We start from the raw sequence: 57,162 nt of genomic DNA, 5'->3' as shown, positions 1-57,162 counted from the left end.
CCCGCTGCTTCATGCCGGTGGAGTAGCCGCCGATCTGCCGGTAGCGCTCCTCGTAGAGGCCGACGTGCCGCAGCGCCTCCGAGGCCCGCTCGCGGGCGACCGTACGGGGCAGGCCACTGATCCGGCCCAGGTGGGTGACGAACTCGGCGGCGGACAGGTCCGGCGGCAGTGAGTCGTGTTCCGGCATGTAGCCGACCCGGGCCCGGACCGCCTGGCTCTCCGTGGTCGGATCGAGGCCCAGGACCCGTACCTGACCGGAGGTCGGGGCGAGCAGACCCAGCATGATCTTGATGAAGGTGGACTTTCCGGCGCCGTTGGCACCGACCAGCCCGATGACGCCCGGCTCGACCGCGACCGTGAGATCGGCGAGCGCGGTCACCCGGTTGCCGTACGTTTTGGTGAGCGACTGGGTCGCGATCAGTGTCACGCGGCCAGCGTAGGCCCGATCGGCCAGCTCGGGGTTCCCGCACCACCCTGGCCCTTCCCTGGAATGGGACCGGCCGGGCCACTAGGGGTTGACGATCATCTGCCCGGAGTGGAGTGGGGTGGCACTCTCGACCGATGGGCGGCTGGCTGAGAAACTGTGTGCCGGTCGGGTGGGTGGGGGGTTCGATGAGCAACGGGTGGGTGCTACCCGATGAGGTGCTGCGGGACGCGCCGGCGTACACGCCGCGTCCGCACGAGCTGGCCGATCTGGAGCTGCTGCTCAGTGGGGCGTACGCGCCGCTGGGCGGGTTCCTGGGGCGGGCCGACCTGGCCGCACTGGGCCGGCGCGGTCGGCTGGCCGACGGCACCCCGTGGCCGGTGCCGGTGACGCTCCAGGTCCCCTCGGGGGTGGCCGAGGGACTGGACCTCGCCAATCCGCTGCGGCGGGCCCTGGTGCTGACCGACCTGGAGGACGCCCCGGTGGCCCTGCTGGAGGTCACCGACCTCTGGCCAACCCGGGACGGCTCGTACGGCGTCGGTGGCGCGGTGCGTGCCCTCGGCGACGGCGGACACGGCCCGTTCCAGCGGCTGCGCCGATCCCCGAGCGAGGTACGCGACCTGCTGCCGCCCGGCCGGGTGCTCGGTGTGATCACCGACCGGCCGCTGCACCGCCCCCAGCTCGCGCAGATCGCACACGCCGCCAAAACGCTCGCCGCGCACCTGCTGGTGCTGATCCCGGTCACCGACACCAACCCGGACGGGCTGCCGCCGGAGGTGCTGGTCCGCAGCGTCTTCGCCGCCCGCGACCGGATGCCCCCGGCGACGCTGGTCGCCATCCCGATGGCGGGACGGGGCGACGAGATCCGCGACGCCCTGCTCCGGGCCCGGGTCGCCGCCGCGTACGGGGTGACCCACCTGCTCTCCACCGGAGAGATGCTCGCCGGCCCCGGTCTGCGGGTCCTGGTCCCCCGCGAGCTGGCCTACGACAACCGGGACGGGCAGTGGCGGTGGCGCGACGACATCCCGCCCCGCAACCGGCGGCTGGCCCTGCGCCCGGACGAGATCGACGACCTCCTGGACCGGGGCTTCCCGCTGCCGGAGTGGCACACTCCCCCGGCGGTGGCCCGTGAGCTGGCCCGTGCTCGGCCGCCGCGCCGACACCGGGGACTGGTCGTCTTTTTCACCGGGCTGTCCGGCTCGGGCAAGTCGACCGTCGCGCGCGGCCTCACCGACGCGCTGCGGGAGAGCGGCGACCGGACCGTCACCCTGCTCGACGGTGACGTGGTACGCCGGGAGCTGTCCGCCGGGCTCAGCTTCAGCAAGGCCGACCGGGATCTGAACGTACGCCGGATCGGTTGGGTTGCCGCGGAGGTTGCCCGGCACCGCGGCCTGGCGATCTGCTGCCCGATCGCGCCCTACGCCGCCGCACGGGCGACCGCCCGGCAGATGGCCCACGCGGCCGGGGCGGGTTTCCTGCTGGTCCACGTCGCCACCCCGCTGGAGGTGTGCGAGCAACGGGACCGCAAGGGCCTGTACGCCCGCGCCCGGGCCGGTCTGATCAAGGGGATGACCGGCATCGACGACCCGTACGAGGAGCCGACCGACGCCGACCTGGTGCTGGACACCAGCGAGCTGACGATCGACGAGGCGGTCACGGCGGTGCTGGTGCACCTGACCGAAACCGGCTGGGTCGAGCCCCGCCTCCAACCGGCCTGACCGGGAGGCAGGGCTGTGCCCCCCTGACCGGAGGAACTACCGTTCCCGTTCGGCCGCGTCGGGGCTTCGACGTGGTGGCGGAGCCGGCCAATCGTGGCGTGCCCAGATGTCGGCCAGATCCCGGTGGCCGGTCAGGTCGTACCGGGCCGCCTCCTGGAACGACCCTATGACGTCGCTCCACGCACCCGAGTCGAACGGCTCCCGGCGGTAGACGACGCCGTCGATGAAAACCATGATCCGGCGCGCGGCCACGATGACTTCGGCACCGCCGAGCAGGACGACTTTGGCGTACGCCCCCTGTGTCTCGTTGCGCACCGCCCGACGCTGGGCGTCGTCCTCGTCGTCGTCGTCGACGAGGTCCTGCAGGATCGCCCGAGCATCGCTGGCGCACAGATGAAACGCGACGTACGTCGCTAAGCGATCTTGATGGAGCCGGTACCGGTCTTCGCGCTTCTCCTGGTCCCGGCGCGCCTGAGCCGCCTGGCGCGCCTGGACCGCCGCCCCCAACAGCCCTGCTGCCGCAGCGACCACTCCGCCCACCACGGTGAGCGACACCGATTCCCAGATACTCACGGGGCTCTCCTGTCAGCGCGGGTGTCCGCTGGCGCATGCAGGACCTGCCAGCACCCCGATGGTCTCGTAACAGGACCACCCCATCCCGAGACGTTCGGATGAGCGCCGGTCCAGGGGATCGCCGGAGCAGCTTGATGGGTCGGCAACGCCCCCGCGCCGTCGGTCGCGACGGGACGGGGGCGTGACGTGGGTCGGAGTCAGTGACGCTTCGCCAGCTCCACGAAGGCGTGCCAGGCGTCCGGACCGAAGCTGAGAGTGCCGCCGTCGCGGTCCTTGGTGTCCCGGACCAGCACCCGGCCGGGAAGGTTGTCGGCGACCTCCACGCAGGCGCCGCCGTTCGAGCTGCTGCGCGTGCTGGTGCGCCAGTGCGGGCTGATCATCACTTCATCCATGGCCTGACCTTCATCAACTCGATCGATTGGTCACGGGGCAGCGCGTGCCCGCGAACAGCATCCCAGACCCGTACCAGCACGGCCAGTTCGTTCGGGTCGGTCACGAGCTGACCCGCCAACTGATTGTCCAGGTACGAAACATCGCGGGAACCATCGACGCTGCCGATGACAAACGGTCCGGCCTGCCCCGGATAGAGTCCGGCACTGAGCGGGATGACGTGCACGAACACGTTCGGCCGGCTGGCACTCTCGACCAGGTGGTCGAGTTGCTCGTTCATCAGCTCCGGGGCACCGCGTAGCAGCGCCGCCTCGTCCACGACAAAAACGGCGAGTGGCGGCCGGGGCCGGTCGAACACTGCCTTCTGGCGCTCCATCCGTACCTTGACGAACCGCTCCACGTCCTCGGCGGCGATCGGGCCGCTGGCCAGCACAGCGCGGGCGTACGCCTCGGTTTGCAGCAGACCCGGAATGACGCTGGGTTCGAACCACCGGAGTGCGAGTGACTGCGCCTCCGCCTCGCGCCACGGCCGGAACCACGGAACGTCCCGCCGCCGCCGGCCCTCATCGGGCCAGAGGTCGAGGATCTCCCGCCGGAGGACCTTGGCCGCCACGATCCGGTGCCGGCCGTGCGGGATCCGCCCCGGCGACAGCCAGCGTCCCACCGTCTTCGGATCGACACCGACCTTCTCGGCCAGCACCTCGCAGCTCAGCCCCTGCTCCGCCATCGCCACCCGCAGCGCTTCGTTCACTACCGGACCTCCGTTCGAGACGTGCTGACGTCTACCGACCATAGGGAGCAGGACCGTCTATGTCTGCCCCTTACCGACCAGGCGTTTTGGCGGCTTTTTCAGGTGTCCAGTCGCCATCACCCAGGACGTTCTTGAATGGTCGGGACGTCCCGAGGAACGCCCGGGAAGTCACAAGATTCACTCCGCCGGGAGCCCACCGGAGCACCCTCCGCCACGCGCGGTAATGTTCATATCTGTTGGATTACGTGTGACTGCGGGAGGGACCGGCTGATGCTCGCCCAACAGCGGCAGGCGGCGATCGTGGACCGGGTTCGGGTCGCCGGCGGGGTACGGGTCAGCGACCTGGCCGGCGAGTTCGGGGTGTCGGACATGACCATCCGCCGCGACCTGGACCTGCTTGCCGAGCGGGGTCTGCTGGCCAAGGTGCACGGCGGCGCTACCTCCGCCGACTCCGGCTCGACCGACGAACCCGGCTTCGTGGCCAAGTCGGCCCGCCAGCTCTCCGAGAAGGCGGCGATCGCCGCTCAGGCCGCGCACCTGGTGCAGCCCGGCATGGCGGTGGCGCTGTCGGCCGGCACCACCACCGCCGCCCTGGCCCACCGGCTGGTCGACACCGCAGGGCTGACCGTGGTGACGAACTCGATCCCGGTCGCGGAGATCTTCCACCGGGCGGGTCGACCGGACCAGACGGTGGTGCTCACCGGTGGCGTACGCACCCCGTCGGACGCGCTGGTCGGGCCGGTGGCGGTGGGCGCGATCCGTACCCTGCACCTGGATCTGGTCTTCCTCGGCGTGCATGGGATGAGCGTCCGGGCCGGTTACACCACCCCGAACCTGATGGAGGCGGAAACCAACCGAGCCCTGGTCGCCGCGTCGGAGCGGCTGGTGGTCCTCGCCGACCACACCAAATGGGGCACCGTCGGCATCTCCTCCATGGCCCCCCTGTCCGCCGCCCACACCGTAGTAACCGACGACACCCTCCCCACTCCCGCCCACCTAGCTCTCCAGGAGCACGTGGCGGAGCTACTGGTTGCGTCGATCTAGGGCAAATGCAGGTGATTGGAGATCAACTCACCTGCATTTGCCCTAGATCGACGCGCGAGGGAGCGCGCGAGGGGGCGGGCGAGGGGACGGGTGGGGGACACGACGTGACGAAATGGGGCGTGGGATGAGACGGACTGTGATCAAGCTGGCGGACGGGCGTGAGCTGATCTACTTCGACGAGCACGAGGGCGAGGGGGCGGGACGCGGCGAGCCGGATCGGCGGGAGTTGCCGGCGCCGCCGCCCGCCTCGCAACTGCGCTACGACCCGCTGGTGGACGAGTGGGTGGCGGTGGCGGCACACCGGCAGACCCGGATCTTCCTGCCCAGCACCGCCGAGTGCCCGCTCTGCCCGTCCACCCCGACCCACTCCACCGAGATCCCCGCGTACGACTACGACGTGGCCGTGTTCGAGAACCGGTTCCCGTCGCTGAGCGACCGGGAGGGCGAGCCGGCGGGCGAGCTGACCCCGTTCACTCCCACCCGACCGGGCGTCGGGCGGTGCGAGGTGGTCTGCTTCACCTCCGACCACAACGCCTCCTTCTCCACCCTGTCGCCGGAGCGGGTCCGTACGGTGCTCGACGCGCTCGCCGACCGGACCACCGCACTGTCCGGGATCCCCGGAGTCGAGCAGGTCTTCCCGTTCGAGAACCGGGGGGTGGAGATCGGGGTGACCCTCCAGCACCCGCACGGCCAGATCTACGCGTACCCGTTCCTGCCGCCCCGGACCAGGGCGCTGCTCGGCGCCGCCCGCCGGCACGCGGAGCGGACCGGCGGGCGCAACCTGTACGCCGACGTCCTGACCGCCGAGCGGGCCGCCGGGGACCGGGTGGTCGTCTCGAACGAGCACTGGACCGCGTACGTGCCGGCCGCCGCGCGGTGGCCGTTCGAGGTGCACGTGGCCCCGCACCGGGCGGTGCCGGACATCCCGGCGCTGGACGAGGCGGAACGGGCCGCCTTCGGTCCTCTCTACCTGGACGTGCTGAACCGTTTCGACCGGCTGTTCGACCTGCCGATGCCGTACATCTCGGCCTGGCAGCAGGCGCCGGTGCACGAGGGCCGGGACGTGAGCCACCTGCACCTTCAGGTGTTCAGCATCCGGCGGGCGGCGGACAAGCTGAAGTACCTGGCCGGCTCGGAGTCGGCCATGGGCGCGTTCATCAACGACATCCGGCCGGAGCAGGCGGCGGAGCGGTTGCGCCAGGCCGGCGGCTAGTCCCGGCGAAAGCGGAGGAAGAGGGTGCGGGGGGCCCGGGACAGGGCCCCCCGCAGGGAAGGGACGGCTGGCTGTGCGCAACAGCCGGGAGGACTGCCCGACCGGCGCCGTTTCCGGCGACATCGAGTGGCTGGTCCTCCTGGACGCGACTGGCATCACGTCCACCCTGGTCAACGAGCGCGGGCCGATGCCGGTAACGGGCCACAAAATCGATCCTGACGTACGTCGATGAAGCGCCGCCGCCGCCCCACGACCGCCACCCCCGGGGTACGCGGAAGCCCGCCGGCGACTGCCGGCGGGCTTCCGGGGAACGTGCTCGAAAATCAGGCGCCGAGCTTCTTCGCCAGGTTCTCGTCGAGCGCGGCCATGAACTCGTCCGTGCTCAGCCACGGGGCGTCCCGCGAGATGAGCAGGGCGAGGTCCTTGGTCATCTGACCGCCCTCGACGGTCTCGATGCAGACCTGCTCCAGCTTCTCGGCGAACTCGCTGACCGCCGGGGTGCCGTCGAGCTTGCCCCGGTGGGCGAGGCCACGGGTCCAGGCGAAGATCGACGCGATCGGGTTGGTCGACGTCTTCTCGCCCTTCTGCCACTGCCGGTAGTGCCGGGTGACCGTGCCGTGCGCCGCCTCGGCCTCGACCGTACGGCCGTCCGGAGTCATCAGCACCGAGGTCATCAGGCCCAGCGAGCCGAAGCCCTGCGCGACGGTGTCCGACTGCACGTCACCGTCGTAGTTCTTGGCGGCCCAGACGAAGCCGCCCTCCCACTTGAGCGCGGCGGCGACCATGTCGTCGATCAGCCGGTGCTCGTAGGTGATCCCGGCGGCGTCGAAGTCGGCCTTGAACTCCGCCTCGAAGACCTCGGCGAAGATGTCCTTGAACCGGCCGTCGTACGCCTTCAGGATCGTGTTCTTGGTCGACAGGTAGACCGGGTAGTTGCGGTCCAGGCCGTAGCGCAGGGAGGCGCGGGCGAAGTCGCGGATCGACTCGTCGAAGTTGTACATGCCCATCGCGATGCCGCCGCCGGGGAACTTGGCGACCTCCATCTCGACCGGCGCGCTGCCGTCGGCCGGGGTGTAGGTGATGGTCACCGTGCCCGGTCCGGGGACCACGAAGTCGGTCGCCTTGTACTGGTCGCCGTGCGCGTGCCGGCCGATGATGATCGGCTTGGTCCAGCCGGGCACCAGGCGCGGCACGTTGGACATGATGATCGGCTCACGGAAGACGACGCCGCCGAGGATGTTCCGGATGGTGCCGTTCGGCGAGCGCCACATCTTCTTGAGGCCGAACTCCTCGACCCGGGCCTCGTCCGGGGTGATGGTCGCGCACTTCACGCCGACGCCGTGGGTCTTGATGGCGTTGGCCGCGTCAACGGTGACCTGGTCGTCGGTCTCGTCGCGGTACTGGATCGACAGGTCGTAGTAGTGCAGGTCGACGTCGAGGTAGGGCAGGATCAGCTGCTCCCGGATCTGCTTCCAGATGATCCGGGTCATCTCGTCGCCGTCGAGCTCTACGACCGGGTTGGTTACCTTGATCTTCGCCATCGGCCGGGCGCTCCTCTCGGGGGACACATGCTCAAGCAGTACGAGCGTACTGGCTCTGCCTGATGGCGCACGCCCGGCCTGCCCTGCCCGCCGGCATTCCCCTGATACCCGGAAAGAGTGGCTGTCCGGGGTCGGACGGCCACTCTTTCCGGTGCTGCCTGTCGCCCCTGATGGGGCGGGTTCGATCAGAGGTTCGCGATGTCGCCCTGCTTGGCCCGGACCGCCTCGGCGGCGGCCTTGAGGCTGGCCAGCTCGTCGGCGTCCAGGTCGGTGGTGACGATCCGGCGGACACCCTCACGGCCCAGCTCGGCCTCGACGCCGAGGTAGACGCCGGAGATGCCGTAGTCGCCGTCGACCCAGGCGCAGACCGGCATGACCTCGCCGGAGTCGGTCGCCACGGCCTTCGCCATCTTGGCCGCGGCGGCGGACGGGGCGTAGTACGCCGAACCGGTCTTCAGCAGCGCGACCACCTCGGCGCCACCGTTACGGGTACGGACCACCAGCTCCTCGATCTTGGCGTCCGGGAGCACCTCGCGCAGCGGCTTGCCGTTCACCGTGCTGCGCGACGGGACCGGCACCATGGTGTCGCCGTGCGAGCCGAGCGTGAGGGTCTTCACCGAGGCCACCGGTACGCCCAGCTCCTCCGCGACGAAGGTGGTGAACCGGGCGGTGTCCAGCATGCCGGCCTGGCCGAGCACCCGCTGCTTGGGGAACTGGGTGGCGAGCTGGGCCATCGCGGTCATCTCGTCCAGCGGGTTCGAGACGACGATGACCACCGCGTTCGGGGCGAACTTGGCCACGCTCTCGGAGACCACCCGTACGATCTTGGCGTTGGTGGCGAGCAGGTCCATCCGGCTCATCCCCGGCTTGCGGGGCAGGCCCGCGGTGATGACCACCACGTCCGAGCCCTCGATGACCTCGTAACCCTCGCCGTTCGGTCCGGTGGTCTGGCCGACCACCTTGGTCTCGAAGCCCTCGATCGGCCGCGACTGGTTGATGTCCAGCGCCAGCCCCTCGGGCTTGCCTTCGATGATGTCGGTGATCACGACCGTGTCGAAGACGTCGTACTCCGCCAGTCGCTGCGCGGTCGTCGAGCCGTAGAAACCGGCGCCGACGACGGTGACCTTTTTGCCCATGGTCGTCCCACTCTCTGTTACCGACGGGTTCTTTTCCGGACCGTATCAGCCAACGGACCACCGGTCCGGCCAGGGGCTGATTTGCCTGATCGTCCCCGGCTGACCGATCCGGCCGGGCCGACCCGACCGCTCCGGCCGCGTCCACGGCGGCCCGGTCTCCGGGTACCCCGGCCAGCCGGCTTCAGCCCGTGACCGCTCGGCTCGGTCAGCCGCGTTCGGCCCGCTCAGCCGCTGTTCGACCCAGTCAGCCGCGTTCGGCCCGCTCGACCACGTTGGTCAGCAGCATGGCGCGGGTCATCGGGCCGACTCCGCCCGGCATCGGCACCATCGCCCCGGCGACCTCGGCCACCTCGGCCGCGATGTCGCCGGTGTAGCGACCCTTGCCGTCCGGGCCGATCACGCGGGTGATCCCGACGTCGACCACGGTGGCGCCGGGCCGGACCATGTCGGCGGTGAGCAGCCCGGGTACGCCGGCCGCGACGATCACGATGTCGGCGTTGCGGGTGTGCTTGGCGAGGTCGAGGGTGCCGGTGTGGCAGAGCGTCACGGTGGCGTTCTCGCTGCGCCGGGTCAGCAGCAGGCCGAGCGGACGGCCGACGGTGTTGCCCCGTCCGACCACCGCCACCTCGGCACCCCGCAGCGGTACGTCGTGCCGGCGGAGCAGCTCCACGATGCCGCGCGGGGTGCAGGGCAGCGGGCCGTCGTAGCCCAGCACCAGCCGGCCCAGGTTCACCGGGTGCAGCCCGTCGGCGTCCTTCTCCGGGTCGATCAGCTCCAGCACCCGCTGGGTGTCGAGGTGACGCGGCAGCGGGAGCTGGACGATGTAACCGTGGCAGGCGGGGTCCGCGTTGAGTTCGGCGATGACCTCGTCGACCTGCTCCTGGGTGGCGTCGGCGGGCAGTTCGCGGCGGATCGAGGCGATGCCCACCTCGGCACAGTCGCGGTGTTTGCCGTTGACGTACGCCTGCGAGCCGGGATCCGCACCGACGAGTACGGTGCCGAGCCCGGGGACCAGGCCCCGCTCGGCGAGGGCCTTCACCCGCACCCGTAGCTCGTCCTTGATCTCCGCCGCGGTCGCTTTGCCGTCCAGAAGGGTCGCCGTCACGCCCCTGATCGTCTCACGGCGGGCCGTCCGGCTTCGGGGACACCCGGTTGTCCGGTTCACGGGCCGGTTGGCGGTCGGCACGACGGAATCAATGATGATGTAACTTTCCGTAACCGTGTTGTTCGTCACTCGGGGTAGCCGGCTGTGGAGTTGTCCACAGTATGAGCGTGCAGCCAGGCACAAGCCGGACAAACCCCAGGTGGCGTAGGCCACGCGGAGATGACCGCCGATTGCGGGGTTTGGCCCAGCAAATGCCGAAATAAGGCTATAGATTGCGCGGTTCGTCCCGAACCTTCTTTACCAGAGGTCAACCCGCACCGCAAGCAGACTCTCAGGCGACCGTTATTCAGTCGTAATCCGCTGGTTTGGACTAGAGTCCCGCGACGACCTACCTTTGCCGAGCGTTGCGCAGAGTGACCCGTACCCGGGACCTGGCTGCCCAGCGTGAGGAGATGAGGAGGCTCAATGCAGGTCCGTAGGCTCGCAGCCTGGGCCGCCGTACCGCTCGTCGCAACCCTGGGCCTCGCGGCCTGTGGCAGCGGCGACGACGGCGGTTCCGGGGAAAGCAACCCCAACGCTACGGTGTCGATCCAGATCGGTGAACCGCAGCACCTGATCCCGACCAACACCACCGAGACGAGCGGGAACCAGGTCCTCAGCGCCCTGTTCACCCCGCTGGTGGACTACGACGCACAGAACAAGCCTTACGAGGTTCAGGCGGAGTCGATCCAGAGCACCGACAACACCACCTGGACGATCAAGCTCAAGGACGGCTACACCTTCCACAACGGCGAGAAGGTCACCTCCGACAGCTACATCAACGCCTGGAACTACGGCGCTTATGCCCCGAACGGCCAGGGCGCCAGCTACTTCTTCGAGAAGATCGCCGGGTACGACGACCTCCAGTCGACCGACCCGGACGGCGAAGAGGGCCCGCAGAAGGCCCCCGAGCCGAAGGCGAAGACGATGAGCGGGCTGAAGAAGGTCGACGACTCGACCTTCACCGTCACCCTCTCCGCGCCGTACTCCGAGTTCAAGACGATGCTCGGGTACAACGCCTTCTACCCGCTGCCGAACGCCGCCTTCTCCGCCCCCGGCGTGATCAAGGACGGCTTCGAGGACGCCATCATCGGCGATGGCCCCTTCAAGATGAAGGGCACCTGGCAGCACGACGCCAAGGTCGAGGTCGAGAAGTACGACGCCTTCCCCGGCGAGAAGCCGAAGGTGGCCGGCGTCGAGTTCCGGATCTACCAGCAGCTCACCGCCGCGTACGCGGACGTGATCTCGGACAACCTGGACGTCGTCCCGACGATCCCGACCGAGAACCTGACCAGCGCGGCGAGCGACCTCGGCGACCGGTACCAGCAGAGCCCGGCGTCGTCGTTCCAGTTCCTGGCGTTCCCGACGTTCGACCCGAACTTCAGCAAGCCCGAGGTTCGTAAGGCGATCTCCGAGGCGATCGACCGCGACGAGATCATCAAGTCGGTCTTCAAGGACTCGCAGCAGTCGGCCCGCTCGTTCGTCTCGCCGGTTGTCGCCGGATACCGGGACAACACCTGCGGCACCGCGTGTGTGTTCGACCCGGCCAAGGCCAAGTCGGAGTACACCGCCGCGGGCGGCCCGGCGAAGATCCAGATCTCGTACAACGGCGATGGTGGCCACAAGGACTGGGTCGACGCGACCTGCAACCAGCTCAAGACCAACCTGGGCGTGGACTGCGTCGGCACCGCCGAGCCGAAGTTCGCCGACCTGCTGGACAAGGTCGAGGCGAAGAAGCCGGTCGGCATGTTCCGGCTCGGCTGGATCATGGACTACCCGTCCATGGAGAACTACCTCGGCCCGCTCTACACCACGAACGGTTCGTCGAACTACTACGGGTACAGCAACCCGCAGTTCGACGCGCTGGTGAAGGAAGGCGTCTCGGCCGCCACCCCGGACGAGGCGATCAAGAAGTACCAGGCCGCTGAGGACATCCTGGCGAACGACCTGCCGGTGATTCCGCTGCGCTTCGGTCAGAACAACTTCGGCTACTCGAGCAAGGTCAAGAACGTTGAGATCGACCTGTTCCAGCGGGTCAATCTGACCAAGATCGAGGCCGTCAGCTGAGCTGACCCCCCGAATCTGGTTCGGTCCATCCGGTAATCCCCGGTGGCTCGGGCCATGGATGGAGCAGTCCGGCGTCGCCCAAGAACGCCGACGCCGGACTGTTCCGCCGGGCACATCGCGAGGTGTTTCCCCGCCGAAAATCCGGGCCTTGAGTGCCCGGATACTTTCGTACGCCGAAACGATCGTTCGTACGACTTTCATCCATATTCGGAGAGAAAGCTAAGGTATGTTCCGCTACATTGTGCGGCGCCTGCTCCAGATGGTCCTCGCATTCTTCGGGACCACTCTGATCGTCTACGCGCTGATGTTCGCCGGCCAGGGCGACCCCATCCAGGCACTCGCCGGCGAGCGGCCGGTTACCCCCGCCCAGCGGGCATACCTGACCGAGACGTTCCATCTCGACAAGACCGGGGTCGGCGGCTTCTTCTACCGCTACTTCGACTACATCGGCAACCTGCTCAAGGGTGACCTGGGCATGTCGCTGACCCAGCGCAAGATCAGCGACATGATCTCCACCGCCTGGCCGGTCACCCTGAAGCTCGCCCTGATCGGCATCGCCGTCGCGATCATCTTCGGCGTCAGCGCCGGGGTCATCGCCGGTATCCGCCGGGGCGGTTTCTTCGACAACGCGACGCTGCTGCTGACCCTGCTGGTGCTCGGCATCCCGACCATCGTGCTGGCCCCGCTCGCGCAGTACTTCCTCGGCGTCAAGCTCGGCTGGTTCCCGCCCACCGCGGGCGCGCAGCCCAGCTTCTACGCCCTCCTGTTGCCCGGCATCGTGCTCGGCTCACTCTCCCTGGCCACAGCGCTGCGACTGACCCGTACGTCGGTCGCCGAGAACATGCGCTCCGACTACGTACGGACGGCGAAGTCCAAGGGTCTGCCCCAGCGCCGCATCGTCGGTGTGCACGTCCTGCGGAACTCGCTGATCCCGGTAGTCACGTTCCTCGGCGTCGAGCTGGGCAACCTGATGAGCGGCGCGATCATCACCGAGGGCGTGTTCAACATCCCCGGCATCGGCTTCAACCTCTTCCGCGGTATCCGTACCGAGGACGGCCCGCTGGTGGTCGGAATCGTCAGCATCCTGGTCGTGGTCTACCTGATCTGCAACCTGGTGGTCGACGTCCTCTACGCCGTACTCGACCCGAGGATCCGCTATGTCTGAGCGGCCACGGACAACCGAGTACCGGTTCGAGCAGCGCGGTGAGCGCGATCAGTACGAGCGCAGCGAGGTGCAGGCATGAGTGACTACGGAACGGTCGCCGCGAGCGAGAACCCGAGCGCGCGGCGCGGGCCCACCGGGGAACCGGGCGCGCCCGGCAAGGTGGAGGTGCTGCACAAGCCGCGCAGCCTCGCCGGTGACGCATGGCGCGACCTGCGCCGCAATCCGATCTTCTGGGTCTCGCTCAGCCTGGTCGTGATCGTCACCCTGATGGCGGCGTTCCCCAGCCTGCTCACCTCGAACGACCCGACCGACTGCACGCTCTCGCGGCAGCACCAGGGTCCGACCGGCGGCGCCATCTTCGGCTACAACTTCCAGGGCTGCGACATCTACGCCCGCTCGGTGTACGGCGCCCGCGCGTCGCTCCTGGTCGGCGCCCTCTCCGCACTGCTCACCGGCATCATCGCCGTGGTGGTCGGGATGCTGGCCGGCTACTTCGGCGGCTGGGTCGACGCGGTGCTCTCCCGGGTCATCGACATCGTCCTGGGCCTCCCGCTGCTGCTCGCCGCGATCGTGCTGCTCAAGCGGATCAGCAGCGACAACCAGTGGGCCCGGATCGCCGCACTGATCTTCGTACTCGCGATCCTCGGCTGGACCACCGCGGCCCGGGTCATCCGGTCCTCGGTGATCAGCGCCAAGCAGCAGGACTACGTGGCGGCGGCCCGGATGCTCGGTGCCGGCAACGGCCGGATCATGTGGCGTCACATCCTGCCGAACTCGCTCGCCCCGGTGGTCGTGGTGCTCACCATCGCCCTCGGCGCGTTCATCGCCGCCGAGGCCACCCTCTCGTTCCTCGGGATCGGCCTCAAGGAACCGACGATCTCGTGGGGTATGGACATCGACGCCGGCCGGGTGCACATGCGGGAGTCGGCCACCCCGCTGATCGTCCCGTCCACGTTCCTCGCCCTGACGGTGCTCGCGTTCATCATGCTCGGCGACGCCATCCGCGACGCCTTCGACCCGAAGCTGCGGTGATCAAATCATGAGCTACCTTTCGGCCCAGCCCGTCGCGGCGCCGTCCGCCCGCGGTGGTGACCACCCGCACCTGCTCGAGGTACGGGACCTGCACGTCCAGTTCAACACCCGCGACGGCGTGGCAAAGGTGATCAACGGCGTCTCGTACCACCTGGACGCCGGGGAGACCCTGGCCGTGCTCGGTGAGTCCGGCTCCGGCAAGTCGGTCACCGCACAGGCGATCATGGGCATCCTGGACATGCCGCCGGCCGTCATCCCGTCCGGCCAGATCCTGTACGACGGCAGCGACCTGCTCAAGATGCCCGAGGAGCAGCGCCGGCAGGTCCGGGGCAAAGAGATCGCGATGATCTTCCAGGACGCGCTCTCCGCGCTGAACCCGGTCTTCCCGGTCGGCTGGCAGATCGGCGAGACCCTGCGCCAGCGCGAGGGCCTCTCCCGCGCCGACGCCCGCAAGCGCGCCATCGAGCTGATGGAACTGGTCAAGATCCCGGCCGCGAAGCAGCGGGTGGGTGACTACCCGCACCAGTTCTCCGGCGGTATGCGCCAGCGCGTCATGATCGCGATGGCGCTGGCGCTGAACCCTCGGGTGCTGATCGCCGACGAGCCCACCACAGCGCTCGACGTCACCGTGCAGGCCCAGATCATGGACCTCCTCGGTGACCTGCGCCGGGAACTGAACATGGCGATGATCCTGATCACCCACGACCTCGGTGTGGTCGCCGACGTCGCGGACCGGATCGCCGTCATGTACGCCGGCCGGATCGTCGAACACGCCGACGTACACTCGCTGTACTCGCGGCCCGGCCACCCGTACACGAAGGGTCTGCTGGAGTCGATCCCCCGGCTGGACCAGCGGGGCCAGGAGCTCTCCACCATCAAGGGCCTGCCACCGAACCTGATGCGCATCCCCTCGGGCTGCCCCTTCCACCCGCGCTGCCCGTACGCCCAGCAGGTCTGCGTCGATGTCGTGCCCGAGAACCGGAACCTCGGCAACGGCCGGACCAGCGCATGTCACTTTGCCCAGGAGGTCCTCGATGGCCGGCTCTAGCGCAACCAAGGTGCGTGGCGAAACGATCCTGCAGGTCGACAACGTCGTCAAGCACTTCCCGATCACCCAGGGAATCGTCTTCAAGAAGCAGATCGGCGCCGTCAAGGCGGTCGACGGGGTGAGCTTCGAACTGCGCCGTGGTGAGACCCTCGGCGTGGTCGGCGAGTCCGGCTGCGGGAAGTCGACCCTCGCCCGGCTGCTCATGCGGCTGGAGACCCCGACCGGTGGCAGGGCGATCCTGGAGGGGCAGGACATCTTCAAGATGTCCGGCTCCGGCCTTCGGCGGCTGCGTCGCAACGTGCAGATGGTCATGCAGGACCCGTACACGTCGCTGAACCCCCGGATGACGGTCGGCGACATCATCGGCGAGCCGTACGAGATCCACCCCGAGGTGGCCCCGCGCGGTGACCGGAGCCGGCGGGTACGGGAGCTGCTCGACATCGTCGGGCTCAACCCCGAACACATCAACCGGTACCCGCACCAGTTCTCCGGTGGGCAGCGGCAGCGGATCGGGATCGCCCGTGCGCTGGCCCTGAACCCCGAGGTGATCGTCTGTGACGAGCCGGTGTCGGCGCTGGACGTGTCGATCCAGGCCCAGGTGATCAACCTGCTGGAGAAGCTCCAGGACGAGCTGGGCCTGTCGTACGTGTTCATCGCGCACGACCTGTCCGTGGTCCGGCACATCGCCGACCGGGTCGCCGTGATGTACCTCGGCAAGATCGTGGAGATCGGTACGAACGAGGAGATCTACGAGCGGCCGACCCACCCGTACACCCAGGCACTGCTCTCCGCGGTGCCGGTGCCGGACCCGTCGGCCCGCGCCCACCGGGAGATCATCCGGCTGACCGGGGACGTTCCGTCGCCGGCCGACCCGCCGTCGGGTTGCCGGTTCCGTACCCGGTGCTGGAAGGCCCAGGACATCTGCGCCACCCAGGACCCGCAACTGGTGCTGCGTGCGGTCGACCCGCACCCGTCCGCCTGCCACTTCGCGGAGCTCAAGCAGGTCGTCGCCTGACGTACGGCGGGGCGTGGACGGGGCCCGGGAAGGCCCGTCCACGCCCCGTTTGCACGATCAGTGGAAGAAGTGCCGGGTACCGGTGAAGTACATGGTCAGACCGGCCTGCTGGGCGGCGGCGATGACCTCTTCGTCGCGTACGGAGCCGCCGGGCTGGACCACACCGCGCACCCCGGCGTCGAGCAGGACCTGCAAGCCGTCCGCGAACGGGAAGAAGGCGTCCGAGGCGGCAGCCGCGCCACGGGCCCGGTCGGCACCGGCACGTGACACCGCCAGCCTGGCCGAGTCCACCCGGTTGACCTGCCCCATGCCCACCCCGACGGTGGCGCCGTCGGCGGCGAGCAGGATCGCGTTGCTCTTCACCGACCGGATCGCCCGCCAGGCGAAGATCAGGTCCCGCAGGAGTTCCGGCGCCGCGTTGTCACCGGCGACCAGGCGCCAGTTGGCCGAGTCGTCGCCGGGGGCGTCGATCCGGTCCGGCGACTGGGCCAGCACCCCGCCGGTGACCGGCCGCCACTCGACCGACGCCGGCTGCCAGGCCGGCACCCGGAGCAGTCGGATGTTCTTCTTGCCGGCCAGCACCTCGACCGCGCCCTCGGCGAAGTCGGGGGCGACCACCACCTCGGTGAAGATGTCGGCGATCTGCTTGGCCAGCTCGACCGAGACCGGCTGGTTGACCGCGATCACCCCGCCGAACGCCGACACCGGGTCGCACGCGTGCGCCTTGCGGTGCGCGTCGGCCACGTCGACGCCGGTGGCGATGCCGCACGGGTTGGCGTGCTTGATGATCGCGACGACCGGGAGGTCCGGGCCGAAGTCGTTCGCCGCCCGCCAGGCCGCGTCCGCGTCGACGTAGTTGTTGTAGGACATCTCCTTGCCGTGCAACTGCCGTGCCTGCGCCAGCCCGGCCGGGGCCGCCGGGTCCAGGTAGACCGCGGCCCGCTGGTGCGGGTTCTCGCCGTACCGCAGGGTGGCACCGCGGCGCAGGGCGAGCCCGGAGAAGTCCGGCCACTCCCGCTCCGAGGCCAGGTCCCGGGCGAACCACTGCGCCACGGCCACGTCGTACTCGGCGATGTCGGCGAAGGCCCGCGCCGCGAGCGCGCGTCGCTCGCCGAGGGTGAAACCGCCGCCGGCCAGGGCGTCCAACACCGACGGGTACGCCTGCACCGACGTCACCACCGCCACCGACGCGTGGTTCTTGGCCGCGGCCCGGACCATTGCCGGACCGCCGATGTCGATCTGCTCCACGCAGGCGTCGAAGTCCGCGCCGGAGGCGACCGTCTCGGTGAACGGGTAGAGGTTCGACACCAGCAGGTCGAACGGGGCGATGCCCAGCTCGTCGAGCTGGGCGGCGTGCGTGTCCAGCCGCAGGTCGGCGAGGAGACCGGCGTGCACCTTCGGGTGGAGGGTCTTGACCCGCCCGTCCAGGGTCTCGGGGAAGCCGGTCAGCTCCTCCACCTGGGTCACCGGGATACCGGCACCGGCGATGGTCGAGGCGGTGCTGCCCGTCGACACGATCTCAACCCCGGCGGCGTGCAGCGCCTGGGCCAACTCGGTCAGCCCGGTCTTGTCGTACACGCTGACCAGCGCGCGGCGTAGCGCCCGCCGGCCATCGGAGGTGGTGCTCATGGGATCGTGACCTTTCTTCCGGTGATGGTCCAGCCCTCGCGGACCAGCCGGCCGACCTGCTCGACGAGCTGGGCGCGCTCGGCAACCTTGATGCGTTCGGTGAGGGTTTCCTCGTTGTCGTCGTCGAGCACCGGCACCGTCACCTGGGCGACGATCGGTCCGGTGTCGACACCGGCGTCGACGAAGAAGAGCGTGGCGCCGGCGACCTTCACCCCGTAGGCGAGCGCGTCGCGCGGGCCGTGGATGCCGGGGAAGGCGGGCAGCAGCGCGTTGTGCGTGTTCAGGTAGCGGTCGCCGAAGGCGGCGAGGAAGTGCGGGCCGACGAGCTTGAGGAAGCCGGCCGAGACCACCAGGTCGGGTTTGTGTTCGGCGACGTGCGCGGCGAGCGCCCGGTCCCACTCGTCCCGGTCGGCGTACGCCTTGAGCGGGTCGACGAAGACCGGCACCCCTGCGGCGGTGGCCCGGTCGAGTCCGGCGATGCCGTCCCGGTCCGCGCCGACGGCGACCACCTGGGCGCCGTACGCCGGATCGGTGGCCGCGTCGAGCAACGCCTGCAGGTTGCTACCGGACCCGGAAATGAGGACGACGACACGGGCGGCCGACACGGGCTCAGTCACCCGAGCACCCTATCGGGCAGCTCAGCCCGGCTCTGCGGCGGCTCACGGTAATCCCCCGCCCGTGGCGCGGGCCGGTGTCGAAGGCGGGTGACGCGGGCGCGGGGCGCGCTCAGGGGCGGGCGAAGGCGCGGGTGACGGCGGCACCGACCACCGCACCGACCGCCAACACCACGGTGGCGATCACCGACACCTGCCAGCTCACCGGACCGACCTCGGCCATCCGGCCGCCGCCGAGCGACCCGCCGGAGGCCCATGCGGCCAGGCCGAGCAACGCGCCGGCCACCGGACCCCCGATCGCCGCGGCGGCGAGCAGCGGTGCCCACCGCACCGCGGGCCGCCCCCGACCGGACATCCGGGGCATCGGCGCGGGCGACGGCGGTAGCCCGGCCCGGCGCAGCGACCGCCGGGTGAGCAGCCAGCCCGCGGCCATGCCGGCGATCGCCGGCACCGCGAGCAGTGCCGCGCGCGGGCCGCCGATCGGCCCGGACGGCAGTCCGGCGAGCAACGGTACGGCGGGCAGCGCGCCCACCGTGACCTCGGTGGTACTGACGCTGGTGTCGGTGCCGATGGCGAAACCCGGTCCGAGCAGGTACGACGCCGCCCAGACCGAGGCGTTCGGCGCGTAGGCGACGCTGACCACGGTGATCCCGGCCTGCCCCACCACACCGGTCCGGTACGCGGCGAGCATGTCGCTGGCTGCACCGCCGCCGGTTGCCACCGCCAGACCGGCCGCGCCGGCACCAGCACCGAGCAGCAGCAGCGCGGCCACGAACCCGGTCCGCAGCCCGTCGCGCAACACCGAGGGGGTACGCCGGGCGAGCGCGCCGAGGGTGCCGGTGATCGGCAGTGCACCGGCGAGCGCGGCGAGCGCGCCGAAGCAGGTGAGGGTGAGCCCTGCCCGTACCGGTGACACCTGCTGCCCCCCGGCGTTGACGATCAGGGCGGCGACGACTCCGAGCAGCCCGTACGCGATGCCGACCGCGCCCGCGACGGAGAACGCCTGGCGCGGGGTGCCGTGCTGTCGTGCCCCGATCGCCCTGCTGGTGTGTACGCCCGCCCGCGCGACCCGCCAGGCGGCCAGTACGGCGAGCCCCAGCGGGGGCAGGTGCAGGGTTCCGGCGTCGGTTTCGAGCGGGACACCGTGGCCGAGCAGCCAGCCGGCCAACCCGACCCGGGCCGCCCCGCCCACCGCACCGGCGTCCTCGGTGAACCGGGCGAAGCCCAGGATGATCGCGACCGGTAGGTAGGACAGGGAGGCCGCCCAGCCGGTCGCCACGGCGGCGGCCACCGGCAGCGGTGCCCGTCCGGACCGGCGCGGGCTCGCACCCGACCTGCCGTCCGAACGGGTGGTCCTGCTCGCGGCCGCCGATGCCGTGCGATCCGTCAGCGTCCGCTCCCGGTCGGCCTCGCGGTTCGCGGGCGCGCGTTCCTGGTCATGCTCGCGGTTGGCGGGTGCGCGGTCCTGGTCATGCTCGCGGTTGGCGGGTGCGCGGTCCCGGTCGGGTTCGCCCCGGCGGGCAGCCGGGACCGCCGCGACCGCTGGCGGGTGGCCGGTGGTCGGGGTGGGGTCCGCCGGCTCGGGCCGAACCGGACGCCCGGGCTGATCGGGGGTGACGGGTGGCATCGTGACCTACTCTGGCACGCCGACGTGCGGGCTGGGGGGCGACACCACCGGTGCGGCGACGCGGATTCCCCGATTTCGAGGTAATCCCCCGAATACGGGGTTAGCGTCGGCCCTGCGTCGGCGATCCGGTCGCAATCCCCGGTCGCCCACGGTGGAGGTGAGCATGGCGGGTCAGTATCCGTATCCGCCCCCGCGGCCGGTGCCCTCCGGGCGGAACCGGACCACGCTGTGGGGCGTACTCGGGATCGTCATCGGGCTGATCTGCTGCGGCGTACTCGGTGTGATCTTCGGTTACCTGTCCATCCGGGACGCGCGTCGGTACGGCGGTTCGCCCGTACTCGGCTGGGTCGCGATCGTGCTGAGCGTGCTCAACATCCTCGGTACGGGAATCCTGCGCGGCACCGGGAACTATCCCGGCTGGCGCTAGACCCGCGTACGCGAAAGGGGCCGACCGCTCGGCGGCCAGCCCCTTTCCTACGATCCGTGCCGGTCGACGCCGGCACACCGGCAGCTCAGCTACCGGACATGATCTCCCGCATGAGCTGGGCGGTCTCGGTCGGAGTCTTGCCGACCTTGACCCCGACCGCCTCCAGCGCCGCCTTCTTGGCGTCCGCGGTGCCGGCCGAACCGGAGATGATCGCCCCGGCGTGCCCCATCGTCTTGCCGACCGGTGCGGTGAAGCCGGCGATGTAGCCGACCACCGGCTTGGTCACGTTGGCCTTGATGAACTCGGCCGCCCGCTCCTCGGCGTCGCCGCCGATCTCGCCGATCATCACGATCGCGTCGGTGTCCGGGTCGGCCTGGAACGCCGCCAGGGCGTCGATGTGGGTGGTGCCGATGATCGGGTCACCCCCGATGCCCACGCAGGTGGAGAAGCCGATGTCACGCAGCTCGTACATCATCTGGTAGGTCAGCGTGCCGCTCTTGCTGACCAGGCCGATCCGGCCGGAGCCGGTGATGTCGGCCGGGATGATGCCGGCGTTGGAGGCGCCCGGCGAGGCGATGCCCGGGCAGTTCGGCCCGATGATCCGGGTCTGCTCGCCCTTGCTGACGTTGTACGCCCAGAACGCCGCGGTGTCGTGCACCGGTACGCCCTCGGTGATCACCACGGCGAGTTCGATACCCGCGTCGATCGCCTCGACCACCGCGCCCTTGGTGAACTGCGGCGGTACGAAGATGACCGTGGCGTTGGCGCCGGTGCCGGCGATCGCGTCCGCGACGCTGGCGAAGACGGGCAGCTCGGTGCCGTCGAAGTCGACGGTCTGACCGGCCTTGCGCGGGTTCACCCCGCCGACCACGTTGGTGCCGGCGGCGAGCATCCGTCGGGTGTGCTTGGAACCCTCGGAGCCGGTCATCCCCTGGACGATGACCTTCGAGTCCTTGGTCAGCCAGATTGCCATGATCAGACCCCCGCAGCCGCGAGCTCGGCGGCCCGCTCGGCCGCTCCATCCATCGTGTCGACCCGCTGCACCAGCGGGTTCGCCGCGGCGTCGAGGATTGCCCGACCCGCCTCGGCGTTGTTGCCGTCGAGCCGTACGACCAGCGGCTTGTCGACCTGCTCGCCGCGCTCGGCGAGCAGGGCCAGCGCCTGGACGATACCGTTGGCGACCTCGTCGCAGGCGGTGATGCCGCCGAAGACGTTGACGAACACGCTCTTGACCGCCGGGTCGGAGAGCACGATCTCCAGGCCGTTGGCCATCACCGCGGCACTCGCGCCGCCGCCGATGTCGAGGAAGTTGGCCGGCTTGACGCCGCCGTGCCGCTCCCCGGCGTACGCGACCACGTCGAGCGTGGACATGACCAGGCCGGCGCCGTTGCCGATGATGCCCACGGCACCGTCGAGCTTGACGTAGTTGAGGTCCTTCTCCTTGGCCCGCTGCTCCAGCGGATCCACCGCGGCCTGGTCGACCAGTGCCTCGTGGTCCGGGTGCCGGAACCCGGCGTTCTCGTCCAGGGTGATCTTGGCGTCGAGCAGCAGGACGTCGCCCTTTGCCGTACGGGCCAACGGGTTGACCTCGACAAGGGTGGCGTCCTCGGCGACGAACGCCCGCCACAGGCCGACCGCGATCTCGGCGATCTGGTCGGCCACCACGGCCGGGAACTGGGCCGCGGCGACGATCTCGTTCGCCTTGGCCAGGTCGACGCCGACGTTGGCGTCGATCGCGATCTTGGCAACCCGCTCCGGGGTCTCGACGGCGACCTGCTCGATGTCCATACCGCCGGCCACGCTGGCGATGCAGAGGAAGGTGCGGTTCGCCCGGTCGAGCAGGTAGGAGAGGTAGTACTCCTCGGCGATCTCCGCGGTCACGGTGATCATGACCTTGTGGACCGTGTAACCCTTGATGTCCATGCCCAGGATGTCGGTGGCACGGGCCACCGCATCCTCGGGGTTGTCGGCGAGCTTGACCCCGCCGGCCTTGCCCCGGCCGCCGACCTTCACCTGGGCCTTGACGACCACTCGGCCACCGAGGCGATCGGCGATCGCGCGGGCCTCCTCCGGGGTGGTGGCGACGCCGCCGGCGAGCACGGGCAAACCGTGCCGCTCGAACAGCTCGCGCCCCTGGTATTCGTACAGGTCCACGATTGCGCGTCCCGTCCAGTCTCCGCGGCGCGCCGTCGCGCCGCCGCCAGCGTGAAATGAGTTGACGCCTGCCGTACCAAAAGAAACAGGCCTCCGGCCGCAGCCTAGCGAGATGGGCACCAGGGGCAACCGAGCGGGTGCGCGGTGTGCGGTACTGCACAACTCGCCCACACCCGGATACCGCGCCGCCCCGCGTCGCCGGCACCCGACGCAAAGCTTTCTGCGCGATCTCGCGACAACCGCGTAACCCCCACGGGAAGCCGTCGTTGAGTCAGATGTCGGAGCGCTGAGCCGCGCGATGACGGGTAAGCGGCCGATGCCCTGTCGGTCGAGGGGTGGCGGCGGGGCATCGCGCATAGAGAGGCCGGACGTGTGAGGGGTGCGTCCGGCCTCTCCCCCCGTCAGTACGCCTGACGGGGGTGCCGTCGCCTGCCCGCATCGAAGGCAGTTGTGTCAGTTCATCGACCCCGACCGACGGTTCCGTGCCCAGCATCACACCGGCAGCCGCTCATGGTCACGCAGCGCTATCGCAGCACCGGCCACCGCTCAGGCAACCGGCTGGGCCACGTTCTCCCGTACCCACTCCACGATCGCCTGGGTGGTCGCGCCGGGAGTGAAGATCTTGGCAACCCCGATCCGCTCCAGTTCGGGGATGTCGGCCTCCGGGATGATGCCGCCGCCGAAGACGACCATGTCCTGGGCATCCCGCTCGGCCAGCAGTTCGACCACCCGGCGGAACAGGGTCATGTGCGCGCCCGAGAGGACCGACAGGCCGACCGCGTCCGCGTCCTCCTGGATGGCGGTCTCGACGATCTGCTCCGGGGTCTGGTGCAGGCCCGTGTAGATGACCTCCATGCCGGCGTCCCGCAACGCGCGGGCGACCACCTTCACGCCACGGTCGTGCCCGTCCAAGCCGGGCTTGGCGACGACGACCCGCGTTCGAGAGCTCATCAGCACACCTTTCGAGGGCACCTCGGCAACCACCTTAACGAACGGTAACCCGAGGTCCGTACGACATGGAATCTGGGCGGTACGCCGGGCCGGCGAGCGGGCCCCGCCGAGCGTCCGGGCGGGACCCCGACCCCATCCGGGCAACCGGGTGGGGAGTGCCGCCGGGCCGTCACTGCGTGTCGCCACGGACCGATTCGACTGACCCGCCGTACCACTCACGATGACTGACAGTTACTAACGATAAGACCCACTAATGGTTACGAAATTGGGCGTTTCCTGACGGACAGGCGCACCGGACGACGACAAAGCCGTGGGGTGACTTGTGGGCCGACTAGGCGGCGGTTACCGTGACGACGGTTGTCATCAGGTCCACGATCGGGTGACAACACGGTCCGCCGGTGTGGTTCTCGCTTCATCCACACGGGCACGACCGGTTCAAATACCCGACAACGGAGGGTGTGCGTGCGCCAGCGCCTGTCGTCTGAGCCCGATCGCTATCGCGGGCGACGCCGCGTACCCACTCCCCCGCGCAGTCGCTATGCCGCAGTTGTCACCACCGCCTTCGTCGGTGCCGGGATCGTCGCCCTGGGCGCGGCAGCAATGCCCGACGCCAAGGCGGTCAGCCCCACCACCCTGGCCGATCTCGAGAACGCCGCGGCCACCAGTGACGACCTCGCCTCGCGTGCGGACACCGCGGAGCGGGCGTCACGTGAAGAAGACCGCTCGGGCATCGCCAGCACGATGGCGGAGGCGCCGGACGTCTGGCTGCTGCCGCTGCACGGCTACAACTTCACCTCGCCCTACGGCATGCGCTGGGGCGACCTGCACACCGGCGTCGACCTGGCCGCCGCCGAGGGCACCCCGTACCGCGCGATCCACGGCGGTACGGTCACCCGCGCCGGCTGGTACGGCGGCTACGGCCTCTGCGTGATCGTGCAGCACCCGGACGGCACCGAGGCGGTCTACGGCCAGTCCTCCAAGCTCTCGGTGAAGGTGGGCCAGGAGGTCAAGGCCGGCGACGAACTCGGCCTGGTCGGCATGACCGGCCACTCGTACGGCTCCCACCTGCACCTCGAGGTGCACGTCGACGGGGTTCCGCGCGACCCGATCCCGTACCTGCGGGACAAGGGAGTGGACCTGCAGACCGAGGTCGAGGCAATCTACGGCGGCGTGGGCGCTTCGTAGCCCGACGTAATACATCGATCACCGCCCGGACACGTGTCCGGGCGGTTTTTCGTGTGCCCGATCGGCAAAGTTCCCTACGCCACAGGAGTCGGTGTGACCGGGGACACGTTGATCTTCGGCCGATATCCGGTATCCCAGCCGCAATTCCGACAAAATCCAGCGCCGTACGGCCACCCCGAACCGCCCGCACTCGACCCGATGCCGCAGGTCAGAGGCACAACCGACCACCATTTCCGGGTCAGTTCCAGTACCCCCGGAGGTTCCACCCGTGCCCGAAATCCAGCCGCTCGACGACCGCGACCGCGAAGAGGGCGGAGACGACCGCCAGCCGGGCACCGGGGTGGCCCGACACCGGGCCGTCCGGAGCCGGGTCAGCCGCAGCGCGTACGTCGCGACCGGGCTGGCCGTACTCATCGGGTTCGGTGTCGCAGCGGTCACCGTCGGCGGTGACGGCGACCAGTCGGACAACACCGCCCTGGTGGCCGAGGACGCCGCCGCCCGCGCCAACGCCGCCCACCGGGCCGACCGGTCCCAGCGGGATCCGATCCTCGAATCACCGAGTGCCGTCCCCACCAGCGCACTGGCGCCGACCGGATCGCCGTCCCCGACGCCGACCGCCGTCCCGTCCAGCCCGGTCGCACCGACCAGCGCGGCCCCGACGGTCAAGAAGAAGGCCACCGCCAAGCCCAAGCCGACACCCGCCCGGACCACGGCGAAGCCGACGAAGGCCAGCACCGCGGCCTGGGTGAGCCCGATGCCCGGCGCGCCGGTCAGCTCCTGCTACGGCATGCGCGGCGGCGTACTGCACGCCGGGATCGACCTGGCCGACCCGGAGAACACCCCGATCCACGCGGTCGCCGCCGGCACCGTGATCACCGCCGGCGCGGCCTACGACGGGTACGGCATCTCGGTGGTCATCGACCACGGCAACGGGATCCTGACCCACTACGCCCACCAGAACCGGACCGCGGTCAAGGTCGGCGACAGGGTCACCCCCGGTCAGGTCATCGGGTACGAGGGCGCCACCGGTGACGCCACCGGTCCCCACCTGCACTTCGAGGTGCACCAGGGCGGGCTCTGGAACCAGATCGACCCGGCGGTGTTCATGCGCTCGCACGGCGTCGACCTCGGGTGCTGATCGCCCGAACCGAGACTCACCCGTGGTGGTGGTGAAGCCGTCGGGCCCGCATCCGGTCCTCCCGGATACGGGCCCGACGGCATTTCCGTCACCGCTGTAGCGCCCCGCTCAGCGCCGGAGCGACACGTCAGAGCTTCTCGACCGGGGCGTGCCGCAGCACCAGCCACATCGTCTGGTCGCCGAAGTCGATCTGAGCCCGCGCCCCGGGCCCGTGTCCCTCCACCGCGAGCACCCGGCCGAGGCCGTACCGCTGGTGGTTGACCCGGTCCCCGGCCTCGACCTTCGGGGTCTGCGGGAGTTCACTGGCGGTGGTGAGTCGACTGGCGTCGACACCGAGCCGGCTGGCGAGCTGCGCCGCCTTCGGCGTACCCCCGGTGAAGCCGCCGCCGCGACCGGCCGAGCCGGCCCCCGCGCCGCCGGACCGCCCACCCACGCCGCCGCCGGTGCCGGACCACGAGGTGTACGACCCCTCGGTGCGCTCCCAGCGCACCAGATCGGTCGGCAGCTCGGCCACGAAACGCGACGCCGGGTTGTACGACGGCTGCCCCCACGCCGATCGGGTGACCGCGCGGGACAGGTAGAGCCGTTGCCGGGCACGGGTGATGCCGACGTACGCCAGCCGGCGCTCCTCCTCCAGCTCGCGGGTGTCGCCGAGGGCACGCAGGTGCGGGAAGACGCCGTCCTCCAACCCGGTGAGGAAGACGACCGGGAACTCCAGCCCCTTGGCCGTGTGCAGGGTCATCAGGGTGACCACACCCTGGTGCACCTCGGGCTCCTCGCCGTCGGCCGCCGGACCCGCCTGGTCGGGGATCTGGTCGGCGTCGGCGACCAGGGCGACCTGCTCCAGGAAACCGGCGAGGGTGGCGCCGGTCCCGTCCTCGGACTGCGCCTCGACCCGCTCGGTGTACTCCCGCGCGACGCTCACCAGCTCCTGGAGGTTCTCCACCCGCCCGGCGTCCTGCGGGTCGAGGCTCTCCTCCAACTCGCTCAGGTAGCCGGAGCGGGTCAGCAGCGACTCCAGGACCTCCTCCGGCGAGGCCGTCTCGGCCAGCTCGCGGGCGGCGTCGAGCAGGGCGACGAAGTCGGCGATCGAGTTCGCGGCCCGGGTGGAGATTCCCGGTGCGTTGCCGGCCCGGCGCAGCGCGGCCCCGAAGGAGATCCGGTCCCGGGTGGCGAGCGCCTCGACGCACGCCTCGGCCCGGTCACCGATCCCCCGGCGGGGGGTGTTGAGCACCCGGCGCAGGCTCACCGTGTCGTCGTCGTTGACCACCGCACGCAGGTACGCCAACGCGTCGCGTACCTCCTTGCGCTCGTAGAAGCGCACCCCGCCGACCACCTTGTACGGCAGCCCGACCCGGATGAAGACCTCCTCGAACACCCGCGACTGGGCATTGGTGCGGTAGAAGACCGCCACCTCGCCCGGCCGGGTCAGCCCCTCGTCGGTGAGCCGGTCGATCTCCCGGGCCACCCAGTCGGCCTCGGCGTGCTCGGTGTCGGCGACGTAACCGACGATCTGCTCACCGGCACCGGCCTCGCTCCACAACCGCTTCGGCTTGCGCGAGGTGTTCCGGTCGATCACCGCGTTGGCCGCGTTCAGGATGGTCTGGGTGGAGCGATAGTTCTGCTCCAGCAGGATGGTCCGGGCGTCGGTGAAGTCCCGCTCGAACTCCAGGATGTTCCGGATCGTCGCTCCCCGGAAGGCGTAGATCGACTGGTCCGCGTCGCCGACCACGCAGAGCTCGCCCGGGGGCAGCCCGTCGTCGCCGATCGGCTCGCTGCCGACCAGCTCCTTGATCAGGGTGTACTGCGCGTGGTTGGTGTCCTGGTACTCGTCGACCAGCACGTGCCGGAACCGGCGCCGGTAGCTCTCCGCCACGTGCGGATGGGACTGCAACAGGTGCACGGTGGTCATGATCAGGTCGTCGAAGTCGAGCGCGTGCGCCTCCTTGAGGCGCTGCTGGTAGCGGGTATACGCCTCGGCCAGGGCGCGCTCGTTGGGACCCTTCGCCCGACCCGCGAACTCCTCCGGGTCGACCAGCTCGTTCTTCAGGTTGGACACCTGGGCCGCCAACCCGCGCGCCGGATAGCGCTTCGGGTCCAGGTCCAGCTCCCGGGCCACCATCTGCATCAACCGCCGCGAGTCGTCGGCGTCGTAGATGGAGAAGGTCGACTTCATCCCGGCGTGCTCGTGCTCGGCCCGCAGGATCCGTACGCAGGCGGAGTGGAACGTGGAGACCCACATCATCCGGGCCCGGGGACCGACCAGGGCGGCCACCCGTTCCTTCATCTCACCGGCGGCCTTGTTGGTGAAGGTGATCGCGATGATCTCACCGGGATGCACCTGCCTGGCCGCGAGCAGATAGGCGATCCGGTGGGTCAGCACCCGGGTCTTGCCCGACCCCGCGCCGGCCACGATCAGCAGCGGCGAACCGGCGTGCGTCACGGCGTCGCGCTGCGGGCCGTTCAGCCCGGTGAGCAGGGCCTGTGGATCGAGAGCCGGGCCGGACGGCGGACGCGGCGTCGAGGACTGGATCGGCGGGGTTTCGAAGAGGGCATGCATCGCAGCGCAAGTCTAGGCCGCCGGTCCGACAACACCCTCCTGCCCTGCCGTCCGGCAACCAACTCGTCACCCGGCTGGACTGGTGGGTTCCGGCCCGATCGAGAACGATGACCGGGTACCGACCCCGGACAGCGTTACCGCACTCGATGGGAAGAATTCTGATGAGTCGACCACGTCCGCGCGGCTGGGCGCTGGTGCGGCACCTGATGGTGCCCGCCCTCGCCCTCGCCGTCGTCACCACCCTGCCCTTCGCCCCCGCCGTGCAACCGACCCCGACGACCGACGAGTGGACCGCCCTGAAGCCGGTCTCGGTCTCGTACGGCACACCGACCGGTCGCCCGGCCAAGGGCAACTTCCTCAGCTACAACGACTTCCACGGCGCCATCGACCCGCCGACCGGCAGCGGCGCCGCGGTCAACGGCACCCCGGCCGGCGGTGTCGAATACCTGGCGACCTGGCTGAAGAAGCTCCGCGCCGAGGCATCCGCCGAGGGTCGCAAGAGCACCACCGTCGGTGCCGGTGACCTGATCGGCGCCACCCCGCTGGTCAGCGCCGCCTTCCACGACGAGCCGACGATCGAGCTGATGGACCTGATCGGGCTGGACATCAGCTCGGTCGGCAACCACGAGTTCGACGAGGGCGTCGAGGAACTGATCCGGATCAACCGGGGCGGCTGCCACCCGGTCGACGGCTGCCAGGACGGCGACGGCTTCGCCGGTGCCCGGTTCACCTACCTGGCCGCGAACACGGTGAGCCGGCGTACCGGGCTGCCGATCCTGCCGCCGGTCGACATCCGCCTGGTCGACGGCGTACCGGTCGGGTTCGTCGGGCTGACCCTGGAGGGCACCCCGGGCATCGTCAACCCGGCCGGGATCAGCTCGGTCCGGTTCACCGACGAGATCGAGACCGCCAACCTGTGGGGCACCCTGCTCAAGCTCGCCGGGGTCAAGGCACAGGTCCTGCTCCTGCACGAGGGCGGCTCCCAGTCCGGCGGGCCCTCCGACTGCACCAACTTCTCCGGCCCGCTCAAGTCGATCGTGGCCGGGCTGCGTCCCGAGTTCGGGCTGGTCGTCAGCGGGCACACCCACCGCGCCTACTCCTGCTCGCTGCCGAACTCCTCCGGTGCGAACAGCGTCGTCACCAGTGCCGGCACCAACGGCCAGCTGATCAGCGACATCGACTACTCGCTGGACCGGCGGACCGGCCGGTTCACCGAGATCACCGCGCGCAACGTCATCGTCGAGAACGGCGTACGCAACGCCGACGGGACCTGGCAGCAGACCACCCCCGGCAACTTCGTCCGCAACCCGGCCCTGGTGGAGCCCCGGGCGAAGGCCCTGGCCGACAAGTACCGGGCGGCGGTCGCCCCGATCGCGGACCGGGTGGTCGGACGGATCACCGCAGACATCGTCCGGGACAACCTGCCCAACCAGGAGAGCCCGCTCGGTGACGTGATCGCCGACGCCCAGCTCGCCTGGACCGCCGCCAACGGGGCCCAGCTCGCGCTGATGAACCCGGGCGGCATCCGCGCCCCGCTGACGTACGGCACGTCGGCCGGGGGCGAGGCGCCCGGCGAGATCACGTACGGCGAGGCGTTCACCGTCCAGCCGTTCAACAACCTGGTGGTCACCCAGACCTTCACCGGGGCACAGCTCAAGGACGTGCTGGAACAGCAGTTCGTCGGCTTCAGCGGGCAGACCTCGCAGCGGGTGCTCCAGGTCTCGGCGGGGCTCACGTACAGCTATGACACCACCCTGCCGGCCGGCGGCCGGGTCACCGGCCTGGCCCTCGGCGGCGTGCCGGTTGATCCGGCGGCCAGCTACCGGGTCACCACGAACGACTTCCTGGCCAACGGCGGTGACGGCTTCACCCTGCTCACCGGCGGCACCGACCGGACCACGGCGCCCGGTTTCGACGTCGACGCCCTGGTCGGCTACCTCGGCACGGGCGCTCCCGTGGCCCCCGGCCCGGCCAACCGCATCACCCGCCTCGGCTGAACATCAGGTGAGCGAGGGCCCCGACCGGTGCGAAAAAAGGTGGGAAGGGGCCCTTGTTCACCGAGATGCTTGCGCGGGGGGCCGTTCGGTGGGCATACTCGATTCGTGATCCAGCAGGCGCACTTCTACTTTTACTATGGCTCCGGGAGTCCGGCAGCCGTAGGTAGCGCCTGATCTAAAACCTACGAACGCCCCGGGCTCCTGGAGCCCGGGGCGTTTCGCTTCGGGGTCTGGAATTGCCAGGGGCCAACCCTCTCGGGAGCCCGGAAATGACCGCACACATGCTTGAGCAGCCCGCCAACTCGTCCGCGAACGCGCAGACCGGCACCGACTCGCCGGAGGCCGCGGCGCGGATCCTCGCCATGCGCGACCGGATCAACGAGATCGACAGCGCCCTGATCGCCCTATGGCAGGAACGGGCGAGCCTGTCCCAACAGGTCGGGGCGACCCGGGTCGCCTCCGGTGGCACCCGCCTGGTCCTCTCCCGCGAACGGGAGATCCTGGACAAGTTCCGTACCGCCCTGGGTGCGGACGGGACCCAGCTCGCACTCCTGGTGCTCCGCGCCGGCCGCGGGCCGCTCTGAACTCTCGCCCGCGCATCCGCAGGGCACGGGCCACCGTCGTACGTCATGGGCCGGACGAGGCCCGGGGCGCCGGTCGCATGGATGACGACCGACGCCCCGGACACTGAGGAGGCACTACCTTCACCGGTGACTCGAGCCGGGTGGGGCCCGGCCGCCGGCGTCTGAGCCGGCCTACTCGACCGCGTGCACCACGTCCCGCTCCTCGGCGAAGTGGCAAGCGCTCGGGTGGCCGGAATGCTCCCGTTGCACCAGCGGTGGATCCTCCTGGGCGCAGATCTCCTGGGCCTTCCAGCACCGGGTACGGAACCGGCAGCCGGACGGTGGGTTGGCCGGCGACGGCACGTCGCCCTCCAGCACGATCTGGTCCCGGTGACCGCGCAGCGTCGGATCCGGCACCGGCACCGCGGAGAGCAGTGCCTGGGTGTACGGGTGGGTCGGCCGCTCGTAGATCTCCTCGTTGTTGCCGATCTCGACGATCTTGCCGAGGTACATCACGGCGACCCGGTCGGCGATGTGCCGGACCACGGACAGGTCGTGCGCGATGAACACGTACGACAGGCCCAGCTCGTCCTGGAGCTTCTCCAGCAGGTTGATCACCTGGGCCTGGATCGACACGTCCAGCGCCGACACCGGCTCGTCACAGATGATGATCTCCGGGTTGAGCGCCAGCGCACGGGCGATCCCGATCCGCTGCCGCTGCCCACCGGAGAACTGGTGCGGGTACCGGTTGATGTGGTCCGGGTTGAGCCCGACCAGATCGATGAGCTGGCGCACCCGCTCCTGCCGGTCACCCCGCGGCAGGACATCGGTATGGATGTCGAACGGCTCGCCGATGATGTCGCCGACCGTCATCCGGGGGTTCAGCGACGTGTACGGATCCTGCAACACCATCTGGATGTTGCGTCGGGCCTTCCGCATCGCCGGCCCCTTGAGCCGGGTCATCTCCTCACCCCGGACGTCGATCGTGCCCGAGGTGGGTTTCTCGAGCCCGACCAGCAGTCTCGCCAGGGTCGACTTGCCGCAGCCGGACTCGCCGACGACGCCGAGGGTCTCCCCACGGCGCAGTTCCAGGTCGACCCCGTCCACCGCGCGGACCGCGCCGACCTGACTCTGGAACACGATGCCCCGGGTGATCGGGAAGTGCTTGACCAGCTGCTGGGTACGCAGCACGACCTCACTCATCGCCCAACACGTCCTTCCAGAAGTGGCAACGCGAAGTCCGGTCCCCGGCCACCTGGTACGCGGGCGGCGGCGGATCGGCCCGGCAGACGTCCTGGGCGTACCCGCACCTCGGGTTGAAGGCGCAGCCCGGCGGGATGTTCATCAGGTTCGGCGGCAGGCCCTTGATCACGTTGAGCTGCTGGCCCCGGAGGTCCAGCCGCGGGATCGATTCGAGCAGGGCCTTCGTGTACGGGTGCGCCGGGCGGGCGTAGACGTCGAACACCCCCGCCTCCTCGACCACCTTGCCGGCGTACATGATCGAGATCCGATCGGCGACGTCGGCGACCACCCCCATGTCGTGGGTGATCAGGATCAGGCCCATGTTGCGTTCCCGCCGGAGTTCGGCCAACAGGGTCATGATCTGGGCCTGGACCGTGACGTCCAGGGCGGTGGTCGGCTCGTCCGCGATCAACACCTCGGGGTCGAGCGCGAGTGCCATCGCGATCATCACGCGCTGGCGCATACCGCCGGAGAACTGGTGCGGGTAGTCGTTCACCCGCTGCTTCGCGGCCGGGATCTTCACCAGGTCGAGCAGTTCGACCGACCGCTGGCGAGCGTCCTTCTTGGACATCCCCCGGTGCACCCGGGACAACTCGTCGAGCTGGAAGCCCACCGAGAAGACCGGGTTCAGCGCGGAGAGCGCATCCTGGAAGATCATCGCGATCCGGTTCGCGCGTACCTTCCGCCGCTGCTCCTCGGGCAGCTTCAGCAGGTCGAGCCCCCGGTAGCGGACCTCGCCCTTGGTCACGTACCCGGGCGGGGTGTCCAGGATGCCCATGATCGCCTGAGCGGTCACCGACTTGCCACAGCCGGACTCACCGAGGATGGCCAGGGTCTCCCCCGCCTGCAGGGTGAAGTTGGCGCCGTTCACCGCACGCGCCACCCCGTTGGCCGTACGGAACTCCACGTGCAGATCGTTGACCCGGAGCAGCGGGGCGGTCTTGTCCAGGCCGGGCAGGACATCGATCTGTGCCTTGATATCGGTCACCGGAATCTCCTACCGCAGCTTCGGGTCGAAAGCGTCGCGGATCGCGTCGCCGAGCATGATGAACGCGAGCACGGTCATCGCCAGGAACGCCGACGGCGCGATCAGTGGGGTCGCGTTCTCCCGTACCCGCACGGTCGAACTGGAGATGTCGATGCCCCAGGAGATGGCCGGTGCCTTCAGCCCGATGCCGAGGAACGACAGGGTCGCCTCGACCGAGATGAAACCGCCGAGCGCGATGGTCAGCACCACCACGAACGGCGCGAGCGCGTTGGGCAGGATGTGCCGGAACATGATCCGGCCGTGCCCGGCACCGAGCATCCGGGCGGCGGCCACGTAGTCCTGGTTCTTCGCACTGATCACCGAGGAGCGCATGACCCGGGACGCGGTGGTCCAGCCAAGCACGCCCAGCACGATCACCACGGTCCAGATGCCGGTGCCCTGACGGTCGCCGGCGAGGCGCTTGCCGAGCACGATCGCGGCCAGCAGCAGCGGGATGCCCAGCACGATGTCGGTCACCCGGGACAGGATGGTGTCCACCCAGCCGCCGAAGTAACCCGACGAGAGGCCGACGACCAGCGCGATCGTGCCGGTCAGCAGCATGGCGAAGACGCCGACCTGGATCGACGCGCGAGCACCGTAGATGGTCCGGGCGAACAGGTCGCAACCCTGGAAGTCGTAACCGAACCAGGCCCGCCCGCTGGGCGGGGCGTACTGCCGGGACAGCGCGCAACTCGCGGGATCCGCCGGGGTGAACAGTTGCGGCACGATCGCCATCACCACGAAGAGCACCACCAGCGTGGCGGCGACCCAGAAGATGGGGTTACGGCGCAGGTCGCGCCAGGCGTCGCCGGCCAGGCTGCGCGGCTTGTCCGTCTTGGCACCACCGGCCGGTCCGACCGGGGCTGGATTCGCGGCGGGGGTCTCGGCCGCGGCGATCGATTCGAGATTACTCATAGCGGATCCTCGGGTCGAGCACGGCGTACATGATGTCGACGATCAGGTTCGCGACCAGGAAGACGATGACCAGCAGGCTGACGAAGCCGACAACCAGAGGTCCGTCCTCGGTACGGATACCGCGGAAGAGGTTGAACCCCACGCCGGGGATGTTGAACACGCCTTCGGTGATGATCGCGCCGCTCATCAGGCCACCGATGTCGATGCCGATGTAGGTGACGACCGGGATCAGCGAGTTGCGGAGCACGTGCACCCCGATCACCCGACGCGGCGGCAGGCCCTTGGCCCGGGCCGTACGGACGTAGTCGGCGCGCAGGTTCTCCGCCACCGAGGTACGGGTCAGCCGGGAGTAGGTGGCGAGCGAGAGTGATCCCAGCACCAGGCCCGGCAGGATCAGCGCCCACCAGGTCGGGTCACCACCGGCGGTCGGGGGGAACCAGCCGAGCTTGATGCCGAAGAAGTACTGGGCCAGCGGGGCCAGCACGATCACCGGCACGGAAATGAGTAGCAGGGTGAGGATCAGCGTGGCATTGTCGAACAGACCGGCGCGGCGGATGCCGGCGACCACGCCTGCGGTCACGCCGAACAGGATGGCGAACAGCACGCCGATCAGGGCGAGCCGGATCGTCACCGGCCAGGCCTGGGCGATCATGTCGCCGATCGGACGGCCGGTCAGCGAGGTGCCGAAGTCGAGTTGCAGCAGGCCTTTCATGTAGTAGCCGTACTGGACCCAGAAGCCTTCGTTCAGGTGGTAACGCTCGGTGAGGACCTGGACCTGGGCGGCAGTGACCGGGCGTTCGCCGACCAGGGACTGGATGACCCGCGCCGGGCTGCCCTGGTTGCTGAACATGAGCGCGTATACGAGCAGGGTGGCCCCGATGAACGTCAGGACCATCTGCAGCAGGCGCCGGACAATGAAACGGAACATGTCTTCGTCCTTCATGGGACAGGCGTCGATGGCTGCCTTGTGGACAGCGGACCGCAGTGGTGTGGACGCGGCGATGGCGTCACCGCACGGTCATCGGTGACGCCACGGAGGTGGTCCGCAGCGGGCACCACCCAGCCGCCGGACCACTCGCCGGATGGTCCGAGCCACCGAACTTCCCGCAGGTGACTCGGACCATCCGCCGCTCAGCGGTCAGTTCAGCTGACGGCTTCGATCTTCAGCAGGTCGACCCGGTTGAAGAGGTCGATCTCCACGTTCTTGACCTTGTTCGAGTGACCGAACGTGTTCTGCCCGAACCGCAGCGGGATCACCGGCATGTCCTTGACGAGGATGTCCTCGGCCTGCTGGTACTTCTTGATCGCCTCTTCGAGGCTCGGCGCCGCGGCGCCTTCCTTGACGAGAGCGTCGAAGGCCGGGTTGCTGTACCCGTAGTAGTTCGACGAACCGTTGGTGCTGTAGAGCGGGCCGAGGTAGTTCTCCATGGACGGGTAGTCCATGACCCAGCCCATGCGGAACATGCCGACCGGAGTCTTCGACTCCACCTTGGTCAGCAGGTCGGCGAACTTCGGCTCGGCGGTGCCGACGCACTCAACACCCAGGTTGGTCTTGAGCTGGTTGCAGGTGGCGTCCACCCACTCCTTGTGCCCACCGTCACCGTTGTACGAGATCTGGAGCTTGGCCGGGCCGCCGGCCGCGGTGTACTCGGCCTTCGCCTTGGCGGCGTCGAACACGCAGGCCTCGCCACAGGTGTTGTCCCGGTACCCGGCGACAACCGGCGAGACGAACGAGTGGGCCGACTTCTGCGAGTTCTTGAAGACCGCCTTGATGATCTCGTCCCGGTCGATCGCCTTCGAGATGGCCTTGCGGACCTCGGGCTTGGCGAACTCGGGCTGGAACGTCGGGAACGCGACGAACTGGAAGGTCGACGCCGGGGACTGCTTGAACCGGTCGCCGAGGTCCGTCTGGGCGCTCGACAGGTTCTCGGTCGGGATCGTCTTGATCACGTCGAGGTTGTCCGCCTGCAGGTCCGCGTAGGCCGAGGTGAGCTGCTGGTAGATCTTGAAGTTGACGCCGCCGACCTTCGGCTTGGTGCCGGGGAAGGCGTCGTACCGCTCGACCTCGATGCCCTGGTCGTGCTGCCACGAACCCTTGAGCTTGAACGGGCCGTTACCGACGATCGCGTCCTCGAAGCCCTCCTTGAGCACGCCCTCGGACTGCCATGCCGACGCCGGCAGCGGGTAGAACGAGGTGTAGCCCAGGACGGCCTTGAACTCGCTGAACGGGGCGGACAGCTTCACCGTGAAGGTGAGGTCGTCGACCTTCGCCAGGCCGCTCAGCTTCTTCGCCTTGGGCTCGGGGGCCTTCTGCGGGCCCTCCTCGCCGTCCGGGTCGGTCGACTGGAGGTCGGCGAAGCCTTCCACCTTGTCCCAGAAGTAGGACCCGCCGTTGCCGTTCGGGCCGTAGGCGCCGTGGTTCCAGGCGTTGATGTAGCTGTCGGCGTTGACCTTCTCACCGTTGTGGAAGGTGTAGCCGTCCTTCAGCTTGATCGTCCACAGGGTGTTGTCCGTCGACGAGATCGACTCGGCGGCGACCTCGAACGGCTTGTTGTCCTTGTCGAAGTCCACCAGCGGCGAGAAGAGCGCGGACAGGACCTGCGCCCCGCTCGTCTCCGTGGTGTTGGATGGGATCAGGTGCTGCGGCTCAGCGATCTCGATCGAGACGACCGCGTTGCTGTTCGACGACCCGGACTCTTCCGGGTCGCTGCTGCTGCAACCTGTAGCAATCAGCGCGATGGCGGTCGTAGCGACCGCCACCTTCAGGGTTTTCCCGCGCATGGGAGTGCCTCCTCAGGGCGCTCACGAGGGGGTGTGAGGTGCTTGACACTGTGACACCGAACGCCCGTTCCGTGAAGGTGCCGTTATCAAGCCGTTAGACCGAGAGCGTTCGGTGAATACTCACCAAGATCACCATTTGCCCTGCTAGATCTACCTCAACCGCCGCCGCGCGAGCACAAACAGCGCCGGCCGGAGGTGCACGCATCCACGAGCTTCGGCCACTCGCTCAGCTCCGGCGCGAACACTGTCGGATGTCAGACGCGTACCGAGGGTGTGGGTCCTGTGTCGACAGAAATTCCGCGGTCTCAAACCAACCGGCGGTCGGCGGCCCAGCGGGAAAGTTCGTAACGGTTGGACATCTGGAGCTTGCGCAGCACGTTGGAGACGTGCGTCTCGACCGTCTTGATCGAGATGAACAACTCCTTGGCGATCTCCTTGTAGGCGTACCCGCGGGCGAGCAACCGGAGCACCTCACGCTCCCGGTTGGTGAGCTGGTCCAGCTCCGGGTCGGCCACCGGCGCGTCCGGCCGGGCGGCGAAGGCGTCCAGCACGAAGCCGGCCAGCCGGGGACTGAACACCGCGTCCCCGTCGGCCACCCGGCGGATCGCCGAGGTCAACTCGTCCGGCGAGATCGTCTTGGTGACGTACCCCCGGGCACCGGCCCGGATCAGGCCGATCACGTCCTCGGCCGCGTCGGACACGCTCAGGGCGAGGAACCTGATCCCGGGATGGGTACGGCGCATCGCGTCCAGCACCGCCCGGCCCCCACCGTCGGGCATGTGTACGTCGAGCAGCACCACGTCCGGCACGGTCAGCGCGATCCGGTTGACCGCCTCGGCCACCGTGCTCGCCTCACCGACCACCTCGACGTGCACACCCAGTTCGGCCCGCACCCCGGCCCGGAACATCGCGTGGTCGTCGACCAGGAAGACCCGCAACCGCCGCTCGGCGGCACCCTCGGCCGTCCCGCTGTTCCCGGCCGTTCCGCTGTCCTCAGTCATGACCTCTCCTCGCTCTGCCCGGCCATGGTGCTACCAGGTGCTTCCCGAGCCGGCGCCGTCCCGGGTGGTCGGCATGATCAGCCGTACCTCGGTGCCGTCGCCCGGCTCGCTGCGGATCTCCGCCTTGCCACCGTGCCGGTCCATCCGCCCGATGATCGAGCCCCGTACGCCGTGCCGGTGATCTTCCACGGTAGTCGGGTCGAAGCCGGCACCACGATCGCGGACGAAGACGCTCACCTGCTCCGGCTCCACCTCGGCGTAGAGCGAGACCGTCTCGACCTTCGCGTGCCGGGCCGCGTTGACCAGGGCCTCGCGGGCCGCGGCGACCAGCGCGGCGATCCGCTCGTCGGTCTCCCGGTCGCCGACGACAACGGTTTCCACGCTGATCGCGAAGGTGTCCTCGACCTCGGCGGCCACCTGCTCCAGCGCGGCGGCGAACCGCTCCGTCGGCGACCCGGTGGGCTTGTACAGCCAGTTGCGCAGCGACCGTTCCTGACCCCTGGCCAGGCGCTGGACGGTCTTGATGTCGGCGGCGTTGCGCTGGATCAGGGCGAGGGTGTGCAGCACCTGGTCGTGCACCATCGCCGCCAGTTCGGCCCGCTCCCGCTCCCGGATCCGCCCCTCACGCTCCGTACGCAACTGGTTGAACATCCGCCAGAGCACCGGGGCGGCGACCACCCCGACACCGGCCAGCCCGACCAACGCGAAGATCACGCCGTTCGCGACCGCGTCGAAGTTGGCCTGCGGCGTGTAGACCGCCACCACGCCGACCACCCCGACCGCGACCAGCAGTCCGCCGCCGATGAAGCGCAGCACGAAGGCCCGCCGGTCGCTCTCCTCCAGTACCGCACCCAGCCAGGGCACGGGCATGGTCTCGCTCCACTGCCGGCGCCGTTCGGGGGTGGACTGGTGCCAGATCACGCCGGCACCCACCGCGATGATCGCGACCAGCCATCCCGCCGTGCCGGCGACGCCGGTGGAGCCGAACACCATGATCTGGATCACCAGTACGCCGAGCCCGATGGCCACGAACGGCAGCAGTTCCAGGATGTCCCGGCGCGGCGACACACCGGTCTCGCTGGCGCGTACCGGCACCACCGCCCAGAACGCCGCGTAGAGCAGCAGCCCCAGGCCGCTGAGCCCGAGCAGGACGACGAAGGCCACCCGTACCCGGACCACCGAGATGCCCAGGTGTTCGGCAACGCCGGTGGCCACGCCGGCCACCATGCGGTGGTCGCGGGCGCGGTAGAGGCGGGGCTCGGTGGCGGCGCTGATCGGTGACTCCCTGGTCGTGCCGGTCGGACCATCCCGGCGGTCGGGGCGATCCGGTCGTCGGCCGTGGACTCGATCGTCACACGTTTTCGGGCACCCTGACCACGGGGACGCCCCGGAACATTGCCGCCGGAGATCTCAGGGTGGCTTCAGGGTTCGCGCCTGAGGCCACTCGGACCGCCGGAAGACGAAACTCGTAACCATGACCGAAGAAGCTGCCGCGTCACGACGACCGGCCCCGACGGAGAGCGCCGACCCGCCGCAGCCTCCGCTGCCCGGTCCGGCATCTTCGCCCACCACGGCCGCCGGGGCCGACGCCCCGGCCGGGCCGGACGAACCGACCGGACCCGGTGCGGCGCCGCCGCCCGGCGGACCACCGCCGGGCGCCAACCCACCACCCCCCTGGGGGTACGGACCACCCCCCGGCCCGCCGCCACCCGGCCCGGCGGGCTTCACCTCCCGGTACGGCCTGGTCCGGCCCCGCGAGGGGCGCTACCTGGCCGGGGTGTGCGCGGCGATCGGCCGGGCCACCAACACCGACCCGATCCTGTGGCGGGTGCTCCTCGCCGTGCTGGGTTTCTTCGGCGGGATCGGGGTGCTGGTCTACGTCGCCGCCTGGCTGATCATCCCGGCCGAGGGGGACAGCGCCTCGCCGGTGGAGTCGATGCTGGGCCGGGGCCGGTCGAGCATGTCACCGGTGACCGTGATCGTCCTCGGGCTGCTGGTGGCGGTCATGTTCGGGCTGATCGTGACCGACTCCTTCCGGGCCATCATGCTCGGCGCGGCGATCCTGATCGGTGGCGCGCTGCTGCTCAACCGGAACGCCCGGGGCACCGGTGGTCCGGCGGGCGCACCGCCCGGGGTGCCGCCGCCCCCCGGACCGGCTTACGGCCCGGCGTACGGGGCGACGCCCTACGCGCCCTCCAGCGGGGCTCCGACGGCCACGCACGCCGAGGCGTACCCGGACTGGTACCGCCCGGCCGCACCGGCCCAGCCGGCCGGTCCCGCACCGGCGGCACCCGCGTACGCGGGCGGCTCCGGTCCGGCGTACGCCGGTGGTCCCGGCCCGGTGATCACGCCGCCGCCGTCCGGACCGGCGAACTGGCCGAGTGCCCCGTATGCGGCTCCCGGAGCCCCGTTGGGCGCACCGGCCGGTGGTTCGGTTCCGGGTGGCTACCGACCGCCCTTCGCACCGCACGGCCCGTACGCCGGCGGCGCCGGCCAACCACCGGGCTACCGGCCCGGTGCGGCCCCGGCCACCAAGCGCACCAAGCCGCCGAAGCCGCCCCGGGAGCGATCCCCGCTCGGCGCCGCCACCTTCTCCCTGATCTTCGTGGCGCTGGGGGTGGTGGTCATCCTCGACGTCAGCAACCGGGTTGAGGTCTCACCCGCCACCTACTTCGCCGCGGCGCTCGTCACCATCGCGCTCGGGCTCCTGGTCGGTGCCTGGTTCGGCCGCGCCCGTTGGCTGATCGCCCTCGGCCTGGTGGCGAGCGCGGCGCTCGGCATCTCCACCGTCGCCCAGTCGATCGACCCGCCGAACGGTCCGAACGGCACCGCGATCTGGACGCCGGCCAGCATCGACGATCTCGCCACCCGGTACGAGACGACCTTCGGCGACGGCACCCTCGACCTCACCCACGTCGACTTCACCGACCGGGACGTCCAGGTGACCGTCCAGGTCAACTTCGGCAAGCTCCGGGTGATGGTGCCGGCGAACGTGGACGTGACCACGAACGCGGACGTGAACGCCGGCGACGCGCGCATCTTCGGTGACCGGTGGAGCGGTGTGAACAACCCGTCCCGGCAGGTCACCGACCTTGGTGCGGACGGCCCCGGAGGCGGAAAGCTGCGCCTGTTCCTGCACGTCAACGCTGGTGATGCGGAGGTGTACCGATGAAGGCGCACCGGACCGACGGGGTCTCCCTGGTGTTCGCGCTGATCTTCCTGGGGGTCGCCGGTTGGTGGCTGGTCGCCCAGGTCCTCGACCTGAACCTGCCCGAGGTCGGCTGGATACTGGCCGGCGGGCTGATCCTGGTCGGCGTACTGGGTCTGCTCGGGGCGCTGCGCTCGGGGCGGTCCACGGCGGCGGCGACCCCGCCGGCCGCTCCGGTGACGGACGGTGGCCCGCTGCCGACGGCACCGGCCTCTGCCGCCCCCGGCACCGACCCGACCCCGGTCGGATTCACCACCTCCGACTACGGCACGGCCGACTCCACCACCCCGGAGTACCGCACGGCCGATTTCACCACCTCCGAGTACCGCACGGCCGAATCCACCACCCGCGAGTACGGCACCGCCGAATTCCCCCGGGTCGACCCGGACGCGACCGACCCCGTGCCGGGTCGACCGACCGGCGGCGTCGACCAGCCCCGGCCCGACGATCACCGGGACTGATACCGATCGCTGTGGTCCGGCGTGGGTCGTGCATAAACTGGCCGGCGGAGGTTTCCACCTCCGCCGGCCGGTCCGCGTCAGGCGACCGGTTAGGGCCCCACCGGGACGAGTCCCACTCGCCCGCCCTCACCCACCGAGGAGTTCGCTCCAGATGACCCAGTCCCCCGCCGTGCCCACCCCCGCTCCGCAGGGTCCGGTCCGCCTCGGCGAGCGGGCCGCCCGTACGCTCACCGCCGAGCTGGCCCGGCACCACGGTTCGAAGACCGCACTGCTGGTCGGGGCACAGGCGGACACCGCGGTGCTCGACGCCGCGATCAGTGCCCTGCTCCCCGGCGACGTGCTCACCCTCGTACCGGCCGAACCGGGCGACGCGGCGCAGCTACGCACCCACGTCGCCGCCCACGGTCCCTGGGTGGCCGACCGGATCCAGATCGTCGACGAACTCGCCGAGGCCCAGCCGGCGGAAATCGTGCTGGCGGCCGTCCCGCTGACCGGCACCGTCGACGAGACCCGTGCCACCCTGTCCGAACTGGGTGCACAACTCGCCAAGGGCGGGGTGCTGACGGTCGCGGTGCCGGCGATGCCCGGCCGGACCGAGGGCGCCGGCGCGGAACTGGACCGGCAGTCGGCCCTGTTCGGTGTCGGCACCGACCTGGTCCTGCTGAACCAACCACCGCTGCGGATCCACCGGCTCCGGTTCACCCCGGCGGAGGTCGCGACGGCCGCGCGGCTGGCGCCCGTGTACCGGCCGTCGAGCGTCCCGATCACCCGCACGATGCACATCGACTCGAACGGGATCGCCGCCGCCGGAATCGCACTCGGCCTGGCCGCACTCGCCAAGATCACCCGACCGAAGTCCCGGCTGTGGCTGGTGCCCGCGCTCGCCGCCGCCCCGGTGGCCGCGTTCTTCCGCGACCCGGAGCGTGACCTGCCCGACGACGAATCCGCCGTGGTCGCCGCCGCCGACGGCCGGGTGCTGTCGGTCGAGCGGCTCATCGACGAACGCTTCGGCGACGGCGAGTTCCTCCGCGTCGCGGTGTTCCTCTCCGTACTCGACGTGCACGTCAACCGGTCACCGGTGGCGGGCAAGGTGGTCGACTACTTCGTCGCCGACGGTGGTTTCGCCGCCGCGATGAAACCGGCTGCGGAGCACAACGTGGCCGCGTACACGGTGCTGGACACCGAGCGGGGCACGGTCGTGGTGGCGCAGCGTACGGGCCTGATCGCACGCCGGATCGTGCAGCGCGCCCCCGTGGGGGCACTGCTGGCCAAGGGTGAGCGGATCGGACTGATCCGGTTCGGCTCGCGTACCGACGTCTACCTGCCCGCCGAGGCGGCCGACCCGCTTGTGGGACCGGGCGACAAGGTGATCGGCGGGTCGTCGGTGATCGCACGCTGGCGCTGAGCCTGATGTGGGTCGGGGCGCCCCGGAGAGATCTCGGAGCGCCCCGACCACGGCGGTCGAGGCGCGTCGAGCATCGATCAGCCGGTGCCGGGCGCAGGGCCGTGGGTCAGATGGTGCCGGGACGGGTGGGTCAGATGGTGCCGCGCTGGCGCCACCAGAGCAGCGGGCCGCTGGCCAGGTACGCGACCACCAGGAGCGCGAAGGTGAGCCGGACGTCGACGAGCGCGCCGATCACCGGTGCCAGCCACACCCACGGCGGCAGCTTCACCAGCCGGGCGAGCTTGGCGTAGGGGAAGCTGGAGACCATCGCGAAGGCCAGCAGCCCGACCCCGGCGACCTGGACCGTGCCGGGGACCGGCAACCCGATCAGCACCACCAGCGCGAGCACCGCGGCGGCCATCGTGGTCGGCACCCCGCAGAAGAACCGCCCGTCCTTGGGCGAGACGTTGAACCGGGCCAGCCGGATCGCGGCGCAGGCCGCGACCAGGGCGCAGGCGACGGCGGCAGCCGGGGTCGAGACCGAGCCGGACAGCGAGGCGTAGACCACCACGGGGGCCGCCAGGCCGAACGAGCACATGTCGGCCAGCGAGTCCATCTGGGCGCCGAACGGGCTGGCCACCCCGAGCTTGCGGGCCAGTGCCCCGTCGAGCCCGTCGAAGACCACGCAGGCGATCAGGCAGATCGCCGCCGTGCGCTCGTCGCCCCGCATGGCCAGGAAGATGGCCAGCATCCCGAGCGTCAGGCTGGCCAGGGTGCAGCCGTTGACCAGGGCGAACTTGACCCGGCGGCCGAGCGTACGCTCGCCGGGCAGCAGCGGGATGGCCATCCCGGGCGACACGTCGTCGACCGGGCTCATCGGCCCGATCGCGGGACTGACCGGTGCGACCGACTCGATCTCGGCCTCGGTCAGCCGGTCGAAACCGTACCGGCTGCGGAACGGGGCACGGGGATCACCTGGATAGTGGTGTTCCGGCCGGAGGACGGTGGCGGTCATGCCACCCCGCTCGTCGTCCCGACGTGCGACCCGAACCAGCAGCACCTGCCTGGCGAACGCGCCACCCCGGCGCAACTGCCCGGTCCAGCGGCGCCCGGCGGGGCGCGGGTTCTCTGTCGTACGCCGACGCCAAGGGGCTCTCGGCACGTTTCCTCCATTACCCGATCGACTCGTCCGCCACCCCCGGTGGCGACCCGGCTGACTCATGCCGGGGTCCTGGGGTTGTTGGCCGGCAAGCTTTTGCGGCCTACACCATCGCACAGACGGAAGCGCCTTGGCGATAGCTGCCGGCGGAGCATTTCCCGCAAACCGCTCGATCCGCTCAGAGACCCTGTCCGGGGCACAATCCCGGCGGATGACCACCGGAACACACGCTGTCAGTGTATCGGAATCATCCACAACGGTCATTTCGGCGACGTTTTACCTGCCCAACCGCTCCAGTCCCAGCGCCGCCACGTCGGTAAGCGGGAGCCTCGCGGCCTCGGCCACCGGGAACCAGGCAGCCTCGGCCGTCGATCCCCCGGGGGCCTCGGTCACCCGCGCCTCGGTCGGCACGTCCACCTCGACCCGATAGATCACCCGTACGCTGTGCCAGTTCATCGGCCGGCCCTCCGGCCCGCTGGCGGCGGGACTGTGCAGGTGCGTGACATCGATCAGGTCGGTGACCCGGCCCAGTTGCCCCGCCTCCTCCATCAACTCGCGCAGCAGCCCGGTGGCCGGCTGCTCGCCGTGATCGGTCCCGCCACCGGGCAGGTGCCACCGCCCGGCGCCCGGATACCTCGGGGCGATCAGCGACAGCAGCACCCTCCCGGCCGGGTCGGTCACCAACCCGTACGCGGCGAAGCGCTGGCCGGCGTTGGGCGGCAACGGCGGCAGCGGCCGGCGTACGGCACCCGGGGGCGGCTCCGGCAGCGGTGTGACCGGCTGGCCGAGCAGTTCGGCGGTGAACGGCATCAGCGGCAACCGGGGCAACTCCTCGGGTGGGACCCAGGCCACCAGGTCGGTGGTGCCGTCCGGGTCGGAGCGCAGGGTGCCGCCGGTCGGGCGTACCCGGTAGATGACCCGGTCGGTGTGCACGTCCTCGTCCGGCTCGCCCAGCCGGCTAAGGTCGGACAGCACCGCGCTCACCTCGACGACCTCGACCCGCAGCCCGGTCTCCTCGGCGAACTCCCGGACCAGGGCCGTCGCCGGGTGTTCCCCGTGCCCCACACCACCACCGGGGACCTGCCAGATCCCGGCGATGTCGGCGGTTTTCGACGACCGGGTCAGCAGCACCCGCCCCTCGTCGTCCCGGCACAGCCCGTACGCCCCGATCCGCCGCCGCCGCATCGCACCCCGTCCCCCGTGTCAACGTCCGTTGATCACGAGGTTAGCTCCGCCGCCCGGCAGTCCGTCACGCCCGAACGGTGACGCAGGGTCCCCGGGTGCCGCCCCTGGCAGCGGAAGGGACCCTTCCCTGCCCGGTTGTCGGAGCGAGCGGGGTCGGGGGCGGGCGGGTGTCGGGCGGGGGGTCAGGGGCGGCGGGCGGCCTCGACGGCCTCGGCGGTCACCTCGGTGAGCCGCTCGGCGGGCAGGGCGGCCAGCTCGTCCGGGCCGAACCAGCGCGCCTCGGAGGTGGATCCGCCGACGTCGCCCACGGTCGGCGGCGCGGGCGCGTCCACCGCGACCCGGTAGAAGGCCCGTACGCCGTGCCAGTCGATCGGGTAGCCCTCCGGCCCCAGCGAGGCGGCGTCCCGGTGACTCGCCACACCGAGCAGCTCGATCAGGCGCCCGCGCTGGCCGGTCTCCTCGACCAGCTCCCGGATCAGCGCCGCACCCGGCTGCTCGCCGTAGTCGGTCCCGCCACCGGGCAGGTGCCAGCAACCGGCACCCGGGTAGCCGTCCGCGACCCGGGTCAGCAGCACCCGCCCGGCCGGGTCGGTGGCCACCGCGTACGCGGCGAAGCGCTGCGCGCGGTGCAGCCCGTCCGGGCCCGGCACCGCGTTGAACGACGGGAAGTCGGGTGCTTCCTCCGGGCAGAGGTCGATCGGACCCGGCGGCAGCTCCAGCGCCTGGGCGGTGAACGGGCGCAGCGGCAGTGACTTCGCCTCGTCCAGGCTGTACCAGCGGGCCAGGTCGGTCGGCTGGCCGATCCGGTCACAGAGGGTGCCGCCCCGGATCGAGACCCGGTAGAGGAGGCGGTCGGTGTGGATGGTGACACCCCGCTGGGGCAGGGAGCGCATGTCGGCCAGCACGTCGATCAGCCCGGACACCGAGACCGACAGCCCGGTCTCGGCGGCTGTCTCCCGTACGACCGTGTGGTTGGGATCTTCACCGTGGTCGACCGCACCGCCCGGCAACGACCACACTCCGGGCGTGCCGGACCGGGACGAGGCGCGTACCAGCAGCACCTGGTCCTCGGAATCTGTACAAACGGCGTAAGCCGCAATCCTACGAATCGGCTCCAGCGCAGGGGTCACAGGGCCAAATTCTCCCCGGATCATGTTCCGGGTCGATGAACAGAGTCAGATTCCTGACAGATGGCCACACTTTCGGGGGACAGTCAGGGTATGGATCGGGGCGGTCACCGAGGTCGGCGGCCCACCCGGCGCGGACCGTGGAGACATGACCGAGATGCCCTCGCACCAGACCCCGCCACCGCAGGACCCCACCCGGCAGACCCCGCCGTTCCAGCCCTCACCGTCCCAGGGGCCGCCGCCAGCCCCGCCGTTCCAGGGGCCGCAGTTCCAGGCGCCGTACCGGCAGTTGCGGCGGCCGGTGACCGACCGGATGCTCGCCGGTGTGGCGAGCGGTCTGGGGCGCTATTTCGCCGTCGACCCGACCCTGGTCCGGGTCGTCTTCGCCGTCGCCGTGGTGCTCACCGGCGGGGTCGCGCTGCTGGCGTACCCGGTCATGTGGTTCCTGATGCCGGCCGAGCCGGCCGGCGCGCCCGCGTGGCCGCACCCGGCCCCCGGCTGGACGCCGCCCGCAGGCTGGACCCAGCCGGCTCCAGGCACGGGCCCGGTCACCCCGTCGGCGTGACCGAGTCGCCCCGGGGCTACTCCCACTCGATGGTGCCCGGCGGCTTGCTGGTGACGTCGAGCACCACCCGGTTCACCTCGGGCACCTCGTTGGTGATCCGGGTGGAGATCCGGCCGATCAGGTCGTAGGGCAGGCGGGACCAGTCCGCGGTCATCGCATCCTCGCTGGAGACCGGGCGCAGCACCACGGGATGACCGTAGCTGCGCCCGTCGCCCTGCACCCCGACGCTGCGTACGTCGGCGAGCAGCACCACCGGGAACTGCCAGACGTCGCGGTCCAGGCCGGACGCGGTCAGCTCCTCGCGGGCGATCAGGTCGGCGGCGCGGAGCAGGTCGAGCCGCTCCCGGTCGACCGAGCCGATGATCCGGATGGCCAGCCCCGGACCGGGGAACGGGTGCCGCCAGACCATTTCCTCGGGCAGCCCGAGGGCCACCCCGAGTGCCCGTACCTCGTCCTTGAAGAGCGTCCGCAGCGGCTCCACCAGCGCGAACTTCAGGTCGTCGGGCAGACCGCCGACGTTGTGGTGAGACTTGATGTTGGCCGTACCGGTGCCGCCGCCGGACTCGACCACGTCCGGGTAGAGCGTCCCCTGGACCAGGAACTCCACGTCCCCGGCGGCGGCCACCTCACGGGCGGCGGCCTCGAAGACCCGGATGAACTCCCGGCCAATGATCTTGCGCTTCTCCTCCGGGTCGACCACACCGGCCAGCGCACCGAGGAAACGGTCGGCCGCGTCGACCACCTTGAGCTTGATCCCGGTCGCGGCCACGTAGTCCTGTTCCACCTGCTCGGCCTCACCGGCGCGCAGCAGCCCGTGGTCGACGAAGACGCAGGTGAGCTGGTCACCGACGGCCCGGTGGACCAGCGCCGCGGCGACCGCCGAGTCGACCCCGCCGGAGAGGCCGCAGATGACCTCCCGGTCGCCCACCCGGGCCCGGATCGCGGCCACCTGCTCGTCGATGATGTTGGCCGGCGTCCAGGTCGGCTCGATCCCGGCGACGTCGTAGAGGAAGCGGGTCAGCATGGTCTGGCCGTGGGCGGTGTGCCCGACCTCCGGGTGGAACTGCACCCCGGCCCGACGACCCACCAGGTCCTCGAACGCGGCCACCGGCGCACCGGCGGACGCGGCGGTCACCGCGAAACCGACCGGCGCCTCGGTCACGCAGTCACCGTGGCTCATCCAGACCGACAGGTCACCCGGCAACTCGCGGAGCAGCACACCGGCCTCGGCCGCCGGGCTCAACGCGGTGCCACCGAACTCCCGGCCACCGGTACGTGCCACCGTGCCGCCGAGCGCCTGCGCCATCGCCTGGAAGCCGTAGCAGATGCCGAAGATCGGCACCCCGGCGTCGAACAGCTTGGCGTCGACCTGCGGCGCACCGGGCGCGTAGACACTCGAAGGTCCGCCGGAGAGAATGATCGCCGCGGGATCCCGGGCCAGCATCTCGGCCACCGGCATGGAGTGCGGAACGATCTCGGAGTAGACCTTCGCCTCCCGTACCCGACGGGCGATGAGCTGGGCGTACTGGGCTCCGAAGTCAACCACCAGGACGGGGCGCGGCGTGCTCATGTGCAGGAAGCCTACCTACTGACCCGGGGTGGGAGCGAATCGCGCCGGACCGGACGCCCGCCCGGACGGCCTGCGGCGCGCGATCATGTTCGGCGGGTCCGGACACGCAACCTGAACTGCCATCTTGGCGTTTTGTCAATAGGGTGTCGGGCAGAAAAGCGGCCAGCCATCCACAGATCGACAATCGGCTGGTCACGGCCGGCCGGAAGGAGCCGACACGATGGCGGACGGCGGGCAGCACCGGGCGGCCGAGGACGAACCCGACACCGGTTCCGGGGGTACGTCGAGCCGCTGGTGGCACAGCCGGCGCCGGATCAGCTGGGCGGCCGGGATCGTGGTCGCCGTACTCCTGGTGGCCGGTGCCGCGATCATGACCGGCGCGCTGCGGGACTCCGGGCGGGCCGACCCGGCCGCCGAGCAGTCCACCCCGAGCGCCCCCGCGGTGCCGGCGACCCCGACGCCCAGCCCCACCCCGGAACCGGGCGCCGCCATCACCGGACCACTCAACCTGCTGCTCGTCGGGGTCGACACCCGGGTCAGCGAACCGGACTGGGAGCCGCACGCGGACGCCGTACTGATCATGCACGTGACGAAGGAGCTGGACCGGGCGTACCTCTTCTCGCTCCCCCGGGACCTGGTGGTCGACATCCCGCCGTTCGCCAAGGCGAAGTTCGGCGGCCAGCGGACCAAACTCACCCACGCGATGAGCTACGGCAGCCACGTCGCCGACGGCAGGTCCAAGCCGAACACGGCGCAGGGACTCGAACTGGTCGAGACGACGGTCAGCCGGTACACCGGAATCGCCGAATGGGACGCGAGTGCCGTACTCACCTTCGGCGGCTTCGACAACCTGGTCGACGCGCTCGGCGGTATCGACCTCTACATCGACCAGCGGGTCGCGTCCCAGCACCGGCAGCCGAACGGCGAGCACCGGCCGGGCAACGCCGCCAACGACGGGTACGCCGGACCGCAGATGATCTACGAGGAGGGTGTGCGGCACCTCAACGGCTGGCAGGCGCTGGACTACGCCCGCCAGCGCTACACCACCGGCGGTGACTACGCCCGCCAGCGCCACCAGCAGCAGCTCATCAAGGCGATCATCGGCCGGGTGGTCAACGAGCAGATGGCCCGCGACCCGGACCGGCTCCAGCAGGTGCTCCGGGTGCTCGGCGAGACGCTCATCTTCAGCGGACGCGAGCAGCGGGTGATCGACTTCGCCTTCGCGCTCAGCGGACTGCGGCCGGAGGCGCTCACCCTGGTCGGGCTGCCCGGCGCGTCGGTCGGCACCGGCGGGTCGTACCGGGGCGAACAGCTCACCCAGGCCGGCACCCGGTTCCTCACCGAGCTGCTCGCCGGCCGCGCCGAGGAGTACCTGGCCGCCAACCCCAAACTCGTCGTCGCCCGGTAACAGCCGTCATCCCGGCGACGGCGGGTCTGGAGACCGGATGCGGCGGGTCAGGAAATCGCCGCCGGCGGTCAGGAGGCCGGGGGCGGCGGTGGCGGGGCGGTGGTGCCGGAGAGCCAGGCGTCGAAGAGCGGGCGCAACGTACGACCGGAGACCCGCTCGGCGACCGTGAGCAGGTCGGCGGTGACCACGGTGCCGTTGCGCTTCTCCGCCGTCCAGGTCTTCAGGACCCGGAAGAACGCCTCGTCGCCGACGGTCAGCCGCAACGCGTGTACGGCCAGCGCCCCACGCTGGTACACCGGCCGACCGAACAGGGCCGACCGACCGGGATCCAGAGCCGGCTTCGTCCAGTCCGTGGCCCGGTACGCCCGGTCGAACGACTGCTGCGCGGTCATGCCGCCGTCGTGCTCCGTCCACAGCCACTCCGCGTAGGTGGCGAAGCCCTCGTTCAGCCAGAGGTCGCTCCACCGGCGTACCGAGACACTGTCACCGAACCACTGGTGGGCCAGCTCGTGGGCGACCACGGTGTCGTTCGGGCCGGAGGTGAAGAAGGCGGGACCGTAGACCGGCCGGGACTGGGTCTCCAACGCGTACCCGATCCGGCGGTCGCTGAGCGCGATCCCGCCGTACGACTCGAACGGGTACGGGCCGAACTGGGTGGCCAGGAAGTCGCTGATCTCCCCGGTCCGGTCCAGTGACCGCTCGGCCGGTCCGCCCTCGGGCAGGCCCGCCGCCACCGCCGTCACCAGCGGCTTCCCCTCGTGCGTGCCGGTCTTCACCCGGTAGTTCCCGATCACCAGCGTGGTCAGGTAACTCGCCATCGGCGTCCGCTCCGACCAGCGCCAGGTGGTCCACCCGCCATCGGTCGACCGCTCACCCGGTACGCCGTTGCTCAACGCGCTCAGCTCCTGCGGGACGGTGACCGCGATGTCGTAGCTGGCCTTGTCCTCGGGATGGTCGTTGACCGGGAACCAGGTGCTCGCCGACTCGGGCTGGCCCAACGCGATCGCACCGTCCTCGGTGGCCATGAACCCACCCTCACCGAGGTCCGGGCTGTTGATCGGTCCCGGCACGCCGTTGTACTCCACCTCGACCGTGAACCGGTCGTCCCTGGCCAGCCCCCGCTTCGGAGTGATCACCAACTCGCCGTCGTCGTGGCGGTAGTCGGACCGGGCGCCGTCCACCACCACCTTGTCGACCTTCAACCCGACCAGGTCCAGATTGAACCGGGACAGGTCCTGCGTGGCGGTCGCGGTGATGGTCGCGGTGCCGGAGAGCTTGTCGTCGGCCGGGTCGTACCGCACCTTCAGCCCGTAGTTGGCCACGTCGTAGCCGCCGTTGCCGTAGGTCGGAAAGTACGGGTCACCGACCCCGTCGGCGCCCGGCCGGAAGTTCCGCCCGTCGCGCGACGACCCGGAGCCGTCGGAACCCGTACAGCCGGCGGTCAACACCAGCACACCGGCCACCGCCGCCGCGAGCACGGCGGCCGGGCGCGCGCCGACCGCCGTACGTCCAGAGCTTTTTCCGAACCGCAGACCGTGAGTCACCGGACGAGCCTAGGGTGCGACGGCGCCGGGCGGACCGGCAACCGCTCCGCTTCACCGGTTCGGTTAGTGGCGGAACGGTCGCCGGCAGAAGTCCGTCGCTACCGTTCGAGGTCAAGCACGAGGCCGACCTTCTGGAACTCCTTCAGGTCGCGGTAACCGCACTTGGCCATCGCCCGGCGCAGGCCGCCGAAGAGGTTCTGCTGGCCGTCCGGCTCGTCGGCCGGACCGTAGAGCAGCCGCTCCATCGACCCGAGCGACTCCTCGGCCACCCCGAACGCGCCTCGCGGCAGCTCCGGGTGGCTGGCGGCCGGGTGCCACCAGGCACCGGCGGCGGGCGCCTCGTCGCAGAGCGACAGCGGCTCGCCGAGCATCACCGCGTCCGCACCGCAGCCGAGCGCCTTCGCGATGTCGCCGGAGGTGCGCAGGTCGCCGTCGGCGATCAGGTGGACGTACCGGCCACCGGTCTCGTCGAGGTAGTCCCGGCGGGCGGCGGCGGCGTCCGCGATCGCGGTCGCCATCGGCACCCGGATGCCGAGGACCGACTCGGTGGTCGACCACTCGTCGCCGCCGAGACCGACGATCACCCCGGCGGCACCGGTCCGCATCAGGTGCAGCGCGGTCTTGTAGTCGGTGCAGCCACCGACCACGACCGGGAGGTCGAGGTCGGCGATGAACTCCTTGAGGTTCAGCGGCTCGTCGGTGGTGGAGACGTGCTCCGCCGAGACGAGCGTGCCCTGGATCACCAGGATGTCCACGCCCGCGTCGAGGATCACCGGGGCGAGGGCCAGGGTGTGCTGCGGGGAGACCCGTACGGCCACCGTGCCGCCGGCCTCACGCATCTGGCGTACCCGCTCGGTGATCAGCTCCGGCCGGATCGGCTCGGCGTAGACCTCCTGGAGGCGGCGGGTCGCGTTGGAGTCCTCACCGAGCCCGCTCAGCTCCTCCAGGATCTTGGTGGGGTCCTCGTACCGGGTCCACAGACCCTCGACGTTGAGCACGCCGAGACCGCCGAGCCGGCCGAGGGCGGCCGCCGAGGTCGGGCTCATGGTGGCGTCCGAGGGGTGCCCGACGCAGGGGATCCGGAACGGGTAGGCGTCGAGCTGCCAGGCCGTGGACACGTCGTCCACGTCCCGGGTACGACGGCTCGGCACGATCGCGATGTCGTCCAGGTGGTAACCGCGTTGAGCGGTTTTACCCAGCCCGATTTCGACCACGTCACGCATGGGGCACTCCAGCGGATGAGAAGGTTGGCGGCGAGTCGGTGGCGCGGGTCAGCGGGTGTGGTAGTTCGGTGCCTCGACGGTCATCTGGATGTCGTGCGGGTGGCTCTCCTTGAGCCCCGCCGCGGTGATCCGGATGAGCTGGCCACGGCGGTGCAGCTCGGGGATGCTCTCCGCGCCGACGTACCCCATCGCGAGCCGGAGCCCGCCGATGAGCTGGTGGGCGACCGAGGAGAGCGGGCCCCGGTACGGCACCTGCCCCTCGACACCCTCCGGAACCAGCTTCTCCTCGCTGGTCACGTCCTGCTGGAAGTAGCGGTCCTTGGAGTACGACCGGGCCTGGCCACGGGACTGCATCGCGCCCAGCGACCCCATCCCCCGGTACGCCTTGTACTGCTTGCCGTTGATGATGAGCAGGTCGCCGGGGCTCTCCTCGCAGCCGGCGAGCAGGCTGCCGAGCATCACCGTGTCGGCGCCGGCCACCATCGCCTTGGCGATGTCGCCGGAGTATTGAATGCCGCCGTCGGCGATGACCGGAACCCCGGCCGGGCGGCAGGCCCGGACGGCCTCCATGATCGCCGTGATCTGCGGCACGCCGACCCCGGCCACCACCCGGGTGGTGCAGATGGCGCCCGGCCCGACCCCGACCTTGACCGCGTCGGCGCCGGCCTCGACCAGGGCCTTCGCCCCGGTGTACGTGGCCACGTTGCCGCCGATCACGTCGACCGTGGTGTCCTTCTTCAGCCGGGTGACCATGTCGAGCACGGCCCGCTGGTGGCCGTGGGCGGTGTCCACGATCAGCACGTCGACACCCGCCTCGACCAGGGTCCGGGCCCGCTTGTACGAGTCCTCGCCCACCCCGACCGCCGCGGCGACCCGCAGCCGGCCGGCGTCGTCCTTGCTCGCGTTCGGGAACTGCTCGCTCTTGGCGAAGTCCTTGACGGTGATCAGCCCGCGCAGCCGGCCGCTGGCGTCGACGATCGGGAGCTTCTCCACCTTGTGCTGGCGCAGCAGCTCCAGCGCCTCGTCCTTGGAGACTCCGACGGTCGCGGTGACCAGCGGCATCCGGGTCATGATGTCGCGGACCGGGGTGTCGCCGTCGGTGACGAAGCGCATGTCCCGGTTGGTGACGATGCCGACCAGGAGGCCGTCGGCGTCGGTGACCGGGACCCCGGAGATCCGGTACCGGCCGCAGAGCGCGTCCACGTCCCGCAGAGTGTGTTCCGGGCTACAGGTGATCGGGTTGGTCACCATGCCCGCCTCGGACCTCTTGACCAGGTCGACCTGGAGCGCCTGGTCCTCGATCGACAGGTTGCGGTGCAGTACGCCGATGCCGCCCTGCCGGGCCATGGCGATCGCCATCCGGCCCTCGGTGACGGTGTCCATCGGGCTGGACAGCAGCGGGATGGCGATGGAGACGTTGCGGGTCACCCGGGTGAGCGTGTTCACCTTGCTGGGCACGATGTCCGACTCGGCGGGCTGCAGGAGCACGTCGTCGAAGGTGAGTCCGAGCGGGACCGCACGGGCGGAACCGGAGGGCAGCTCGGGCATGAGCCCGCCGAACTGGTCGGCGTCGCCGCTGCCCGACGGAAGATCGTTGGTGGGTGAATTGTCCACGAGTTCTCCCCTGAGCTGGTTGGTCGGGCTTCGCCGGGCGACGAGGGCGCACGCATTGGCGTGCCCGTACGTGCGGCGCGATGGTTCATCGTACCCAGTGAGCTGCGCCGGCCCGGCAGGAGCGGGCGGTACGCCGGCAGCGGCCGGACGGTATGGCGGTGCCGGGCGGGCGGGTGGGCGTACGGGTTCGGGGCGGCCGTACTCGGGGGCGCTCGGCGGGCCGGGCGACGAGGGTGGGCGCGACGGGCGCGGTTGCGACTACGGTGGAGGGGTGCACGACGAGCCGATCGACCCGTTCAACGGCGACCCCGCCGATCCGTCAGCGGGCCTCGACGACCCCGTCGAGGACGCCGACCTTGATCCGCTTTCCGAGGTCGAGCGGCAGGATGTCCTGGAGGACCTGGCCGACCTGGAGATCTACCAGGCGTTGCTGGGGCCGACCGGCGTCCGTGGCCTGGTGATCGAGTGCGAGGACTGCCACGAGCCGCACTACTTCGACTGGGACCTGCTCCGGGGCAACCTGCGGCACCTGCTCAGCTCCGGCCGGCCGAGGGTGCACGAGCCGGCCTTCGATCCCGACCCCGACCACTACGTGACCTGGGAATACGCCCGGGGTTACGCCGACGGGGTGCACGACACCCTGGCCGAGGGAACCGACGACGACGAGGAAGACCCGTCGACCTGACCCGGTGACCGACCGGCCTGCACCCCTGCGGAAAGCCGGTGTTGGCGTACGGCTCAGGCGACCAGACCGGCTCGGAAGCCGGCGGCCACCGCGTGGGCCCGGTCCCGGGCGCCGAGCTTGCGGAACAGCCGGCGGGCGTGGGTCTTGACGGTGTCCTCCGAGACGAACAGCTCCCGGCCGATCTCCGCGTTGCTCTTCCCGTCCGCCATGCCGAGCAGCACCTGCAACTCCCGCTCGGTCAACGCCGCGCGCCGCAGCGGTCCGGTCGCACCGGGTCCGGCGGCGGCCGCCGCAGGTCGACCGTAACCACCGGTGTTCGCCGGGTCGCCCCGTCGGGGGCCGGTGAACCGGTTGTCCGGGGGCGTGTTCGTCCGGGAGTCGGAGCCGTCGGCCGGCGGGCCGTCGCCGTCGGCGGGGGGCCGATGCTCGCCGGGAACGTCGTCGCCGCGCTGCACCGGAACCACGGTCGGCCCGGTCTGCGGATTCGCCCCGCCGCTGTCGTCCGCCGCGTCGGCCCGTCCGCCGTGGTCCGAACCGAGCGCCGGGCCGGTCACCACTGGACCGCTCCCGCCGGGAACCGCACCGGGGCGCGCCGGCAGTCGTGAGGCCGCACCGGACAACCGTTCGGCGGTGGCCCGTCCGGCGGCACCGGCGACCTCCGCGGGCAGGGGTGCACCGGTCGACCCGCCGGCACCGGTGAGCCCGGTGCCCCGGCCGCCCCGACCGGGCGTACTGAGCAGGAGCATCGCCTTCGCCACCACGCTGACCAGGTCGTGGTCGCCACCGGGCAGCAGTCCCCGTCCGCCGGCCGCGATGACCGCCGCCGCGACGCCGGGTTCCTCCGCCCCGAGCAGCAGGATCGCCGCACCGGGGGCGCGGGCCAGCACCCGTCGGGTGAAACCGACGCTGTCCGGCCTGGTGAGCGCGGTGTCGACGAGCAGCACGTCGGCCGGGCGTTCGGCCAGGCGCAGCATCACCTCGGGATCGGAGATCGCCGTACGCACCACGGCCGCCAGCCCGAGCCGGGCCGCGGCGGACGCGACGCTCTGCGCCGCGAGCGGTGTCCGGACACAGACGAGGACAGTACGCACGGTGGTCTCCTTTCCCCCTGACGAGCAGACCACGACCGCCACTGATCATGACGAGTTTCCGGCTGATGGAAAGCAAACTTTTTGCCCGTTCCGGCTGGTTCCACGGACTTACCGCCCTGCTGGCGCCACCTGATGCGGTCTGACCGGTGGCTCACCGCGTCCGGACCGAAGCCGGCGGGGACGGAAATGATCAGGTTCGGACGATCAGACACGTGTGATGGAACGGCGGGCTGGGTATGGCGGAACCGAGGCCGGAATCGGGCGTGTCAACGCGGCCCGCCGCCCGGACACCGGCCTTGGTCGAGTGTCCATCGCGGTGCCGCGGGAGGAGGGTTGCAGATGTCGAACGTACGCAGACTGCCCGGACCCATCGTCGATCTGTGGGAATGGCAACGGTTCGGGGCCTGCCGAGGGCGCGACACCGCGCAGTTCTTCCATCCCGATGGTGAGCGTGGGGCGTCCCGCAACCGCCGGGAGACGGGGGCGAAGAAGGTCTGCGGGACCTGCCCGGTACGTGCGGAGTGCGCCGCGCACGCGCTGGCCGTACGCGAGCCGTACGGCGTCTGGGGCGGGTTCAGCGAGTCGGAGCGGCTTCGGCTGCTCGCCGTCGGCTGGGAGGACCTTGCCGACCGGCGCCGTACCCGCGTCGACATCTCCCGCCTCGAGTCGCGCCTGGGCCGCCCCTTCCACTCCACCCTCCCCGCCCAACGCGCCGCCAGCTAACCCCACCCCGGATCACCTCGTTGATCATGAAGTTAGCGACAGGAAATCGGCGTTGGGGTCAAGTGGTGAGTGCAATCGTTAAGCGGTGATGAGTTGTGCCAGGCGCTGGGCTGGGGTGGCCCAGTCCAGTGTCTGGCGGGGTC

General features: G+C 70.4%; 48 protein-coding genes and 1 pseudogene (1 of these 49 only partly in view). 20 read left to right on the top strand and 29 right to left on the bottom strand.

The genetic code is table 11. The features are described 5' to 3' along the window. Positions 1 to 427: the 5' end (the start) of an ABC transporter ATP-binding protein gene (locus tag ACWEFB_RS34050; protein WP_452292072.1), read on the bottom strand. The gene continues 494 nt to the left of window position 1, outside the view; 427 of the gene's 921 nt are visible here — the first part of the coding sequence; it begins with the start codon at positions 425 to 427; its stop codon lies off the left edge, out of view. Positions 428 to 612: 185 nt separating this feature from the next. Between ACWEFB_RS34050 and cysC the strand changes: the two genes are divergently transcribed. Beyond that, positions 613 to 2,142 (top strand): adenylyl-sulfate kinase, encoded by a 1,530-nt coding sequence (gene cysC, locus ACWEFB_RS34045; RefSeq protein ID WP_452292070.1) that lies wholly within the window; start codon positions 613 to 615, stop codon positions 2,140 to 2,142. A 36-nt stretch (positions 2,143 to 2,178) separates the two neighbouring features. On the opposite strand, the gene ACWEFB_RS34040 is transcribed toward cysC, so the two are convergent. From ACWEFB_RS34040 to ACWEFB_RS34030, 3 genes are all read right to left on the bottom strand, one after another. Beyond that, positions 2,179 to 2,715, bottom strand: a complete 537-nt coding sequence (locus tag ACWEFB_RS34040) for a hypothetical protein (RefSeq protein WP_452292068.1) — start codon at positions 2,713 to 2,715, stop codon at positions 2,179 to 2,181. Positions 2,716 to 2,912: 197 nt separating this feature from the next. Next, a complete protein-coding gene (locus ACWEFB_RS34035; protein WP_452292066.1) occupies positions 2,913 to 3,107 on the bottom strand; it encodes a DUF397 domain-containing protein in 195 nt (64 codons plus the stop codon). Continuing rightward, entirely contained in the window at positions 3,095 to 3,856 is a 762-nt protein-coding gene (locus ACWEFB_RS34030) for a helix-turn-helix domain-containing protein (RefSeq protein WP_452292064.1), read from the bottom strand. The genes ACWEFB_RS34035 and ACWEFB_RS34030 overlap by 13 nt, the downstream gene beginning before the upstream one ends. Before the next feature lie 270 nt (positions 3,857 to 4,126). Here ACWEFB_RS34030 and ACWEFB_RS34025 point away from each other — a divergent pair, with 270 nt between their 5' ends. Both ACWEFB_RS34025 and galT read left to right on the top strand, forming a co-directional pair. Continuing rightward, entirely contained in the window at positions 4,127 to 4,900 is a 774-nt protein-coding gene (locus ACWEFB_RS34025) for a DeoR/GlpR family DNA-binding transcription regulator (RefSeq protein WP_452292062.1), read from the top strand. Between the two features lie 124 nt (positions 4,901 to 5,024). Next, positions 5,025 to 6,113 carry a galactose-1-phosphate uridylyltransferase gene (galT, locus tag ACWEFB_RS34020; RefSeq protein ID WP_452292061.1) on the top strand — a complete coding sequence of 363 codons (1,089 nt, stop codon included), beginning with the start codon at positions 5,025 to 5,027 and terminating at the stop codon, positions 6,111 to 6,113. A 323-nt stretch (positions 6,114 to 6,436) separates the two neighbouring features. Here galT and ACWEFB_RS34015 read toward each other — a convergent pair whose 3' ends face one another. The 3 genes from ACWEFB_RS34015 to ACWEFB_RS34005 form a co-directional block, all read right to left on the bottom strand. Then, positions 6,437 to 7,654, bottom strand: a complete 1,218-nt coding sequence (locus ACWEFB_RS34015) for an NADP-dependent isocitrate dehydrogenase (RefSeq protein ID WP_326560977.1) — start codon at positions 7,652 to 7,654, stop codon at positions 6,437 to 6,439. 185 nt (positions 7,655 to 7,839) lie between these two features. After that, entirely contained in the window at positions 7,840 to 8,790 is a 951-nt protein-coding gene (gene mdh / locus ACWEFB_RS34010) for a malate dehydrogenase (protein ID WP_326560978.1), read from the bottom strand. 244 nt (positions 8,791 to 9,034) lie between these two features. Then, entirely contained in the window at positions 9,035 to 9,895 is an 861-nt protein-coding gene (locus ACWEFB_RS34005) for a bifunctional methylenetetrahydrofolate dehydrogenase/methenyltetrahydrofolate cyclohydrolase (protein WP_326560979.1), read from the bottom strand. Positions 9,896 to 10,360: 465 nt separating this feature from the next. Here ACWEFB_RS34005 and ACWEFB_RS34000 point away from each other — a divergent pair, with 465 nt between their 5' ends. The 5 genes from ACWEFB_RS34000 to ACWEFB_RS33980 all read left to right on the top strand — a co-directional run bounded on the left by ACWEFB_RS34000 (position 10,361) and on the right by ACWEFB_RS33980 (position 16,261). Beyond that, a complete protein-coding gene (locus tag ACWEFB_RS34000) occupies positions 10,361 to 12,001 on the top strand; it encodes a peptide ABC transporter substrate-binding protein (RefSeq protein ID WP_452292058.1) in 1,641 nt (546 codons plus the stop codon). Positions 12,002 to 12,227: 226 nt separating this feature from the next. Beyond that, positions 12,228 to 13,166, top strand: a complete 939-nt coding sequence (locus tag ACWEFB_RS33995; RefSeq protein WP_326560981.1) for an ABC transporter permease — start codon at positions 12,228 to 12,230, stop codon at positions 13,164 to 13,166. A gap of 75 nt (positions 13,167 to 13,241) precedes the next feature. Next, positions 13,242 to 14,198, top strand: coding sequence for an ABC transporter permease (locus ACWEFB_RS33990; RefSeq protein WP_326560982.1), 957 nt, complete (start codon positions 13,242 to 13,244; stop codon positions 14,196 to 14,198). Positions 14,199 to 14,205: 7 nt separating this feature from the next. Beyond that, entirely contained in the window at positions 14,206 to 15,246 is a 1,041-nt protein-coding gene (locus ACWEFB_RS33985; protein WP_452292056.1) for an ABC transporter ATP-binding protein, read from the top strand. After that, a complete protein-coding gene (locus tag ACWEFB_RS33980) occupies positions 15,233 to 16,261 on the top strand; it encodes an ABC transporter ATP-binding protein (RefSeq protein WP_326560984.1) in 1,029 nt (342 codons plus the stop codon). Before ACWEFB_RS33985 ends, ACWEFB_RS33980 begins: the two co-directional genes overlap by 14 nt. 57 nt (positions 16,262 to 16,318) lie before the next feature. On the opposite strand, the gene purH is transcribed toward ACWEFB_RS33980, so the two are convergent. From purH to ACWEFB_RS33965, 3 genes are all read right to left on the bottom strand, one after another. After that, a complete protein-coding gene (purH, locus tag ACWEFB_RS33975) occupies positions 16,319 to 17,890 on the bottom strand; it encodes a bifunctional phosphoribosylaminoimidazolecarboxamide formyltransferase/IMP cyclohydrolase (protein ID WP_452292053.1) in 1,572 nt (523 codons plus the stop codon). Next, complete coding sequence (gene purN, locus ACWEFB_RS33970; RefSeq protein WP_326560986.1) at positions 17,887 to 18,507, bottom strand: phosphoribosylglycinamide formyltransferase; 621 nt, start codon at positions 18,505 to 18,507, stop codon at positions 17,887 to 17,889. Before purN ends, purH begins: the two co-directional genes overlap by 4 nt. A 109-nt stretch (positions 18,508 to 18,616) precedes the next feature. After that, positions 18,617 to 20,131, bottom strand: a complete 1,515-nt coding sequence (locus ACWEFB_RS33965; protein ID WP_452292051.1) for a cell division protein PerM — start codon at positions 20,129 to 20,131, stop codon at positions 18,617 to 18,619. 163 nt (positions 20,132 to 20,294) lie between these two features. Here ACWEFB_RS33965 and ACWEFB_RS33960 point away from each other — a divergent pair, with 163 nt between their 5' ends. Next, on the top strand, positions 20,295 to 20,558 hold the full coding sequence (locus tag ACWEFB_RS33960; protein WP_452292049.1) for a DUF4190 domain-containing protein: 264 nt from the start codon (positions 20,295 to 20,297) through the stop codon (positions 20,556 to 20,558). A gap of 85 nt (positions 20,559 to 20,643) precedes the next feature. Here ACWEFB_RS33960 and sucD read toward each other — a convergent pair whose 3' ends face one another. From sucD to ACWEFB_RS33945, 3 genes are all read right to left on the bottom strand, one after another. Then, the gene (sucD, locus tag ACWEFB_RS33955; RefSeq protein ID WP_363598673.1) at positions 20,644 to 21,531 is read right to left on the bottom strand and encodes a succinate--CoA ligase subunit alpha; all 888 of its coding nucleotides are present in this window, start codon (positions 21,529 to 21,531) and stop codon (positions 20,644 to 20,646) included. A 2-nt stretch (positions 21,532 to 21,533) separates the two neighbouring features. After that, on the bottom strand, positions 21,534 to 22,712 hold the full coding sequence (gene sucC / locus ACWEFB_RS33950; protein WP_452292047.1) for an ADP-forming succinate--CoA ligase subunit beta: 1,179 nt from the start codon (positions 22,710 to 22,712) through the stop codon (positions 21,534 to 21,536). Positions 22,713 to 23,258: 546 nt separating this feature from the next. Continuing rightward, positions 23,259 to 23,663 carry a cobalamin B12-binding domain-containing protein gene (locus tag ACWEFB_RS33945; RefSeq protein WP_326560990.1) on the bottom strand — a complete coding sequence of 135 codons (405 nt, stop codon included), beginning with the start codon at positions 23,661 to 23,663 and terminating at the stop codon, positions 23,259 to 23,261. Between the two features lie 462 nt (positions 23,664 to 24,125). On the opposite strand from ACWEFB_RS33945, the gene ACWEFB_RS33940 reads away from it, so the two are divergent. Both ACWEFB_RS33940 and ACWEFB_RS33935 read left to right on the top strand, forming a co-directional pair. Next, positions 24,126 to 24,848, top strand: coding sequence for a M23 family metallopeptidase (locus ACWEFB_RS33940; protein WP_326560991.1), 723 nt, complete (start codon positions 24,126 to 24,128; stop codon positions 24,846 to 24,848). Between the two features lie 340 nt (positions 24,849 to 25,188). Further along, the gene (locus ACWEFB_RS33935) at positions 25,189 to 25,986 is read left to right on the top strand and encodes a M23 family metallopeptidase (protein ID WP_452292083.1); all 798 of its coding nucleotides are present in this window, start codon (positions 25,189 to 25,191) and stop codon (positions 25,984 to 25,986) included. A 127-nt stretch (positions 25,987 to 26,113) separates the two neighbouring features. Here the strand turns inward: ACWEFB_RS33935 and pcrA are convergent, their stop codons facing one another. Further along, entirely contained in the window at positions 26,114 to 28,546 is a 2,433-nt protein-coding gene (pcrA, locus tag ACWEFB_RS33930) for a DNA helicase PcrA (protein WP_452292044.1), read from the bottom strand. 161 nt (positions 28,547 to 28,707) lie between these two features. Here pcrA and ACWEFB_RS33925 point away from each other — a divergent pair, with 161 nt between their 5' ends. Together ACWEFB_RS33925 and ACWEFB_RS33920 are read left to right on the top strand one after the other, a co-directional pair. Beyond that, the gene (locus ACWEFB_RS33925) at positions 28,708 to 30,543 is read left to right on the top strand and encodes a bifunctional metallophosphatase/5'-nucleotidase (protein ID WP_452292042.1); all 1,836 of its coding nucleotides are present in this window, start codon (positions 28,708 to 28,710) and stop codon (positions 30,541 to 30,543) included. A gap of 269 nt (positions 30,544 to 30,812) precedes the next feature. Beyond that, entirely contained in the window at positions 30,813 to 31,127 is a 315-nt protein-coding gene (locus tag ACWEFB_RS33920) for a chorismate mutase (protein ID WP_452292040.1), read from the top strand. A gap of 171 nt (positions 31,128 to 31,298) precedes the next feature. On the opposite strand, the gene ACWEFB_RS33915 is transcribed toward ACWEFB_RS33920, so the two are convergent. The 7 genes from ACWEFB_RS33915 to ACWEFB_RS33885 form a co-directional block, all read right to left on the bottom strand. After that, positions 31,299 to 32,309 (bottom strand): ABC transporter ATP-binding protein, encoded by a 1,011-nt coding sequence (locus ACWEFB_RS33915; RefSeq protein WP_326560994.1) that lies wholly within the window; start codon positions 32,307 to 32,309, stop codon positions 31,299 to 31,301. After that, positions 32,302 to 33,336, bottom strand: coding sequence for an ABC transporter ATP-binding protein (locus tag ACWEFB_RS33910; RefSeq protein WP_452292038.1), 1,035 nt, complete (start codon positions 33,334 to 33,336; stop codon positions 32,302 to 32,304). The genes ACWEFB_RS33915 and ACWEFB_RS33910 overlap by 8 nt, the downstream gene beginning before the upstream one ends. A gap of 9 nt (positions 33,337 to 33,345) precedes the next feature. Beyond that, positions 33,346 to 34,290, bottom strand: coding sequence for an ABC transporter permease (locus tag ACWEFB_RS33905; protein WP_326560996.1), 945 nt, complete (start codon positions 34,288 to 34,290; stop codon positions 33,346 to 33,348). Beyond that, positions 34,283 to 35,218, bottom strand: coding sequence for an ABC transporter permease (locus ACWEFB_RS33900; RefSeq protein WP_326560997.1), 936 nt, complete (start codon positions 35,216 to 35,218; stop codon positions 34,283 to 34,285). The genes ACWEFB_RS33905 and ACWEFB_RS33900 overlap by 8 nt, the downstream gene beginning before the upstream one ends. A gap of 215 nt (positions 35,219 to 35,433) precedes the next feature. After that, a complete protein-coding gene (locus ACWEFB_RS33895) occupies positions 35,434 to 37,071 on the bottom strand; it encodes a peptide ABC transporter substrate-binding protein (protein ID WP_326560998.1) in 1,638 nt (545 codons plus the stop codon). Positions 37,072 to 37,376: 305 nt separating this feature from the next. After that, positions 37,377 to 38,072: a response regulator gene (locus ACWEFB_RS33890; RefSeq protein ID WP_452292035.1), complete on the bottom strand. Its 696-nt coding sequence runs from the start codon at positions 38,070 to 38,072 to the stop codon at positions 37,377 to 37,379. A 30-nt stretch (positions 38,073 to 38,102) separates the two neighbouring features. Next, positions 38,103 to 39,347: a PspC domain-containing protein gene (locus ACWEFB_RS33885; RefSeq protein WP_452292081.1), complete on the bottom strand. Its 1,245-nt coding sequence runs from the start codon at positions 39,345 to 39,347 to the stop codon at positions 38,103 to 38,105. A gap of 199 nt (positions 39,348 to 39,546) precedes the next feature. Between ACWEFB_RS33885 and ACWEFB_RS33880 the strand changes: the two genes are divergently transcribed. The 3 genes and pseudogenes from ACWEFB_RS33880 to ACWEFB_RS33870 all read left to right on the top strand — a co-directional run bounded on the left by ACWEFB_RS33880 (position 39,547) and on the right by ACWEFB_RS33870 (position 43,146). Next, a complete protein-coding gene (locus ACWEFB_RS33880) occupies positions 39,547 to 41,244 on the top strand; it encodes a PspC domain-containing protein (RefSeq protein WP_326561000.1) in 1,698 nt (565 codons plus the stop codon). Next, positions 41,241 to 41,480, top strand: a pseudogene (locus ACWEFB_RS33875) (hypothetical protein); the annotation flags it as partial. The gene ACWEFB_RS33880 and the pseudogene ACWEFB_RS33875, both read left to right, overlap by 4 nt. A 412-nt stretch (positions 41,481 to 41,892) precedes the next feature. Continuing rightward, complete coding sequence (locus tag ACWEFB_RS33870; RefSeq protein WP_326561001.1) at positions 41,893 to 43,146, top strand: phosphatidylserine decarboxylase; 1,254 nt, start codon at positions 41,893 to 41,895, stop codon at positions 43,144 to 43,146. Between the two features lie 130 nt (positions 43,147 to 43,276). Here the strand turns inward: ACWEFB_RS33870 and ACWEFB_RS33865 are convergent, their stop codons facing one another. The 3 genes from ACWEFB_RS33865 to ACWEFB_RS33855 all read right to left on the bottom strand — a co-directional run bounded on the left by ACWEFB_RS33865 (position 43,277) and on the right by ACWEFB_RS33855 (position 46,599). Beyond that, the gene (locus ACWEFB_RS33865; RefSeq protein ID WP_326563032.1) at positions 43,277 to 44,215 is read right to left on the bottom strand and encodes a CDP-alcohol phosphatidyltransferase family protein; all 939 of its coding nucleotides are present in this window, start codon (positions 44,213 to 44,215) and stop codon (positions 43,277 to 43,279) included. Positions 44,216 to 44,560: 345 nt separating this feature from the next. Beyond that, the gene (locus ACWEFB_RS33860; protein WP_452292032.1) at positions 44,561 to 45,469 is read right to left on the bottom strand and encodes an NUDIX hydrolase; all 909 of its coding nucleotides are present in this window, start codon (positions 45,467 to 45,469) and stop codon (positions 44,561 to 44,563) included. 182 nt (positions 45,470 to 45,651) lie between these two features. Beyond that, complete coding sequence (locus ACWEFB_RS33855; RefSeq protein WP_326561003.1) at positions 45,652 to 46,599, bottom strand: NUDIX hydrolase; 948 nt, start codon at positions 46,597 to 46,599, stop codon at positions 45,652 to 45,654. 286 nt (positions 46,600 to 46,885) lie between these two features. Between ACWEFB_RS33855 and ACWEFB_RS33850 the strand changes: the two genes are divergently transcribed. Then, the gene (locus ACWEFB_RS33850; protein WP_326563033.1) at positions 46,886 to 47,161 is read left to right on the top strand and encodes a PspC domain-containing protein; all 276 of its coding nucleotides are present in this window, start codon (positions 46,886 to 46,888) and stop codon (positions 47,159 to 47,161) included. Positions 47,162 to 47,177: 16 nt separating this feature from the next. Here the strand turns inward: ACWEFB_RS33850 and guaA are convergent, their stop codons facing one another. Continuing rightward, positions 47,178 to 48,731 (bottom strand): glutamine-hydrolyzing GMP synthase, encoded by a 1,554-nt coding sequence (gene guaA / locus ACWEFB_RS33845; protein ID WP_326561004.1) that lies wholly within the window; start codon positions 48,729 to 48,731, stop codon positions 47,178 to 47,180. Positions 48,732 to 48,951: 220 nt separating this feature from the next. On the opposite strand from guaA, the gene ACWEFB_RS33840 reads away from it, so the two are divergent. After that, a complete protein-coding gene (locus tag ACWEFB_RS33840) occupies positions 48,952 to 50,139 on the top strand; it encodes an LCP family protein (protein ID WP_452292030.1) in 1,188 nt (395 codons plus the stop codon). Positions 50,140 to 50,207: 68 nt separating this feature from the next. Here ACWEFB_RS33840 and ACWEFB_RS33835 read toward each other — a convergent pair whose 3' ends face one another. From ACWEFB_RS33835 to guaB, 3 genes are all read right to left on the bottom strand, one after another. Further along, complete coding sequence (locus ACWEFB_RS33835; RefSeq protein WP_452292028.1) at positions 50,208 to 51,683, bottom strand: M1 family metallopeptidase; 1,476 nt, start codon at positions 51,681 to 51,683, stop codon at positions 50,208 to 50,210. Between the two features lie 98 nt (positions 51,684 to 51,781). After that, positions 51,782 to 52,906 carry a GuaB3 family IMP dehydrogenase-related protein gene (locus tag ACWEFB_RS33830; protein ID WP_326561006.1) on the bottom strand — a complete coding sequence of 375 codons (1,125 nt, stop codon included), beginning with the start codon at positions 52,904 to 52,906 and terminating at the stop codon, positions 51,782 to 51,784. A gap of 48 nt (positions 52,907 to 52,954) precedes the next feature. After that, positions 52,955 to 54,520 carry an IMP dehydrogenase gene (gene guaB / locus ACWEFB_RS33825; protein ID WP_326561007.1) on the bottom strand — a complete coding sequence of 522 codons (1,566 nt, stop codon included), beginning with the start codon at positions 54,518 to 54,520 and terminating at the stop codon, positions 52,955 to 52,957. 271 nt (positions 54,521 to 54,791) lie between these two features. Here guaB and ACWEFB_RS33820 point away from each other — a divergent pair, with 271 nt between their 5' ends. Next, positions 54,792 to 55,205: a DUF5319 domain-containing protein gene (locus tag ACWEFB_RS33820; protein ID WP_326561008.1), complete on the top strand. Its 414-nt coding sequence runs from the start codon at positions 54,792 to 54,794 to the stop codon at positions 55,203 to 55,205. Positions 55,206 to 55,258: 53 nt separating this feature from the next. Here the strand turns inward: ACWEFB_RS33820 and ACWEFB_RS33815 are convergent, their stop codons facing one another. Then, complete coding sequence (locus ACWEFB_RS33815) at positions 55,259 to 56,296, bottom strand: response regulator transcription factor (RefSeq protein WP_452292025.1); 1,038 nt, start codon at positions 56,294 to 56,296, stop codon at positions 55,259 to 55,261. A 339-nt stretch (positions 56,297 to 56,635) separates the two neighbouring features. Here ACWEFB_RS33815 and ACWEFB_RS33810 point away from each other — a divergent pair, with 339 nt between their 5' ends. Then, positions 56,636 to 57,019: a WhiB family transcriptional regulator gene (locus ACWEFB_RS33810; RefSeq protein WP_452292023.1), complete on the top strand. Its 384-nt coding sequence runs from the start codon at positions 56,636 to 56,638 to the stop codon at positions 57,017 to 57,019. Positions 57,020 to 57,162 lie beyond the last annotated feature (143 nt).

The sequence above is a fragment of the Micromonospora sp. NPDC004704 genome, from assembly GCF_053601675.1.
This window is presented reverse-complemented; position numbering and strand designations above follow the sequence as displayed.

Excerpts from the sequence above, each read along its gene's own strand:
- cysC (WP_452292070.1), top strand. The coding sequence starts at position 613 with ATGAGCAACGGGTGGGTGCTACCCGATGAGGTGCTGCGGGACGCGCCG.
- ACWEFB_RS34035 (WP_452292066.1), bottom strand. The coding sequence starts at position 3,107 with ATGGATGAAGTGATGATCAGCCCGCACTGGCGCACCAGCACGCGCAGC.
- ACWEFB_RS34025 (WP_452292062.1), top strand. The coding sequence starts at position 4,127 with ATGCTCGCCCAACAGCGGCAGGCGGCGATCGTGGACCGGGTTCGGGTC.
- galT (WP_452292061.1), top strand. The coding sequence starts at position 5,025 with ATGAGACGGACTGTGATCAAGCTGGCGGACGGGCGTGAGCTGATCTAC.
- ACWEFB_RS34015 (WP_326560977.1), bottom strand. The coding sequence starts at position 7,654 with ATGGCGAAGATCAAGGTAACCAACCCGGTCGTAGAGCTCGACGGCGAC.
- mdh (WP_326560978.1), bottom strand. The coding sequence starts at position 8,790 with ATGGGCAAAAAGGTCACCGTCGTCGGCGCCGGTTTCTACGGCTCGACG.
- ACWEFB_RS34000 (WP_452292058.1), top strand. The coding sequence starts at position 10,361 with ATGCAGGTCCGTAGGCTCGCAGCCTGGGCCGCCGTACCGCTCGTCGCA.
- ACWEFB_RS33995 (WP_326560981.1), top strand. The coding sequence starts at position 12,228 with ATGTTCCGCTACATTGTGCGGCGCCTGCTCCAGATGGTCCTCGCATTC.
- ACWEFB_RS33990 (WP_326560982.1), top strand. The coding sequence starts at position 13,242 with ATGAGTGACTACGGAACGGTCGCCGCGAGCGAGAACCCGAGCGCGCGG.
- ACWEFB_RS33985 (WP_452292056.1), top strand. The coding sequence starts at position 14,206 with ATGAGCTACCTTTCGGCCCAGCCCGTCGCGGCGCCGTCCGCCCGCGGT.
- ACWEFB_RS33980 (WP_326560984.1), top strand. The coding sequence starts at position 15,233 with ATGGCCGGCTCTAGCGCAACCAAGGTGCGTGGCGAAACGATCCTGCAG.
- purH (WP_452292053.1), bottom strand. The coding sequence starts at position 17,890 with ATGAGCACCACCTCCGATGGCCGGCGGGCGCTACGCCGCGCGCTGGTC.
- ACWEFB_RS33965 (WP_452292051.1), bottom strand. The coding sequence starts at position 20,131 with ATGCCACCCGTCACCCCCGATCAGCCCGGGCGTCCGGTTCGGCCCGAG.
- ACWEFB_RS33960 (WP_452292049.1), top strand. The coding sequence starts at position 20,295 with ATGGCGGGTCAGTATCCGTATCCGCCCCCGCGGCCGGTGCCCTCCGGG.
- sucD (WP_363598673.1), bottom strand. The coding sequence starts at position 21,531 with ATGGCAATCTGGCTGACCAAGGACTCGAAGGTCATCGTCCAGGGGATG.
- ACWEFB_RS33945 (WP_326560990.1), bottom strand. The coding sequence starts at position 23,663 with ATGAGCTCTCGAACGCGGGTCGTCGTCGCCAAGCCCGGCTTGGACGGG.
- pcrA (WP_452292044.1), bottom strand. The coding sequence starts at position 28,546 with ATGCATGCCCTCTTCGAAACCCCGCCGATCCAGTCCTCGACGCCGCGT.
- ACWEFB_RS33925 (WP_452292042.1), top strand. The coding sequence starts at position 28,708 with ATGAGTCGACCACGTCCGCGCGGCTGGGCGCTGGTGCGGCACCTGATG.
- ACWEFB_RS33920 (WP_452292040.1), top strand. The coding sequence starts at position 30,813 with ATGACCGCACACATGCTTGAGCAGCCCGCCAACTCGTCCGCGAACGCG.
- ACWEFB_RS33915 (WP_326560994.1), bottom strand. The coding sequence starts at position 32,309 with ATGAGTGAGGTCGTGCTGCGTACCCAGCAGCTGGTCAAGCACTTCCCG.
- ACWEFB_RS33905 (WP_326560996.1), bottom strand. The coding sequence starts at position 34,290 with ATGAGTAATCTCGAATCGATCGCCGCGGCCGAGACCCCCGCCGCGAAT.
- ACWEFB_RS33900 (WP_326560997.1), bottom strand. The coding sequence starts at position 35,218 with ATGTTCCGTTTCATTGTCCGGCGCCTGCTGCAGATGGTCCTGACGTTC.
- ACWEFB_RS33895 (WP_326560998.1), bottom strand. The coding sequence starts at position 37,071 with ATGCGCGGGAAAACCCTGAAGGTGGCGGTCGCTACGACCGCCATCGCG.
- ACWEFB_RS33890 (WP_452292035.1), bottom strand. The coding sequence starts at position 38,072 with ATGACTGAGGACAGCGGAACGGCCGGGAACAGCGGGACGGCCGAGGGT.
- ACWEFB_RS33880 (WP_326561000.1), top strand. The coding sequence starts at position 39,547 with ATGACCGAAGAAGCTGCCGCGTCACGACGACCGGCCCCGACGGAGAGC.
- ACWEFB_RS33870 (WP_326561001.1), top strand. The coding sequence starts at position 41,893 with ATGACCCAGTCCCCCGCCGTGCCCACCCCCGCTCCGCAGGGTCCGGTC.
- ACWEFB_RS33860 (WP_452292032.1), bottom strand. The coding sequence starts at position 45,469 with ATGCGGCGGCGGCGGATCGGGGCGTACGGGCTGTGCCGGGACGACGAG.
- guaA (WP_326561004.1), bottom strand. The coding sequence starts at position 48,731 with ATGAGCACGCCGCGCCCCGTCCTGGTGGTTGACTTCGGAGCCCAGTAC.
- ACWEFB_RS33840 (WP_452292030.1), top strand. The coding sequence starts at position 48,952 with ATGGCGGACGGCGGGCAGCACCGGGCGGCCGAGGACGAACCCGACACC.
- ACWEFB_RS33830 (WP_326561006.1), bottom strand. The coding sequence starts at position 52,906 with ATGCGTGACGTGGTCGAAATCGGGCTGGGTAAAACCGCTCAACGCGGT.
- ACWEFB_RS33810 (WP_452292023.1), top strand. The coding sequence starts at position 56,636 with ATGTCGAACGTACGCAGACTGCCCGGACCCATCGTCGATCTGTGGGAA.